Origin of the sequence: Mesorhizobium loti CJ3sym, assembly GCF_000472785.1 — a bacterium.
Lineage (GTDB): Bacteria > Pseudomonadota > Alphaproteobacteria > Rhizobiales > Rhizobiaceae > Mesorhizobium > Mesorhizobium loti_E.
The window spans coordinates 1-46,441 of record NZ_AXAL01000038.1; the positions used below are offsets into that span (position 1 = coordinate 1).

The following is a 46,441-nucleotide window of genomic DNA, read 5'->3' on the forward strand; positions in this document are numbered from 1 at the left end:
GAGGATCATGCACGGGCGCTGGAACTGGTCGCCACCAAGGGCACGCCGGGCGAGAGCTACAATGTCGGTGGCAATTCGGAACGCACGAACCTCGCCGTTGTCGAGACGATCTGCGATTTGCTCGACATCAGGCGTCCCAGGGCCGGCGGCATGCGCTACCGCGAGCTGATCTCCTTCGTCACCGATCGCCCCGGCCACGACCGCCGCTACGCCATCGACGCCTCCAAGATCGGCCGTGAGCTCGGCTGGGCGCCGAGCGAGAATTTCGACAGCGGCCTGGCCAGAACCGTGGACTGGTTCCTCGACAACAAATGGTGGTGGGGGCCGATCCGCGAGCAGCGCTACGCCGGTGAACGGTTGGGAAGTTCGACGGAAGGCGGCCAGGGCCGCGTGAGGTTTGCTGATCTCGCAGTTGGGTAACTTGCCATTAACATTAGTTTACAGGTTGTGATCGGAAGGGTCGAGTTGTGCACAGGTCCGTCCTCTCGCTCGCTTGTGGTTCGAGCCAGCATCGGTATGCTCCCGCCTGCCGTGTGCAGGATTTGTGTAGCGAATCGCGCTGCCGAAACTGCCCCTTTTATTGCACTGGCTGTTCCCTCTCTTGGAAGTCTCGATGCCGCTCTATTATTTCAACATCCAGGATGGTCGCTCTCACTCCTCGGATACGGAGGGCACGGAGTATACCGGTGTCCATGAAGCGCAGGTTGACGCCATTCGAATGCTGGTGGCGATTGCCCGTGACGAATGGCCTGATGGTAACGCCAACAACTTGGCGGTTCAGATAAGTGACGAGAACCATCAACCAGTGATGGAAGCAAAAATCGATTGCGCCATCAAGTTCTTTGATAAGGCCCCCAAGGGCGATGCTGGCGCCTCCCGCTAGGATCGGGGACTTGCTGTATGTGCAGTTAAAGGCGCTCTGCTGCTGTATTTTGATTAAGATAGGCAAAATCCATCTCGAATAATTCGATCAATTTCCTCCGATCGATAAACGTTACAAGACCGTCTTTGAACACAAGTAGCTTTGACTCGCGCAGTTGCCGCAGGACGCGGTTCAAATGAATTGGCGTTATACCTAGTGAATCTGCAAGAATACTTTGGGAAATAGGGCAACTAAACCCTTCTGGCGTTCCCAAACCAACAATTTCTGCTCGTGCGCCGAGCTCCAGCAGCATGTGAACGGTGCGCATCGCAGCGTCACGTTTGCCGAGACTGACCAGATGCTCGACCAACATAGCCTCGTCCTTTGACACCGCCCATAGAAGCGCCAATGCAACACGCGGGGCTGATCGAAAGACGTCGGACAGGCGCTCAGTACTGATTTTCCTCACTTCCACGTCCGTCAGCGCAACGATGCTTTGATCCGAGGTCTTTAGAAGAAGGCTTCGGATTCCAAGCAGATCCCCAGCCATCTGAATATCGATGATCTGGCGCTGGCCGTCACGCAAGCCTTTATACGAATAGGCCCATCCGCTGCACAGCACATATGCCGAATGCTGATTCTGATCCTCATGCACCAACTCCTTGCCGCTTTCGACAAAGATGCGGGGCCCTTGCAGCCGCTGAAGCACCATCGACTCCTCCGCACTCAAGGCAATAAAGCCCGAGAGCCGTCTAGCAAGGGCATCGCTATCTGGAGTCATGCATCACATTCGCCTGATCGGATGAGTTCCGGGTTCCAGGGAGCATGCCATCCAGGAATCAACATTTGGCCAACCAATCCAAAAACGCGACAACGAGACAACAAGCACGGAAATAAGCAACGCGCGAGTAGCCTTCCGCGTTCCGAATCGGAGCGCATCAAATTTAGACCGCATAGAAAAGCAAAATTCGACGATGTCCGACTGGACGCGTTTCCCCATGGAAGAAGCACGAAGAGGGTCAACATGCTCGGCATACTGCACGATGCAGCCAACATCCGCCTAAGGACGATGGATATCGAGAAATCCGCCCGTCCTGCGTCAACTGCTAAGGGGTGGTCTGTTTTGGTTTATACTCTGGTTTGAACCATGTCATATGCGGCTTCGGCCAATGTGGAGTGGTGACGCTGGTCTTGCATCTCACGGCTAACCCAAATGATGTGTTCGCACGTTTCGACTAAATCGTCCGTTCGCCAGATGGGCATCGCTCGGCCGTGGCGGGAAGCAACTTTACCGAAGCAACCGGCATGGCTCGCCTATCCGAGTGACCTGGGGCACTTTCCCAAGCAATCTTCGCTGGCGCCTTGGGGCGATCATTCAATTTTGCTAAAATATCAATTGCATCTATATTAAGTTTAGCTATTGCTAATTTAATAGCAATGCCGCCATACACTCCAATACACCTAATAAATCGTCAAATAATAGGCCAAAGCGACTAAATACACTTAATTTCAGATAGATCGTTTTTTAGCCAACCGGTAACGGTTTCTTAACCTAGATTATCTTTTCGGCAGAAATTTCGTGTATTTTGATTGGTGTGCAACAGGTGGTTGAGGCGCTGAAATGGCGTCGTGCCATCCGGGTTGGAAGCACAAATTAGCATTCATCACGAGTGTTGGGGCGAGGCTGGTTTCGGGAAACACCGGCGTCGACCTACGGGCAGGGTTAATTCAACGTTGGGGATTTCGTTATGGGTTCAATCGCTAGTGCAAGCGGGAGCTATGTGCCAATCAGCCTGGTTCCTCCACAGAACTTGAATGGCTTAGACAACACGGAGAAATACAGCGGCCACGGCCGTTTGCTATTGATCGTCGACACAAGGGCGCTCGACAGGGAGTGTTTTGCGCAGAGCATGAAGGCTCGTGAGATCGGAATGGACATTCTGGCTCTCGGATCGGTCGAGGACTGGAAGAACAAGCAGGACAAATATGCGCCGCTTTCGGCGATCTTGCTCAACGTCGGGGGCAAGACGATCGCGGATACAGCCGTGGCGGACAACATCCGGCAGCTGTCGGGAGAGTTCGACGTACCTGTGATCGTGCTGGCAGATTCAGATGATCTCAATGAGATATTGGCAGCGCTGGAATGCGGCGCCAAGGGGTACATTCCTTCTTCGGTAGGGATCGAGGTCTGCATCGAAGCAATTGGCCTGGCGCTCGCAGGTGGTGTATTCGTGCCAGCGAGCAGCGTATTTGCCATGCGCCAAATGCTTGAGTCAGGAGCCGTGGTGGCCCGGCCGATGGATGGAATGTTCACTGCGCGGCAGGCCGAAGTGGTCGAGGCCCTTCGACGTGGCAAGGCGAACAAGATAATCGCGTTCGAGCTTCGCCTCCGCGAAAGCACGGTCAAGGTTCACATTCGCAACATCATGAAGAAGCTCAAGGCGACCAACCGGACAGAAGTGGCGTTCAAGATAAACGATCTCTTCCCGGCCGGCCGCGCTAAGCCGGAATACGGGGCTGGCGCCGGACGGTGACCTGCTGACCAGTCATCATCGGCTTTGACGAGGCGCGCGCTTGCTTGCGGCAATTCCATCCGCAAGCAGGCGCGCGCTGGCGCTCGAACCTGGCACAGCGACAGTTTGAGCTGACCTCTACTCACAACCCCGTGCCGCGCAGGACCACGAAAGGTGTCTGCAACAAGATACGGAGGTCCTTGCTGAAGGACATGACATCGGCGTACTCGGTATCGTAGCTGGCGCGCTCGGCGAAGGAACACGCATTGCGCGCGCTGACTTGCCATAGTCCCGTGAGGCCAGGCCTCATCTGAAAATAGGCGATACCCGGATACTGCGCCTGCTGTTCAGGGCACATTGGACGTGGTCCGACCAGGCTCATCTGGCCGGCAAAGACATTCCAAAGCTGCGGTAGCTCGTCGGCGGAATACTTGCGCAGGTAACGACCCATCGAGGTGATGCGTGGATCGACGCGCAGCTTCTGGGAAATGTTCCACTCGGCGCGCGCACAGGGATCCTGGTCCAGGTGCACGGCCAAGACTTGATCGGCGTCTATGACCATCGTCCTCAGCTTCCACAGCCTGAAGACTTTTCCGTTCCTCCCGACGCGGGGCTGACAATAGAACGCAGGGCCGCCGTCGCGCCGAACAAGAATGACCAGGACGCCGACGATGGCCAATGCCATGGGCGCCAACGCCAGCGTCGCCAGGATGTCGAAGCAGCGCTTGAAGCGGGCGTACGCCCGCGCCTCTTTCTTGAGGTCTTCTTTCGACTGATGAGCCAAGAGTAAGTCATTGCTCAGCACTCTGGAAACGACGTCCAGCATGCGACTCTCCACAAAACTTGAATCCGTGAAATGTAGTGTCTGGACCGGCTAACAATCGCGAAGATATCGCGATCACCGGGGACATTTCCCCTCACCAACGAATAGAACTACGACGGACTTGCCGTAAACCAGCGTCAGTTATCCTTAGTCGCGATCGTCTGGAAATACGCAATTTGATCTAGCTTAAATGATATAGACTTCAGTACCCCGGGGAGGAGGCGGTTTTATTGAAGCCGACTCCTCGTTGGAAGATAAAGGTGCTCACCCAAGGCGTCATTTCGGATGCATTCAACGCGACCAGAGATATCAGGCGTTAGTGCAGGTGGCTAAAGCTTGCAGAAAATGAGATGCGCTCCACTCCGGGTCCGAAGCGAGTTGCTACGTCATTGGGAGGTGGGTGGCGGCACGAAAGGCTTAGTTCGAGGGTGGCGAGGCCTAGGCCTCCTCGTTTCGGACGCTGGCCGCATGCTAAAGCGGAAGGAATCGGGCAAGAAAACCCATCCTCAAACGCTCGGCCCGTCGGTCATCGAAGACGGCTCTGGCCCGGAGCCGGGAATACACTGCCTGGCAGGGTATCCGGGGGCGACAAGGCGGCTGTAGCGCGAGTTCAAACGGCTCTCCAACGCACGAGGCACGCAAATGGCCTTGGAAGAGCCACGAAAAATGGCCGCACGCTATGCGGAACCGGGGCTCCAGCCTCGCAAGTACGACCGGCGCCGATAGGTGCGATCGGTTTGGCTATGGCACGTCGGCCAAATCACCGGCGGTGACCGATTGCATGGCACGTTAGCCTTCGAGAGAGCTTTCGATGGCCTTCCTGGGGAGTTCGAGTGAGAAGAGCCAAACGCGACCACGACACCGGCGCGCTCCGCCCACGGCGGCTGCAGGCGCTGCCGCAAACTGCGCAGCCGAGTGCGACGCCGAGGCATCAGAAGATCCTCATCGAAAGCCTGAGCAAAAAATATCGTCGTTTGCGCAAAGCCACGAATTGCCTGGCGTTTTGACGTGGCCGGAGAACTTGCCCTGCAGCAACCTACATCATGCGGCCTAAGTCGGTGGGTGAATAGCCATACCTCTTGTGATGAGAGAGGCGACGGCCTCGACGGGCAAGACACTTCTATGTGCGGACTATCATCAGGAGCCCCGAAGCTCGAAAATGATGAACCTGGCGGATTGCCGGAGACATATGAGGTTTGGCGCCGATCTGATGAACGACATTGACATCCGCTTTTACCTTTCGCTTCTGCTGCGGCGATTGCCATACATTCTGGCCATTTCCATCACAGCAACGCTGGCCGGCATCGCGCTGGCCTACATCTTGCCCCCGCTCTACCGCGCGGATGCAAAGATTCTCGTCGAGGATCCACAGATTCCAACCGAGATGGCACGCTCGACCGTGCCTACGACCGCATTCGCGCAATTCCAAATCATCGGGCAAGAGGTTACGACGCAGGACTATCTCACGCAGCTTGCCGCGCGTCTGAACGTTTATGCAGACAGCGAGTTACGGCGATCGAGCGCTGAAATCGCCGATGACATGCGTTCGCGCATCCGTCTTGAGCAGGTGGAACTGGATGGAGCGTCTCCAGGTTCGGGAGCTACGGTTTTTCGCGTCTCCTTCGATGCGAGAAAGCCGCAACTGGCCGCCGACGTCGTCAACGACCTGGTTACCTACATTCTCGGCAAGAACAGGCGATTGCGTACGGACCGAGCCGGCGACACGCTGCAATTCTTTGAAAAGGAGGTTGCGCGACTGGGGTCGGAGCTGACCACGCTGGATGCAGAAATTCTAAAGTTCAAGAACAGCAACCTGGAGGCGCTTCCCGACAGCCTCGACTTCAGGCGCAACCAGCAAAATGCTCAGCAGGAGCGACTGGCGCAACTTGAGCGGGAAGAAGCCGGGCTGCGCAGCCGGCGCAACAATCTTGTCCAAATCTATTCGACATCGGGCCAGGTCGCGAATACCGGCCCGCTGACACCCGATCAGCAGATGCTCCAGGACCTTAACCGTGCCTTGGTCCAGCAACTCGCAACCTTTTCCGAGACGAGTCCCACTGTCCTGGCACTGCGGGCACAAATTTCTTCGGTCCAGCGTAGAATACAGGACAACAAGCCAACCGACGGCAGTGGGAAAGCGGCCCCTTCGGAATACGAGTTGCAATTGTCGGATATCGACGAGCGCCTGACCTTCATCACGCAGGAAAAACAGTCGACAGCGACGAATCTGGTTGATCTGGCCAAATCGATAGATGCTACGCCCGCTAACGAAAGTGCGTTGAATTCACTGGAGCGAAACCGGACCAACGTTCAGGCCCAGTATAATAATGCAACCGCAATGCTGGCCCAGGCCTCTACCGGCGAGCAGATCGAAACGGCGTCGAAAGGTGGTGGACGGTTCTCACTCGTTGAGCCGGCGGTTGCGCCCGAAAAACCCGTCAGCCCCAATCGGCTGCGCATCGCAGCGCTGGGCCTCGTGGCCGGAATCGGTCTCGGCATTGGTTTCGTCGTACTGCTTGAGTTGATGAACAAGACAATACGTCGGCCGTCGGAGCTGGTTGAGATCCTGGACATTCAACCGCTCGCGACCATTCCCTACATCGCACTGGCCTCAGAAAAACGACCGAGGCGCGTTGGATTTGCTCAATCGGCAGCGGCGCTGTGCGCAATTTGGATGCCCGCTCACGGGCTGCTCGCGGCCGCCGGCAAAACCCTCGCTTCGCTGAATCCTGGAAGGCTGCTGGGCTGACGTTGGCGGGCTTCGAAAAATCTCGAATTGGCTGAAGCGGCAGAGAAAGACTATGGAACACATTCAGACTGCGTTGAAGATGGCGAAACAGCAACTAGGCTTTGCCCCGGTGGCCGAGCAGCCAAAGCCACGGCTGGAGGTGGTGAAACCCGGACTTTGGGACAGGCTGTCTTTGCTGCGTTCAAACGCCGATGCCCTGGAAAGAGGCAGGCTGGTATCCCTCAGTCGCTCGGACAATTCCCATGTTGCATTCGACATGATGCGCACGAGGGTCCTACAACTAATGCGCGCGAACAACTGGACGACGGTGGCAATCACGTCGCCAACCGCCGGATGCGGTAAAACGACGGTTTCGTTGAACTTGACCTTCAGCCTAGCCAATCAACGGGACTGTAGGACGCTGCTCGTCGACCTCGATTTGCGAAAACCCCAGATAGCCAAGACGCTGGGGATTCACACTCCGCCGCGACTGGAGAATTTCCTCAAGGGCCAGAGCGAGATTGAGGACGTTTTCCTGCGCCATGGTGAAAATGTCGCCATCGCGCCAAACAGTTCGAACGTTCGCCTGGCCGCCGAGCTCCTGCAGAGTGCGGAAGCCGCCAAGGCCCTTAAGGGGCTGAAGCAGAAGCTCGAGCCTGACATCATCATTCTGGATCTGCCGCCCATGCTGTCTACCGACGACGTCATGGCTGTCTTGCCGAATGTGGATTGCGTGATCCTGGTTGCCGCGGCTGAAGCGACCACGCGTTCCGAAATCGACTTGTGCGAACTGGAGCTCTCTCAAAAATCAAAGGTGCTCGGCGTGGTTTTGAACAAGTGCCGCTACAGCCCTGAAAAATACGGCTACTGACGGGAGGCGGAAGTTGTCCAATCTGACCAGCGCTGCCCTCGAACAGACTGACACATTTGGTGGCGAGGAAACTGGAGATGTTGGCGTTCGTCTGCCATCGAGCAGATTCCTGATTTATTCGCAGACCTTCGGGCTGCGCGAACGGCCCTTCAGCCTCATCCCAGATCCGAATTTTCTGTTTTGGTCCGAGAACCACAGCCGCGCCTATGCGATGCTCGAGTACGGGCTTGCGACTTTTGCCCCTATCACCGTCATTACAGGCGAGGTAGGCGCAGGCAAGACGACGCTTATCCGCCACCTGTTACGTGGAGCGGCCCCTGATCTGCGCATTGGCCTTATCTCCAATGCCCATGGATCGCGCGGGCAGCTGTTGCATTGGGTTTTGTCGTCGCTTGGACAGGACATCGAAGAGCGTGTTTCCTACGTGAGGCGCTTCGCTCAGTTCGAAGCGTTCCTGCGCCAGGAGCATGCTGCAGGACGCCACACCGTCCTAATTTTCGATGAGGCGCAAAATCTGTCCGCGAAAATGCTTGAGGAGCTCAGGTGTTTTTCGAACTTGAATTGCGAGGTGGAAGAGCTGCTGCAGATTATCCTGGTCGGACAGCCGGAGCTCAGGGGCATTATCGGGCGTCCAGAGATGCTTCAGTTCGCCCAACGTGTGTCCGCCCATTTTCATCTGGGTGGGATGCCTGCGGAGGCAGTTGCGAAATACATTGCCCACCGACTGATGGTGGCTGGTACCGATCGTCAACTTTTCACCCCCTCGGCCTGCGATCTGATTTTCAGCGCAAGCCGGGGCTTGCCTCGCATCATCAACCAGATTTGCGACTACGCGCTGGTCTACGCCTTCGCCGAGCAGCGCACGACAGTCGACGATGACCTAGTTCGCCTGGTCATTACCGATCGAAAAATCCAGCCAGTGAATGCGGCGTCGGCATCGGTGAGCTGATCTGCACACACCCGAACGCTGACACAGCAAAGATTTTGTAATCAGGCGCGATTCCAGCGGCTGGACAGCCGGGAGGCGTTGGCGCCGAACCCGACCCTTAGCATAATTGCCGATCTGTAGAGGCGGATCATGATGACCCCCGCCAGGGCAAGCCATCGGGCACGCCATCCCTGGATCCGGTCGGATGAACCAATCCGCACAGCCTCTGCAAGGGGTGAAAGAGCGACTGCCACACTGCGCACCATCCAGCGCGGCCACCAGCCTGGCTTTGATCGCGCCTGCGCAAAATCATGCGCGATATGCCGCTCCCATTTCCGTGCAAGCTCGTCAAAATTTCGACGTGCCGGATGATAGACAATCATGTCGGGGCAGTAGTGCGTGGTGTAGCCCTTGCGCAGCGCGCGCTGTCCCCAATCACGGTCTTCGGCGATATCTATGCCGCCAAAAGGCCCGACTAGCGCAAATGTTTGGGCTCTGACCGCAAGGTTGCCGGTGCCCGTAAACCCTTGCTTGGCGATGTATTCTTTCATCCGATAGGCAAATACGCTCTCATAGGCCTCCAGCAGGGTCGGCCGGGTGGGAACGTCGCAGGCGATGCGCACGTCACCACCGAGTATGGCAACGTCGGCGCGGCGTCGAAAAAGCTGCTCGATGTGCGAAAGCCACCCTTGGTCGGCAATGCAATCGGCATCTATGAAAGCCAAGATATCGCCAGTCGCGTGCAAGACTCCAAGGTTGCGCGCGGGCCCCGGTCCAGGCGTGTGCTGACGCAACAGGGTAACTCCGGGAAAACCCGCGCAGACATCGACCGGCATGACTTTTGAGCCGTTGTCGACAACGATGAATTCAACCGGCTCGGCGAGGTTTTGCTGGGGCGGTCTTTCGTGGGTACAGAGCGATTCCAGGCACCTGCTCAGGGCTTCCGGCTGGTCGAGGTGCGGAATAATCACGCTGATCATTGACGTCTCGTCCTTCGCTCAGGAGATTTCGGTAAACGGCGAGATACTGACGTGCTTCGACCTGCCAATGAAATTCACGATCGGCAATCGCGCGGCCGGCCTGTCCCATTCGTCTGCGCCGCTCAGGGTCATCCACCAATGCCAGGACACCTTCCGCAAGTGCTTCCGGCGAGTGCTCGGACAGCACCAACGCTGCTTCTCCTGCTTCCCGTGCCGCCTGCCCAAGGTTGAACTGAACGAAGGGTAAACCCAACATCATGTACTCGAACACTTTGTTCATCGACAGTTTGTCGTTGAAATCGTTCGGCGGGTCCGGGATTACACCGACCTCGATTGCCGACAGGTGAGCCATGAGCGATGGACCGGTCAAATAGCCCGTAAAGTGCACTGACTGGTCAACATCGAGCGCCACGGCCAAGTCCTTCAACCGAGAGAGCTCGGGACCGTCGCCGATAACGACACAGGCAACATCGTGGCGCTTTTGAACGTGTCGAATTTCAGCCATGGCCCTGACCAGGGTCTCTACCCCGTCTTGCGCCCCCATGATGCCGATATATCCAATGAGATTCTTCTTTAGGGACATCAGCGTCGGATCGGCGGTTGTTCGCTGGAACTTGGTCCGTTCCGGGTAGCTTTTGACGACAGTCACATTTTCGGGGTGCATCCCGCCACGCGCCACCGCGATGTCGCGGAATACCTCATTGGTGGCAATGCTGGCATCGGCGGCGCGAAAGGTAAGCCGCTCGCATAGGCTCAATGCTTTGTAGAAGAAGTCTTTTCGGCCAAATTTCGCCACGTAGAGTTCGGGGCTGAGATCGTGGTGATCGAACACGAACCGGGTGCCGAACAGCCATTTGTGGACGAGCGCCACGAGGAACATCAGGTCTGGGGGATTGCAGGCCTGGATGACATGTATGCGGCGCTGGCGCTGGATACGGAATGAAAGATAAAGCTGGCAAGACAGGGCTACGAAATATTCCCTCAGAAAGCCTTTGGTCGAACGTGCTTCGCGCAAGGCGTGACGGTAGATGTTGACGTCGGCAATGACCTCGTATGACTTGTCATACCCCTTACCCTTGGGACAAATGATCGAAACCGCGTATCCGGCTTCCTTAAGGGCCAGCGCTTCTTGCCAAACCCTGCGATCGAAGGGGACAGGAAGATTTTCAACGAGGATGAGAATGTGATGGCCGTTTGACATGGCAAACTCCCGCATTATTTCCGGTCACTTCCGAAGATTTGGGGTGAGGCAGGTCGGTCCCGGCCAGATCCACTCGCTCCGTCACGTGGTCGCTTGAGATTGTATGCTCAGACATTGCGACAGGCGGCAGTAGATACTTTTCGTCGGCAGGGCAGCCAGTCAGCTAACGGGGTAAGGTGCTTGCGCCTTTTGTTCAGGTATCTTTGCCGCAGAACCTTGGCCAATTGTGAGGGCGTGTGAATTTCTTGGTCCCAGCAAGGCTGTGAGTGTCTCAGGCAGGTTTCATAAAAACTGACAAGGGTGTCGATTTGCGTCCTATCGCGCGCGTCGACGTCGGACCCGTCGCGAATTTCCTGCATGAGAACTTGAACAACCGGATCACGCCAGCGGCATGGGCGTCAGCCATAATTCCCACTTGGCAGACGGATTCTAAAAATCACGGGTTCATGCTCGTTTGTGACGGGCAGATCGTTGGCGTGTACCTGGCGTTCTACTCCCAGTCGTGCATCGCGGGGCGGATCGAAAAAATCTGCAACATGGCGGCTTGGTGCGTTCTTGAAGAGTTCAGGTCGCATGGCCTGCGGTTGGTGAGAGCAATGCTGGGGCAGGAAGGCTACACCTTCACCGACCTCTCACCGAGTGGGAACGTGGTCCAACTGAATGCGCGCTTGAAGTTTCAGTTTCTGGATACAGGCACGGCGCTGGTTGCAAATCTGCCATGGCCGAGATGGTGGGGCATTCGAATTGTATCGGCTCGAGCGTCGATCGAGGCTGTCCTTCAAGGGCGCGACCTCGAAATTTACAGGGACCATGCCCAATTGGCGGCTGCGGGCCACCTCGTCATCATCAGAGGCGATCAGCTTTGCTATGTGATGTTTCGCCGGGACCGGCGAAAGGGCTTGCCGCTCTTCGCCTCGATCCTCCACGTCAGCAACCACGATCTGTTTCGGGTTGCCGCCCGCAACGTCTACAGCCGTCTGCTCACCCGTTTCGGGATCCTGGCTACTCTCGCCGAGACGCGCATCGTTCGATACCACCCACGCCTGTCCCTCATGCTTCGTTCGCCGCGTCCAAAAATGTATCGCAGCGATCGACTGCAGCCAGAGGAAATCGACTACCTGTATAGCGAGCTTGTTTGTGTGCCGTGGTGATGGAAGCAGGACGGACATGAAACGATTGATGAGATCAAACCTGTGCCACCTGCTCGAACAGGCTGCGCAAATGCGCGGCAGCGCGGCAGCGCTGACATACAAGAATACGACCTGCGGCTATGACGAGCTTTTCCATCGCGTTTGCGGTTTCGCATCTGGCTTGGCAGCCATCGGCCTGGCGCGTGACGAGCGCGTGGCGATCCTGCTGGAAAAACGTATCGAGACCGTCGTGGCGATCTTCGGCACCGCGGCCGCGGGTGGCGTTTTCGTGCCCATAAACACGCTGCTCAGGCCCCAGCAGGTCGCCTATATCCTGGCCGATTGCAACGTCAGCGTCCTGGTGACGACACCTGAACGGTTGGCTGAACTGGCCAAGCACCCGGATGCCTGCGCCGGCGTTGCTCACGTCATCCTGGTCGGCACTGGACCAACCGATGAAGCGGTCGCCAACAGCTTTGCCACACACGAATGGGCGTCGTTGCTAGCCTCCGACGTCGCACCGCTGCCGGCCACTATCGACCTGGACATGGCGGCAATCCTTTATACATCGGGCAGCACCGGCAAGCCAAAGGGCGTCGTGCTAAGTCACCGGAACCTCATCGTCGGTGGCGAAAGCGTGAGCCAATATCTGGAAAATACATCAAGCGACACGATCCTGTCTGTGCTGCCCTTGAGTTTTGACGCAGGGCTCAGCCAGCTGACCACCGCTTTTAATGTTGGCGCCCATGTCGTTTTGATGAACTATCTCCTTCCGGCTGATGTCGTGCGACTGTGCATCAGGCACTCGATAACCGGCATCACGGGTGTGCCGCCGCTCTGGATCCAGTTGGCGGACCAGACTTGGCCAGCCGAAACGGCGGCCAAGCTGCGTTATTTCGCCAACACCGGGGGCCGCATGCCGAAGGCGACGCTCGACAAATTACGCCAGCGCTTCCCTAAGGCCCTGCCCTATCTGATGTATGGCCTGACCGAAGCATTTCGCTCGACCTATCTTGACCCAGCTCAAATCGATCGTCGCCCCGATTCGATCGGCAAGGCCATCCCAAACGCCGAAATCCTGGTCTTGCGTCCGGATGGTTCGCGCTGTGCGCCGGGCGAAGAGGGTGAACTCGTCCATCGCGGCCCGCTGGTCGCGTTGGGCTACTGGAACGATCCGAAGCGCACCGCGGAACGCTTCCGGCCTGTGTTCGCACAGGAAGCGGGCTGGCGAGCGACCGAACTCGCGGTGTTTTCCGGCGATACGGTCGTGGCGGACGAAGAGGGGTTCCTTTTCTTCGTCGGGCGCAGAGACGAGATGATCAAGACATCCGGCTACCGGGTCAGTCCCACCGAGGTCGAAGAGGTAGCCTATGGCACCGGACTGGTCCGCGATGCCGTCGCTCTCGGCGTCGAGGATCCCACCCTTGGGCAACGAATAGTCCTGATCGCCAGCCCAGCTGGAGACCTTCCGCTCGACCAGACAGGCCTGCTGTCTGCTATCAGGCAGCAACTGCCCCAATATATGGTGCCGGCGTCGGTCTTTGAGATGTCAGCCATCCCAACGACGCCAAACGGCAAATTCGACCGCGTTTCATTGCGGGAGAGATTATCCTCATGAGCGTTCATCCAACCATTGCGGCCTTCGCAACGGAAAGAAACAGCCTCGTCGTGGGCGGGGTGCCGATCGATCGGCTGGCTGAGAGGGCGGGCTCGACACCCTTCTTTGCCTATGACAGACAGTTGATGACCGATCGTGTAGGCTATCTTCGTTCCGCCCTGCCCGCCGAAGTCCATTTGCATTACGCGATCAAGGCCAACCCCATGCCGGCCGTGGTCGACCACATGGCACGCCTTTTGGACGGTTGTGACGTGGCGTCGGCAATGGAAATGAAGGTCGTTCTCGACACTCCGACACCTGCCGAGCGGGTAAGTTTCGCAGGCCCTGGAAAAACCCGCGGTGAGCTAGCGCAAGCGATCGCCGCCGGCGTGACGATCGAGATGGAATCGGGAAGCGAAGCCCAACGCGTTGCCGAGATCGGCAACAGGCTCGGCCTGCGGCCGCGGGTGGCCTTGCGCGTCAATCCCGATTTTCAGGTCAAGGGCTCCGGGATGCGCATGGGCGGCGGTTCTCAGCAATTCGGTGTCGACACCGAAGAGGTGCCAGCTGTTCTGAAGCAGCTCGTGGCGGCTGATCTGGACTTCCAGGGTTTCCATATTTTCGCGGGCTCGCAAAATCTGCACGCCGATATTTTGTGCGAGGCCCAAAGCAAGACTGTCGAACTCATGCTCGAGCTGGCGGAGCGCTCGCCATTGCCGGTAAGTTATCTCAATCTCGGAGGCGGATTCGGAATTCCGTATTTCGACAAGGATCGCTCCCTCGATCTCGCGCCGTTGGGCGAGAATCTTGCCAGGCTGATCGACACGGTCATCCGCCCCCGTTTGCCGCACAGTCGGGTGGTTATGGAATTTGGCCGATATCTCGTCGGAGAAGCCGGAATCTATGCCACACGGGTTGTTGACCGCAAGGTCTCTCGCGGGCGCACCTACCTGGTGGTGGATGGTGGGATGCACCATCAATTGGCAGCCTCAGGCAACTTTGGCCAGGTCATTCGCCGCAACTATCCTGTGGCTGTCGCCAACAAGATGACTGGCACGGACCTTGAGCCTGTAACGGTCGTCGGTTGCCTGTGCACACCGCTGGATACGCTCGCAGACAACGTCAGCCTTCCCCGCGCCGATGTCGGAGACACAATCGTTTTCTTTCACGCGGGAGCTTATGGGCTGACAGCCAGCCCGACGGCGTTTCTCGGGCATCCAATGCCAGTGGAAATGTTGGTGTAGATCTACAACGAACCTTGGATGGGACACTATGAGCACGAATGTGGAAACGCTGGAAGCCGTCAGGGACGTCGTAGTTGATACACTGGGCATTCAGGACAAGCGGCGGCTTCTCGATGCGCAGACTGCTTTGTTCGGCAGCTTGCCTGAACTGGACTCCTACGGGGTGCTGACATTGGCAATGGCATTGGAGACCCGTTTTGCATTCCAGATCGATGACAGTGAGTTTTCGGCTGATGTTTTTGAAACGCTCGGCTCACTTGCTGATTTCGTCGATCAAAAATGCTCGGACCGGCAGATCGAGGCCGTGTCATAGGCCCTCGGCCGGTCCTGCGGCCAAGATATGTCAAGCGTCCTCAGCACGGACAAGGAAGGGGCTTAAGCATGCTAATGAGGAACAACACAAATCATGAACCCGGGGCGCCGGCCCTGGCGGTCATTGTCGTCACCTACAACAGTGCGGTTCCCCTGCCTGGCCTGCTCGACTCTCTGGCTCCCGGCCTTGAGGGCGTCGAGAGTTTCGAAGTCATCGTTGTCGACAACGATTCTCGTGATGACTCGGTCGACGTCGCGCTCGCCCATCCTATCGGAGCCCGGGTGGTGAAAACCGGCAGCAATGCCGGCTATGCCGCCGCCATCAACAAGGCAGCGGCGACCGTGCACCCGGACGCAGACCTTTTGATTCTCAATCACGATCTGCGGCTTTGCCCCGGTGCGGTGCGGCGGCTTGTCGAGCGTGCCAAAGACGCGTCCGTCGGGATCGCTGTGCCACGCAACTTGAGGGAAGACGGCACGACTGACCCGACGCTTCGCCACGAGCCGTCGATCACGACCGCATGGGCCGACTCGCTCCTCGGCGGGAAGCTTGCCGGCCGGCTGGGGCTCGGCGAAATTGTCGGCCAAACAGCACGCTATGATCGCGATGGGCCAGTCGAGTGGGCAACGGGCTCGGTGCTGCTGGTCGCAGCGCGAGCACGACGGATTGTCGGCATTTGGGATGAGTCGTACTTTCTCTACAGCGAAGAGGTAGACTACCAGAGGCGGGTACGCGCCGCCGGCCTGTGCGTGTCCTATGTGCCTCAATCACTGGCTGTTCATGCCGGCGGCGACTACCGTTCCAACACAAGGCTGTTCGCTCTTTTGACGATGAATCGAGTACGCTACTACCGCCGCTACCACGGCACTGTTGCTACCTTCATGTTCAGGTTAGGCATTGCCATTGGAGCGGCGCTCCGGTTTTGGCGCGGCGCCACACACAGGGCCGCCCTTTACAGTGTTCTCACGCCGGTGCGGCCGGCTTTTGATTTTCGCGTGGAACAACCGCGGCGATGCTGACATTCGCTAGGCGAAATCCGCGGATCGTCAATTTTCACGGAATTGGCGTTCCCGCACGGGAACTCGAACCAGGCGAGGCCAGTTACTGGGTCAGCTTGCATCGCTTTCGCGATATACTTGATCGCATCGTGTGCCATCCTGACCGCGCACTGGTGTCGATCACCTTCGACGATGGCAATATATCGGACCTCGCAACTGCTGCGCCCGAGCTCGTGGGCCGCGGCCTCGATGCCGAAATCTTCGTCCTCACCGGCCGGCTAGGCCAACGCGGGTCATTATCGGTTGACGACATCGCCCAATTGCTTCGGCTGGGAATGAGGATCGGCAATCACGGCTACGCCCACAGCGACTGGACCCAATTGTCGTCGAGGCAATTGGACATCGAACTGGTCGCCTCAAAAGCTCGGCTTGAGGAGATCTGCGGCGCCCCCATCCGCTCCGCTGCTATACCTTTCGGACGCTACAATGGTGCGGTTCTCAGTGCACTGCGCCGGGCTGGCTACGATGCCGTCTACTCCAGCGACGGGGGTTGTGGGGATACGCTGTCCTACCCGCGCCCGCGAACCTCAATTCGACAGGATATGTCGGACACAGCATTGGATAAAATCCTTTCGGGCCAACTGCAGCTTACGCAACTGTTGCGCCGCAATGCCACTATGGCGGTGAAGCGATGGATTTGATGCGACCGGCGCGACGGTAGGGCGTGTTGCCCGTTCTCTGATCCGCCCATGCAAGGCAGCATCGGCCACAGTGCGTGGTAGTCAATGCTCAGATCACTTTTTTCGGTTTGTTCGAACAGGATGTTTGCCACTGGAACCTGATGGCTGCGGCGAGTGGCGTCTGGTTGCCCGATCGGTCGGATTGGGCTGCGTGGCCGTTTTTTCATCGGACTCGATGTCAAGGAGCCATATGCCGCTGCCCAGCAGGAAAGTGAACCAGGCATATATCGGCCCCCAGAAGTGAACCGTCGTGCCGACAATAAAATACGCGACCATGCTGATGAGATAGGCCGTGCGGTAAATCGACAACTTCTGGCTTAGACCTTTCTTCAAGCCAATGGCCGCGACTATCCACAGGCATGACGCCAAGGTGAGTATGAAGGCAGGTAAGCCGTGGCGCATGGCGGTGATCAGCCAAAAATTATCGACGCTGTCCGAGCCCATCCAGGGTGGGCGAACCCAGTCTGCGAACCCAATTCCCAACCACGGATGATTGAGTACGGAGGCCGACCCGTAATTCCAGATCCAGATACGATACCACCCTGTCTGTTGATCGAAGGTGAAGTGAGAGATGTAGAACTGGATCGGCGTCTGGTTCGACCCGAATTTGACGACAAGAAAAGCAGCCAATGCCAAGCTAGCCAGAACGGCCCATTTGCGTGGATAGGCCTTGAGTACCCAGGCCCAACCGGTCAGAGCGATCTGGACCATGATGCCGGCGATAGGTGCTGATGACATGGACAGAAATGCAATGCCGGCGATCGTAGTCGTCAACAACCAGCGCGACAACGAGCTTTTGCCATAGCCCAGCACAAGGTGCGTCATCGCGACAATACTGCCGCAAAACACACCAAACAGGATTGAATGGCTGAACGGGCCTTGGACGCGCCAAAACCCCAAACGTGGAACCATCCGTGTGACGTCGACCGTGGGGAAAACCATGCTGAACGCGGCCAAGATAGGCTTGCTGCCTGTTATCCATTCGTAGACTGCAAATGGCGCCAGCAAGACGATAAGTTTGGCCATGAGCAGGATCAGGCTTCGAAAGCTTGCCGCGTCGCGAATATAGCAACGCGCCAGCAGATAGGCGCCGAGAGTTTCGACGAGGAGAACGCCGGCCGGTTGTATTGCGCCCGTCACGCCATGGGCGAAGACCAGGCTTAGGGCAGCCCAGAGGCAAAACAGGCCCAGACCGATGTCAGGAACCCTGATCCGGCCCGCTTTGCCGTTAAGCCACATAAACGTGCAAGGCAGCAGCATGACCGACAGGACCAACCGATAAATCGGCATGATGACCGGCCCCAGCGGGATCATCCATGGGATGATGAGGCTGACAAGGAACAACGATACTGGCAAAGGCAACTTCCCCTTTGCCTCACGAAAATCGGTTCCTCGGTGGGCCGTTGCGCGCCCGCGACGAGGTGCCAGGCGTTGACCGGTAGTCAATGATAATGGGTCAGAACTGGCGCTCGAAGTCATTCACCGATCTTCCCCGATTCGTCTTCGGCACAGTGCAAGCTCGTGCGGGGGATCGCATGCTTTCGGCGCCGTCGAAACTATACACGGCGAAGACACCGGGCGTCATAGATCGATTGGAGAAGTCGCTTACGCCTTTTAGCTTGGTAGGGTGGAGCGTTGCAGCTTGCTATCCCGGGATTGGCAGGCCTGCGGAAGGTCAGCCGCGACATGAGATTTTTGGTAGGTGGCCACTATCCGAATTGTTGGCTTTTCATACCGGCACGCAATGTGGTGACTCCAGATCAGGCTTCGAACCCTCGTCGCGCGATCAGAAAAGTGTATGAAATTATGTATATTGGCCCAAGGTAAGGATGATGGCAGTCGTTGAGGAAAAGGTGGGCGATCTTGCGCGGCTGCTTTATAAAAAGCTCGCCGATGTTTCGCATGTGAGGCAGCGCAAGCGGTTGGTAGTTCCAACCAGCGACGATCCCGCGGCTACACCGACTGTCTATTTTCTGACACCGGATTACCAGGGCGCGTCCGGTGGCATTCGGGTGATTTACCGCCATGTCGACATTTTGAATTCCATTGGAGTCAAGGCCGTTGTCCTCCACCAGCGTCCGGGTTTCCGGTGCGATTGGTTCGATAATCAGACGGAGATAACAGATGTTCAGAAAGCCAGGGTGACACGGAGCGACATCTTGGTTGTCTCGGAACTCGACATCGACCTTTTGTCGCGGATCCCCTCTGGCATCAAATTCGTCATTTTCAACCAGAATAGCCATCTCACGTGGAGACGTGGCGGCGCGCTCGCGGGCAGGATGTATGGCGCCAATCCCGATCTGACAGGGGTGGTGACAGTGTCCGACCACAATCGCGAGATGCTCCGCTACGCCTTCCCCTTAAGTCCAATAGACCGGGTGCATCTAAGCATCGATCCGACTTTGTTTCACCCCGGATCAGGCGCACGGCCTCGGCGCATTGCATATATGCCGAGGCGGGGTCGCGACGATGCCGAACAAATTGTCGAAATGCTCCGCGCACGCGGCGTCCTTGATGGCTGGGAAGTCGTCGCATTGGATGGCCTGGCTCACTCGGAGGTGGCCGACAAGTTGCGTACGACGCGCATCTTTCTGGCCCTCACCTACCAGGAGGGCTTCGGACTGCCGGCGGCAGAGGCGATGGCGTGCGGGAACTATGTGATCGGTAATCACGGCTTCGGCGGCAAGGAGTTTTTCCTCCCCGAATTTAGTGCAGTTGTAGAACCCGGCGACATCATGGCGCTGGTGCGGGCGGTTGAAGAGGCAATTTACAACGACGAGAAGAATGTCGGATGGTGTCGTAACCGGGGCCAAGCAGCTTCGGCTTTCATTCATGAGACGTATTCGCCCCAAAGGGAGCGTGATGACGTCGCGACGTTTTACCGTGAATTCCTGGCTTCAGTGCTCCCGGCAAGGCAAGCAGCCGAGTAAACTCATAGATGCCGCGAACTGGACGAAGCCCCGGACGCGAGCGCGTTGCCGCATCAACGGCGCAATCGGTGAAATTCGGTCAGTAGACACCCGTCCGGTACCAATGCCGCCATTGCTTGCGATCGTCCAGCTTGCGCATCACCGTGCGGAGCTTTGAGAGAGACAGAGGAATTGGTCCCGGTTTGGCTCGCAACGCGGACTGAACGCGATCCCAAAGTCGCGTGGCTCTAATCTCCGGATACAGATCCAGAGCGAAGTCGAAGAGTTCGCCTAACGGTTCGCTCTCGGCGCGGCCGGCATCCACGATACTGAACACGTGGCGAAGCGCAGTTAGCGCGAGCGCGCGGTTTGCATTTTCAAGAAGCGTCTCGAAATTGCTCAATTCACAGACTGGATCTTCGAGGGCAGACCGGAATGCGTCACGCCTGGCCTTGAGATCGTAAAGATAGCCGGCATGTACGGTTCGCTGCATGCTAGCGTCATGGATACGATAATAGGCCTGGTCGGCTCCGTTCAGATGCCCGACATCCGATATTGCTGCTGCACGTAGCCAAAGCTCCATGTCGGCGGAATGCGGCAAGGACGATTTGTAGCCCTTTAGCCGGTGCTGGACGCTGGTTCTCATCATGACTTCCGGATTGACAATGAAGTTTTTGCCGGTCAGGCACATCCGTTCAACCCAGTCCCTGCCGCTCCAAATCGTCCACCCGGTATCGTCTTGCCTCGGGCGGGGAAGGATCGAACCGTAGAGAGAAATAGGATTGCCGTATACGAGGCCGACCGACGGGTTATGGTCCATAAGCCCGGCTGCTCGCGCAAGTGCGCCCGGAACCAGCAGGTCGTCGGCAGATAGAAGAACAAGATAATCGCTTGTGGTCAGGCTTATACCTTCATTGTAAGTTGCAATATGACCCCTATTAACCTCATGACGTATGATGGATACCCTTGCATCCTCGGATGACAGCTTATCGCAAATTTCGGGCGTGTTGTCGGATGACTTATCATCAATAATGAGGACTTTAACGTCTACGCCGGTTTGCGATAGTGCGCTAAGCGCACATTGGTGCAGGTACCTTCCGTAGTTGTAGCAGGGAATGATCACCTGGACGCAAGCCATACAAATCTCCGGACTGGCCGTAAGCGAAATGAAACCGATTAGCCGCAGAACCCTGTTGAAGCCGACGATCGATCGCGGCGCCCCCGCCACGGTTACCGTTATCATTCCCTGCTACAATTATGCGCGCTACTTGCCCGATGCTGTCGGCAGCGTGCTTTCGCAAACCGGGGTGATTGTCGACGTAGTCATAGTTGACGACGCTTCGACGGACAACAGTCTCGATACCGCTCACCAGCTGGCGGCCGGTGACGCGCGGATCACCATTGTGTCGCATCCCAGAAACGCCGGTCCGGTTGAAACCTTTAATGACGGCCTTCGGATTGCACGGGGCGAGTTTCTCGTGCGCCTCGACGCCGATGACCTGCTCACGCCCGCCTCACTTGAACGTTCGGTGGCAGTCATGCGGCAATTCCCTTCCGTAGGCCTGGTATATGGCCACCCTTTGCATTTTAGTGGTGGTGATTTGCCTGCCCATCGCGCCAGGGCTACGGCATGGACAGTCTGGCCAGGGCGCGAATGGCTGGCGGATCGCTGCAGGACGGCGTTCAATGTAATCACATCGCCTGAGGTGTTGATGAGGCGCTGCGTCGTTGACCAGGTCGGAGGGCAAATGCCACTTGCCCACACACACGACATGGAAATGTGGCTTCGTATGTCAGCCTTCTCGGATGTTGCTTACATCAAAGGCGCCGATCAAGCCTGGCATAGGGAACATAACCAAAGCTTGTCGGCTCGTGAAGTCGATGGATTTCGCGATCTTCTTGAGCGGCGCGCGGCCTTTGAAACGCTTTTCGCCGGGTCGGCGGGCGCACTTCCGGAATCAGCCGCTCTTCGCTCTGCAGCGACAAGAGCCCTGGCTTCACATTCGATAGAAGTAGCCAAGCGCCGCTACGACCATGTCAAGGTCGATCGCGACCTGGTGGCGGCCCTGCGAGACTTTGCGCGTGAATTGGTCCCCGACGTTGAAAGAATTCCGGGCTGGCGAGGGCTGGATAGACGGGCAGCGATTGGTCCGGGACCAGCTGCACGCCATCCGGTTTTTTTTCTCGAACGTGTTGCCAGGGGATTGCGTGACGCTTGGCGGCGTCGGCGTTGGCATCGCGCTGGATATTGACGGGCGTCCATGTGTCGACGGGCAAGTGACGTGCGCGGTCGTGCCGCGCGAAATTCCAGAAGTCCCGACGACATCTCTTGGGCGTGCCGGCGCTTCAAATGAGAGCCTCCAACTCTTTCACCGATAGCGGTGCTAGCGAAAAGCTCTCGACATCTGATCGGTAAGGGGCTTCAGCAGATAGGACCAGACGCTCCGTTCGTCCGTGCGTATATGGATCTCGGCCGGCATACCCGGTTTGAGGACCTTGGCGTCTGTGAGACAAATCGAACTGTTTTCAACCTTGATGCGCGCCGAGAAGTACGAGAGTTGACGTTGCTGATCTTTGATCAGATCTGCAGAGGTTCTTTGAACTGAGCCTTGGCAAACCGGCGTTGTGCCTGCGTCGAAGGCCGGGAAACGAATTGAAACTCGCTGCCCGGGTCGCACATCGTCAATGCGCGATGGCGGGATGAGCGCATCCACCACCAGGTTGTCAGTATCTGGCACGATCATCATGAGCACTTCCCCGGGGCCGATGACGCCACCGACTGTGTGGACCGAGGATTCCTGTATCATGCCCGACTGAGGCGCGCGGATATCCGTCCTTGCAAGTTCGTCTTCCGCCACGACCATGCGCTCGCTGAGTTCGGTCTGCTTTGCTTCCGTGTCTCGAAGGTCACCCGCGACCTCGCTGCTCTGTTGCTCGTCAAGCTGGAGTATCTGGAGCGCGGTTTCGCTGATACGAGCCTGCGCTTCGGCGACAGCGGCTGCAAGGCGTCCCGATTCGCCGTGGTTGCGGGTCGCCTCCAACCGGACCCCGCTCAGGCGTTCCTTGGAGACCAATCTCTTCGCGTAGAGCTTCTCGACGTCATCGAGATCGCGGTCGAGGAGTACAACCGATTCATCTATGGCGGTCTGCTGGGCCTGGAGCCCCTCGACCTGGCGCTCGAGTTGCTTTGAGCGGCTTTCCAGCTGTGCCTTCTGGCCGGCGAGCGCTGCGGCACGGCTCTTGAACACCGCTCGCTCGCCATTGACGAGTGCCGTCACCTGCAAATCCCCCATCCGGGCCCGAATGTTCGGTGGGAGCTGCATTTCCGGCAGACCTTGTCGCTCGGCCTCAAGTCGCGCCAGCCGAACGGTGGCGCGATCGAGATCCTGGCTGACGATGCGCAGATTTGCCCGCGTCAAAGTATCGTCAAGCCTGACAAGAACGTCTCCGGCTCTGACATGGTCCCCGTCCTGGACGAATATGCCTCCTACCGTGCCGCCGGTCTGATGTTGAATTTTCTTTGTGTTGCTCTCCACTACCACGGTTGCCGGCGCAATCACCGCGCCCGCGATCTTGGTCAATCCAAGCCAGAGACCCCCACCGGCGACAAGCAGGAAGCAGGTAGCCATGCCTATGACCAGATTGGCGTGGATCCCATCCGCCATTTCGAATGGATCCATTCCGGCCAATCTGCTTCCACTATGGGGAGGCGCATATGTGGACATGATCACGTCAGAAATGAACCTCACGCGCGCTTACGGCCTTCTGCAGCGGCACGACTGAAGCCGACCGTTCCGCGGCAGGCGGGAACGGCCGAACCACGTTGGCAAGAACGTCTTCGCGCGAGCCAAAGGAATGCAGCGCCCCTTTCGACATGACCAGCACCTGGTCGATATTGGTCAGGGCCGACGGACGATGGGCAACAATGATGACGATGCCTCCACGCTGACGCACCGACAATATGGCTCCCGCCAGGGACACATCGCCTTCCACGTCCAGATTTGAGTTTGGCTCGTCCAGGACAACGAGAAACGGATCGCCATAGAGGGCCCTCGCCAGCCCGATGAGCTGCCTCTGCCCGCCGGCCAGAGCCATTCCTCCTTCGCCCACGCGCGTTTGGAAACCGCGCGGCATACGCATGATCATCTTGTCGATGCCAGCAGCTCGGGCCGCTGCCAGAACGCCTTTGGGATCATCCTTGCCACCAAACCTCGAAATGTTGTCGGCAACCGTGCCATCGAACAGTTCTACGTCCTGTGGCAGGTAGCCTATATGCATGCCGAGCCGCTCTGAATCCCATTGATCGAGCGACGCTCCATCCAACCGAACGGTTCCACGAAGCGGCTTCCAGACCCCAACCAGCGCCCGTACGAGCGTCGTTTTCCCGGACCCGCTCGGCCCGAGAATGGCCATTCCAGCGCCTCGCGACAGCTGGAAGCTGACATTTAGGACTGTTGGCTTTTGCAAGTCGCCCGGCGGGGCAACAGTCAACTCCTCAACCGCAAGCACCGCTTGGGGCGGCGGCAATTCCATGAGTTTGTCCTTGCTGCCAAAATTGCGCAGTGCTGCTGACAGTTGCGAATAGCTCTGCCGGGTCGCCAGAAATCCTCTCCAGTTTGCGATCGCCGCATCAACCGGCGCCAGCGAGCGTCCAAGCAATATGGAAGACGCGATTATCACCCCGGGAGAAGCTTCGCCTCCGATCACCAGATATGCGCCGAGCCCTAGGACAGAAGACTGCAAGGCCATCCGCAGTGCTTTCGATAGCGAACCTGCGGCACCTACAATGTCAGAAAGTCGTTCCTGATGGATGAGGTAGGCGTGGATGACCTCGTTCCAGCGCTGACCTATCCGCACGGAAAGGCCCATCGCATGAACAACCTCTGCATTGCGGCGCCCGGATTCGGCAAGGGTGCGCTGCGCCAACAGAGCCTCGGATGCACGGGCCGCCGGCCGGCGCGCAAGGAATTCTGCCACCACCGTCAACAGCACGACGCCGATCGCACCAACTGTCGCAAGCACGCCCAGCGAGGGGTGCAGGAGATAAATGACAACGAGATAGAACGGTATCCAGGGAGCATCGAAGACTACAGTGGGACCTAGGCCAGAAAGAAAACCGCGCAATTGGTCCAAATCTCGAAGCGGCTGCATTCGAACCGCCTCGGCGCCGGCAACGAGCGGCAGGGAGAGCGAGAGAGCAAACACTTTTTGTTGGAGATTTCTATGGAGGCGGTTGCCGATCCGCACGAGCACCCTCAGCCGCACGAAATCGAGAAGCCCGTAGACCGCATAAAGGCCCAACATCCCAATCGTAAACCCCACAAGCGTCGGTACGCTCTGCGAAGGCAGCACGCGATCGTAGACTTGCAGCATATAGACCGAGCCGGTTAGGCCCAAAACGTTGATGACCGCTGAAAACAGACCGACGCCAACGAGCGCAGGCATACAGCCGACAATCGCTGAACGCAGATCCAAGGCGCCGCCTTCCCTCAGCTTCATGATCGGCCCGGTCCTATCCGTCACCTGGTTCGCGAACTTTAGGTTGCGCTAACACATGTCCTTTTGGTTATTGAAAATATAGCAAAATCGTGACGCAACCATCAGAAACGGGGGATTGTACCTACCAAATTCGGGGGATAACTGGGATGCGGCTCCTTACGAGACAGGCGTGGCTGGCCCACTCCGCGCTTTGCGAGGGCGGCCAGCCGATGGAGGTTGGCATGAGCCATATAGCTCTACGCCCAACGAGCGTTCGCCTCATCCCGCAGCCTGGCGGGGACAAGAATGAAGGGCCGCGTGAAGCGCCTTGACACCTCAGCGCAGCCTTATGTAGCAATTCGTTATGTCTTGTGACTTGCACCTTATGGTTAACGGCGGTTACCTCTTTTTAAGCTAGCTCTTATACGATTCGGACGTAACAGAGTTGCATCAGTCCAACCGGTGCGGGCCGGGGGCATGAAAGGCGGCCAGCCGTGGCAAGTACTATCCCGTTAGGGTTCCCCGATTCCACCAACACTGGTGTGCCCGGAGGGACAACGCTTACAGCCTACACAGGCCCGATGACGATCACCAAGGACGGTACGGTCATCGAGAATCAGATAATTGACGGCAGTCTCCAGATAAACGCGGCCAATGTCGTCATCAAGAATTGTGCTATTACATACAGCGGTGCTTGGGGGATCGATGCAGAGCACGGCCCGAACATAGTTGTTCAAGATTGCCACATCGTGGGCCCTGGTTATGGTGGCCTCGCAAATTCCGCTATTTTGGGTAGCGGAACATTCCTGCGCAACGATATTTCTAAATCGGAGAATGGCATCTCGCTTGTTGACGGCGCAAGCACTGTAAAAGGGAACTTTATTCACGACCTACAAAACGCCGGGACAGACCCTCACTACGACGGCATACAGGCCCAGGGCGGCCAAAATGGTGTGTTGATAGAAGGAAATACGATCATTGGAAGAGACACTTCCGACGTCTTTATCCAGAACACCTTTGGGCCGATCTCGAACGTCGTAGTAAATCACAACTATCTTGCCGGCGATGTTGGGTATAATGTTTACGTAGAGGGCCGCTTCGATACTGGGCCTACCACGGGCGTGTCCATTACAAACAATTATATTGTAAAAGGCTTTTACGGCTACTATTCGACTTCCGAAGCCTCGCCTGCGATTTCAGGTAACACTGAGGTTTTGCCAGGAGCGGCACCAACGCCGACCCCAACGCCGGACCCGGATCCAACCCCAGTGCCGACTCCACCGCCGGAGAAGCATTCCTTCTTTGGCACCCCGGGCAATGATGTATTTCATGGGACTACCGGGATCGATACGATGACCGGCGGGCTCGGTAACGACACCTATTACGCCGACAATGCCGGCGACAAGGTCGTGGAGGCAAAGAACGGCGGTAATGACACAGTTCTCGCTTCCGTGAGCTATGCGCTTTCGGCTGGGTCACAGGTCGAGCATCTCGCCACCACGAACCCGGCCGGCACAACGCCGATCGACCTGACAGGCAATGAGTTCGCCCAGACCGTTGACGGCAACGCAGGCGCCAATACCATCGACGGACGCGGCGGCGCCGATACGATGACCGGTTATGGCGGCAACGATAGCTATATCGTCGACAACGCCGGCGACAAGGTGATCGAAAAGGTTGGTGGCGGCGAGGACTCAGTACGCGCTTCGGTAAGCTTCGCGCTTTCGGCCGGCTCGGAGGTTGAGCATCTCGCCACCACGAACTCGGCCGGCACAACGGCGATCAATTTGACCGGCAACGAGTTCGCCCAAACCATTGACGGCAACGCCGGCGCCAATACCATCGACGGGCGCGGCGGCGCCGATACGATGACCGGTTATGGTGGTAACGATACCTATATAGTCGACAACACCGGCGACAAGGTTATCGAGAAGCCGGGGGGCGGCGAGGACTCGGTGCGCGCCTCGGTGAGCTACGCGCTGTCGGCAGGTTCGGAGATCGAACATCTGGCCACCACAAACCGGTCTGGTCGTGGGGCGATCAATCTGACTGGTAATGAATTCGCCCAGACCATTAAAGGCAATGCCGGCGCTAATGTTATAGATGGCGGCGGCGGGGCTGATGTCTTAACTGGCAACGGCGGCAAGGACGTCTTCGTTTTCAAGGCCGCCCTTGGGGCTGGGAATGTTGACAAGATCACCGACTTCTCGGTCTCGCAAGATAAGATTCTCCTCGATCACACCGTGTTTGCCGGCCTTCAGCCAGGCGCTCTGTCGGGGCAGGCTTTCTATGCCGGTGCAGGCGCGCATGACAGTACTGACCGCATCATCTACGACAGTTCGACCGGCGCCCTCTATTTTGACAGCGATGGAAGCGGCGGCGCGCATCAGGTCCAGTTCGCGACCCTTTCCGCGCACCTTCCGCTTACGGCATCGTCATTCGTAATTTCATGACCAGATAGCGCCCCGCGCGGTCAGCCTGCTCGGGGCGCGACGGTTCGAACTTCAGCACTGACCAGGGTGGCCCATGCATCTCGTTGGACAAGGCGCGTGCGATCGTCCAGATGCGACGGCAGGCCTGCGTTCGCAACGATAAGTGACGGTGGGCCAAAAGGTGGTCCGATTCTACGGCTGCACGGAGACAAGCCGGCGCGGACGGTTGCTCAAAAGTGCCAGGCGCGGCCGTTTGAAAGTCGCTGACCTGCGTGGTGATTACCCAAAAGTAGTAGTCCTTATACGTTGATATCGCCAGATCGAGATCGTCCTAAAGGCGGTGGGGTATCCTCCGATCGGGGTGTTTGTGGCCATAGGGACACCCGACCATGCATACTTCACAGCTTTGAGGCATCCATTTTCGCTATCCCACGGCGCCCACGTTTCGCTGACAAGTTTTGATACACTGAAACGGCCTGTCAGTGTGGCTCGCGATCGTGATCTCCTGCCTTGAGTTTGTTGTCTGCATGGTTGGCACGCTCGCCCTCAGATGCTCTTTTTCTGCGATCCCGGAAGGTCATCAGACAAGTAGCCACCAAGTATCTTGGCCGCAACCGAGACCTTCTCCGGCCTTTGGGACCGTGAAGAGGCTGCGAAGCGGCGCCGGTGTCCGATGTTCGCCTGAAACAGGCGTCACAAGCATCGTAGCCAAGGCTCGATCCGCGCTTCGCCATGAGATGAATGTTGTGGCTCAAGTCACCGCTTTGCGGTTCCTTCTGTACGAAATGCGGGCGGGCACCCGATTACGCCGCTACCACTTTACGGCAGGTGCATACCCCGTTTTCACACGTTTACGTTCGGCCGCAAAAGCCATTTCTATCGTGAAAGCTTCGGCTCCCGTGTTCGACGTTGGCAGCGATGGCCGGCGTTGCGGGGATGGAAAGCGAGAGGCGCTACATGGTTGATGGATTGGGGCACGCGGAATGATTTCCTCGAGTGTTGTGTTGGATGAGGGCGTGGTCATTCACCATCCTCAATTGGTCAATCTCTACGGCTGCACCATCGGAGCCGGATCGCGCATCGGCACATTCGTAGAGATCCAGAAGAACGCGGCCGTGGGCAGGAACTGCAAGATCTCCAGCCACAGCTTCGTGTGCGAAGGCGTCACGCTTGAGGATGGTGTTTTCGTGGGTCACGGCGTGATGTTCACCAACGATCCGCACCCGCGTGCACTGACCCATGACGGGGAACTGCAAACCGACAGTGACTGGAGCGTCGTTGCCACCCTTGTGCGCCGCAACGCATCGATTGGCAGCAACGCAACGATCCTGGCAGGCATCACTATTGGAGAAGGCGCGATGGTCGGCGCCGGTGCCGTGGTCACGCACGACGTCCCTGACTTCGCCATCGTGGCCGGAGTGCCGGCTAAAATCATCGGCAGGACAAAGGACGCGCCACCAAAAAGTGAGCCCACTGCAGCCGTCCGGAGAGTCAAATGATCGGCGTTGCTGTGGTGGGTTACGGCTATTGGGGGCCAAATCTCGTCCGAAATCTGGCCGAAACGCCGGGAGTGAATCTGATTGCGGTTTGCGATCTCAGGAAGGAGCGGCTCGCACCATTGCACAGCCGATATCCGACCGTTTCACTTACCGACGATTTCGAGGCCGTACTGCGCGATCCTCGGGTCGATGCCGTTGCCATAGCGACGCCGGTTTCATCACATTTCCGCCTGGCGCTGAGCGCCTTGATGGCTGGCAAACATGTGTTCGTCGAAAAGCCCATCGCATCCACCGCCGAAGAGGCGCAGCGGCTCGTCGATGAAGCGGCGCGCCGCCGGCTGGTGCTGGCGGTCGACCACACATTCATTCACACCGGAGCGGTCCGAAAGATGCACGAACTCGTCCAGACGGGCTTGGGCGAAATGTATTACTACGACTCCGTGCGGGTGAATCTGGGACTTTTCCAGCATGATGTGAGCGTGATCTGGGATCTCGCGGTCCATGACCTGTCCATCCTCGACTACGTCCTGCCCGAACGGCCAGTCGCGGTCTCGGCCACCGGAATAAGCCATGTTCCCGGCGAGCCGGAAAACATCGCCTATCTCAACCTGTTCTTCGAAAGCAATCTGATCGCCCATATCCATGTCAATTGGCTGGCGCCTGTGAAGGTGCGCCGGACGCTGATCGGCGGAAGCCGCAAGATGATCGTCTACGACGATCTGGAACCGAGCGAGAAGATCAAGGTCTACGACAAAGGCATCACGGTGAGCGGCAACCCCAACGCCAAGGGTGAGACCCGATACCAGGCGCTGGTTGGCTATCGCACCGGCGATATGTGGGCCCCGCAGATCGACATGACCGAAGCCCTCGGCATCGAGCTTCGCGAATTCGTTTCCTGCGTCGAAAACAACGGCACACCGCTTGCGGACGGAAACGCCGGCGTCCGGGTGGTTCGCATCCTGGAGGCAGCAACCCAGTCCTTGGCACAGCGCGGCCGCGTGGTCGACCTCGAACAGATGAGACGCGTCGCATGATTCCGTTTCTGGACTTGAAGGCTCAGTACGCAAGCATCAAGAATGAGATCGACGCTGCCGTTCTGGGCGTGCTCGCATCGGCGCAGTATGTTCTGGGAGATGAGGTCGCGAAGTTCGAGCAAGAGTTCGCAGCGTTTTGCGGCACCAAACACGCGGTAGCGGTCAATACCGGCACCAGTGGTCTCCACTTGGCCTTGCTGGCTGCCGGCGTGGGGCCGGGCGACGAAGTCATAACCGTTCCATTCACCTTCGTCGCAACGGTTTCGGCCATCTGCTATGCTGGCGCGCTGCCGGTGCTCGTGGACGTCGAGCCAACGACGCTGACCATGGACCCTGCCAAGCTCGAGGCCGCGATTACGCCAAGAACCAAGGCGATCATTCCCGTTCATCTTTATGGCCAGATGGCCGACATGACGTCCATCATGCAAATAGCCAATCGTCATGGCATCGCCGTACTCGAGGATGCATGCCAGGCGCACGGCGCAGAGTACTACGGACGCCGGGCGGGGAGCATCGGCGTTTCGGGATGCTTCAGCTTCTATCCAGGCAAAAATCTTGGCGCCTGTGGCGAGGGTGGAATTGTCGTCACCAATGACGACGAACACATGAAGACCATCCGAATGCTACGCGACTGGGGCCAAGACCGGCGATATCATCACGCCCTCAAGGGTTTCAACTATCGCATGGACGGCATCCAGGGCGCTATCTTGCGCGTCAAACTTCGATACCTCGACGCATGGACGGCCGCGCGCAGAAGCCGCGCGCGCCAATACACAAAGCTTCTTTCAGGGTCGCGGCGCGTAGAGACGCCGGTGGAAGTGACTGGGCGTCGCCATGTCTATCACATCTACGCCGTCAGGACGGACGATCGAGATCGCCTGCAGCAGGATTTGCAGCAGGAAGGGGTGCAATCCGGTCTTCACTATCCCATCCCTGTGCATCTGCAAAAGGCACACGCCGACCTGGGCTACACGATCGGTGATTTTCCGGTGTCGGAACGTGCCGCGCGCGAGGTCCTGTCGCTGCCGATCTATCCGGAAATTACATCGGACCAGATCGAACATGTCGCTGCCGCGGTGGAGCAGATGGCTCATGTCGATTGACATTAAGGGAGCGACCCGCATCGTTGCCTCCGTCCACGGACGCCAAGACGTCTCCGATCCGGAATTCGAAAGAGGGCTCGCCGATGCTGTTTTGGCTCACTACGGCCGTACGGGGCTGATTGAACTCTACGGCCGGTTTTCGGCCGGCGACGGTCTGATAGACATTATAATGCGCCGGTTAATCTGGCGCAGCCTCGCGCGTCGATGCGGGGCCGGCCTGCAGGTCGGCAATGGCGCCGTTTTCAGGCATCCGGAGACGTTCGAGTTCGGCGCTGGCGTGTTCATCGGCGCCCAGGCCTGCATCCAGGGCCGGCACGACGGCATGTGCATCCTCGGCGAGAAAGTCTGGATAGGTCCGCAGGCCTTCCTCGACGCAAGAAATCTCGTCATGGGCGACTTCGTCGGCTGGGGCCCGGGAGCGAAAATACTTGGATCGACACATAGCGGCGTTCCGGCCGATGTGCCGATCGTGCGCACGGACCTCGTCATCGAGCCGGTGGTGATCGAAGCCTGGGCCGATATCGGAACCAACGCGACCATCCTGCCAGGCGTGACTGTCGGCAAGGGAGCGATGGTTGGCGCCGGCGCCGTGGTTACACAGAACGTCGAACCCTTCTCCATTGTCGCGGGTGTGCCGGCGAAATTCCTGCGCTGGCGTACGGATTCTGAACTCGTCCGGGCCGCCGAACAAAAGAACGGAACAATGCAGTGAAAGACAAGCGGATTCTCATTACCGGCGGTGCTGGCCTGATAGGCTCTCACATCGCTGATCTTGTTGCGCTGGAGAACCCTCGCGAGATCGTAATTCTTGACAATTTCGTCCGCGGTCGGCGCGAAAACCTGCAAGGCGCAGCCGCCCAATCGAACCTGACAATTGTCGAAGGTGATATCCGAGACCGCGCGCTGCTCGCCGAGCTCTTCGAGGGCATCGATATCGTCTTTCATCAGGCGGCCATCCGCATAACCCAGTGTGCCGAAGAACCACGCCTGGCTTTCGATGTGCTGGCGGGTGGCACTTTTGATGTCCTTGAAGCCGCCGTTAGCGCCGGCGTGTCGAAGGTTGTTGCCGCCTCGTCGGCCTCGGTGCTTGGACTTGCCGAAAGCTTTCCAACCACCGAGGCGCATCATTCTTACAATAACCGGACGATTTACGGCGCGGCGAAGGCGTTCAATGAAGGGCTCTTGCGGTCTTTCAACGATATGTATGGCCTGCGTTACGTCGCACTGCGCTACTTCAACGTGTACGGGCCGCGTATGGACGTGCATGGCGCCTATACGGAGGTTCTGATCCGCTGGATGGAGCGTCTCGCGGTCGGGCAGCCTCCGCTGATCTACGGCGACGGCTCCCAGACGATGGATTTCGTACACGTCCACGACATTGCACGGGCCAATATACTCGCCGCAAAATCCGCGGTGGAGGACGATGTGTTCAATGTCGCCAGCGGGACGGAAACCAGTCTTCTCGAGCTTGCGCAAGCCTTGTCGCGCACCATGGGTTCCTCAATCGCGCCGCAACATGCGCCAGCGCGCAAGGTCAATGCGGTCTCGCGCAGGCTGGCCGACACGCAAAGAGCCAAGCAGATCCTGGGCTTTGAGGCTCAGCTTACGCTCGACGAAGGCCTTCGCGACCTGGTGGCCTGGTGGCGCCAGGAACGTTCCGCCGCCGCGGCGATCGCTGCCGAATGACCCAGGCGTTTCATCAAATCCCCGTAGCCAGGCCGGTCCTCGATGAGAAGGAGGCGCTGGCGGCACAGCGGGTCGTCTTGTCTGGATGGGTGACGCAAGGACCCGAAGTTGCGGCTTTTGAACGCGAATTCGCCGAGCTTGTTGGCGCTCCGTTTGCATGCGCGGTATCAAACTGCACGACCGCCCTTCATCTTGCGCTGATGGCTGTCGGTGTCGGGCAGGGCGACGAAGTGATCACCGTCAGCCATTCGTTCATCGCAACCGCCAATGCGATACGGTATTGCGGCGCAACTCCGGTTTTCATCGATATCGAGTCGCAGGGGTTCAATATCGATCCGAACCTGATCGAGGCTGCGATCACACCACGCACAAAAGCTATCATGTGCGTTCATCAACTTGGGATGCCGTGCGACCTCGGCCGGATCGTCGAGATCGGTAAGCAGCGTTCCATACCGGTCATAGAGGACGCGGCCTGCGCCATTGGCAGTGAGATATTGTGGAACGGGATGTGGGAAAAAATTGGCGCACCGCGCGGTGACATCGCCTGTTTTTCCTTTCATCCACGCAAGGTCATCACCACGGGCGATGGCGGCATGCTCACGACAGGCAACGCCGACCATGATCGCCAGTTTCGTCTTTGGCGCCAGCATGGCATGAGCGTCACCGATGCCGTCAGGCATGGCTCCAAATCGGTCATCTACGAAAACTACGATATGATCGGCTACAATTATCGGATGACCGACCTGCAAGCAGCGATCGGGCGTGAGCAGCTGCGCCGGCTGCCCGATATTATCGCATCGCGGCGGCGGATCGCCGATCAGTATGCCGAACAATTGCAGTATGTTGACGGTATAACGCTCCCTGTCGAGCCGCAGTGGGCGCGCAGCAATTGGCAAAGTTACGGCGTCCAACTGCCGCCTTGGGCAGACCAACGCGCCACGATGCAAGCACTGCTCGACCGAGGAATTTCCACCCGCCGCGGCATCATGAACAGTCACCTGGAGAAGGCATACTCAGCTCCAGGCAGCTGCCGCCTGTCGGGGGATATGCAACTCAGCACGCGCGCGCAAATCGGTACGATCATACTGCCGCTCTTCGCCCAGATGACGGCGGCCGAAGTGTCGCTTGTCGTCGACACCCTGGCAGAGGTAGTGGGTCAGCCAGTGCAACTGGCGCAGGCTTGAGGCCGGGCTCGCATCTCGTTAGCACCCGTCAAGACCTGGTCGCGGCGTTTGGCAGCCATGGACGAAACCTCGCGGGGAACCACGCGGCCGGCAACAGCTGGGAAAGCATCCGCAAAGAAAACAATCCGCTTGCGCAGGTGATGAATGCGCACGCCAGCGTTGCTGGCCAGAACGGCAGCGCCCACAATATGGCGAAGGCCAAAATCGTGGCAGCCAGGAAAAATGACACCAGCCTGCCATTGAAAACGGACCAGCGGAAACCACTTAGCCTGCGCACAAGAACGTAGACGAAAGCAGTGTGCCAGACATACAGGCTAAGGAATGCAACCCCCGAGCCTATGAGGCCGAACCGGTTGACCAGCAGCCAGGCAAGGCCGACGTGAAACAGGGTTGCCGTGACTTCCGTCCAGAAGAACATCTTGCGCGCACCCTTGGCAAGTATGATGAACCCCATGGGCCACGAGACAATTTGCAGCATCACGCCGAGACAAATCCAGCGTAGCAGATTGATCGCGGCGTGGAATTCCGACGAGTAAAACAGGTTGATCACCAACGGTGCGAGCGTCAACGTCGCAAGCAGTCCAGGTCCGGCGAGCAATACGCTGATTTGAATCTGGTCATTGACGAGGCGGTTGCACTGGCCATTGTCGCGAGCGATGGCGGTCAAGCGTGGGTAGAAGTCGGTGCCCATTGCCTGCAGGATGAAGCTCGCATACAGCCCGCCTAACGCCCAGGCTGCTTGATAGAGACCCGCCGCTTCGACACCGCTTTCTCTCAATACGATGATGCGAACCGCATAGGCAGCTCCTACGGTGAGGAGCCCCGAAACCATAAACACCACGCCAAGTTTCAAGAGTTCAGCCGACTCCTGTCGCACTTGCTTTGCTGATGGCGAAAACGCTGCGATCTTTATCCTGCGGCTGTACGACCAGGACGTGAGGACCGAAACGGCGGCCATCGCCACCAGTGCCGGCACGATTCCTTTTTCGCCGAAGAGAAAAATCAAAGGGATGCCGATGAGTGTGCTGAACAACGCTCCAAGCATATTGAGGCGAGCGAGATCGGAAATGCGCCGGGTGCCTTGAATCAGGGCGGTTTGCCCGCCCGAGATCAGGCGAAAAAACACGGCGAGCGCAAGAAGCGCCACGCTGGCAGCGTGGGTCTGGTCTGCGAAGGTGAAGCTGGCAATCGGCAGCGCGAACACGCACAGCAGAAGTGCGGCCATGATCCCGAGGACGACCGAAATGCGTCGCAGGACGATCGCCGTCATCGCAATCTTGTGCTCATCGCCAGACCCGACGGCTTCCGCAATCTGCCGCACACCGCTGGCTTGAACACCGAGCCCAGCCAGGTTTTGTGCGAGATCGGCTATGGAGCTATAAAGGCCCATAAGTCCGACGCCTTGCGGGCCAAGCAGCAATGCCATTGCCTTGTTGCGGATTATTGCGAAGGCAATGTTGACGATCGACGACCCGCCAATCATGGCAGTGGACTTCAAGATGTCCCTGTATGAATGGTCAGGGCTGGAGGCGATCGGGCTGATCGCCTCTTGCGACACGCTCACTGGCCGGCCTCAACGGTCATGACAGTTTTTCCACTAGCCGGAGGAAGCGTCATCGCGCCGACGGTTCCATAAACCGGACTCGCCGGGAAAGCTGCCTTGATCACGTCTCCGGGAACCAGGGGGGTGGAATCAACCGCCGGGATCTCATTCACGTCTCCGTTCACTTTTCTCAGGATCGTGAAGTTGAGCGGCTGGTCTATGCCATTGCTCCTTTCCCGAGAGGCGGTGGCTAGCGTATTGACAAGGAGCTGTTGCGCGACCTGCTGTTTCACCACAAGCTGCGTGAGGTTGGCCTGCTCTGTTTGCAGCTCGATGGCGGTCTCGGTATGGAGTTTGTCGCGCAACCCGTTTCGTTCGCGCGTCGCCGCCGCTCTGCCCTGTTGTGCTCGCATGACGGCCGTCACTTGATCGAGACGATCGGCCTTGTACGACGAAACGACACGCTCAAGTTCCGATTTGCGCGAAGCGATTGCAATGCCCTTTTCGACCAGCACAGTTATATTTGACAAATCGGTTTCAGCAGATTTTATGCTCGCATCGGACATCTTGATCTTCTCGTTGAGCGATCCGATTTCTGAATCCAACAGCGCGCACAGCTCGTCGAGCGATTTTGTTTGCCGATCGAGTTCATCCGCCCGCGCGGAGAAAATAATCCGTTCCTGGCCAAAGATCTCGTTGGCCGCGGCGGCGTCGAGCCCTCCCGCCACAGGTTTGGGAAACCGTATTTCGTTCTCTCCAGACATTTCTGCCTGCAATCGTGCAATCCTTGCCTTGGACAACAAGATCTGAGCATCAAAAACCTGAGCATCGCCGACAAGCTGGATCTCGACCTTGGAAGGATCGGACGCATTAGACCGAGCCTCGCCGCCGCTCAAGGCCAGCGCCTGCAGAACGGTCATTCCCACGCGATATTTGTATTCACCTGGTGTGGCCACGGCGCCCACCACGTAGACGGGCGGATAATCGATGATTTCGACGGTCGTGTCCGGCCGTTTGACCAAACCCATCTGCGTTTGAAGTCGCTTGGCGATTTCGCCCGCAAGAGCCGTGCTGTCCATCGCTCCTAATGAAACAGCCCCGATGACCGGCAGAACCACCGTCCCAGTCTCCGACACCACAAAATCGCCGCCCAGCGCGGACCACTGCTCGAACTCGCCCTTTACCGGCACCCACTGCACAACGGTCACGCGCAATTTGGTCTGGGGCACGAAACTGACTCCAGCTGCCTGCGCCACCATGACCGGGAATCCGCAGGCAACAAGTGCGGCCAAACACATGACCAGCATCCAGCCTGTTGAGCCTATTGAAACCTGGCGGGAAACGCTCATTGAAACTCCCATTGGCCTTGCAATTTTCAACTTCTGATATCAGTTTCCTTGAAGCTTGGGTTCTTGGTCAATCGATCAGGACCGTGGGATCGACCTAGTCCATTTGGATGATGGCAACTGCCAAGGCGGGTAACCCACTTCGACGGAAGGCCTTCCAATCAGCCCTTTTGCGCGGTCGCGGCGACCGCGTGATCACTCTATCGTATCTTGGCAATCGCGAGTGATCGGGCGGCAAGATCGGGCGACGGATTGCTTTGGAAACGGATCGAATTGGTAGCATGGACTCCAGGAATGCACCCGATAGCAGCGGCGGGCGGATCGAAGGTTGGTTCGAGCCGCGTCGGATCATTCTCTTAATTGCCACCCGCGGCGCCATTTCGGACAATTTGATCTACGCCCTCGAACGCGAGTTCCCCTGGGCGATTATCGAACAAGCAGAACATGCGAACGCTGCCTGCGGCAAGTTTGACCTTCCGCTCGGGCTGATCCTGATCGACGCAGCCCTGTTGAAGGCTGCCGAGGCCGTTTCAGCTGATATTCTGCTCAATCACCCACAAGCATTTACCGCAGCCATCGAGTTCGACGATCACAATCCGACCTGCTCCTTTCCCGAAATGTTGGGCTCTCGCCTGGTCCGAGGCGTGCTTCCCATGAATTTGAAGCTGGATGTCTGGCTGTCCGTCATACGTCTCATGTTGCGGGGGGGCGAATATTTCCCTGCCGGCATGTTCCATTCCTACAAGCAAAGACTGCGCGACAATTTTGCAGCCCTGACGCCCCGTTTAGGATCACCCTTGGCGGCCGCCGCCGGTTCCAAGCTGACCGACCTGACGGCTCGCGAGATCCAGATCCTGGAAAGGGTCTCACGTGGCCTGCAAAACAAGGCCATCGCTGCGGAATTCAATCTTTCGGAGCATACGGTCAAGGTTCATATGCACAATATCATCACGAAATTGGGGGCGCGTAACCGAACAGATGCGGCCGCCCGTTTCCTTGAGCGAGAGGCGGCGCCATCACATCATATGACGCTAAAACCAAATTGGACTGTGCCAGGCGAAGGGGTTGCCAACGCGGCCGAACAGGAGATTTGAAACTCTCCGCAGGCAGATTCCGTTATGGGAGAATAGACCAATAAGCTGCATCTATTCGAAGGGATCGAAAACTAGCTCAATCAGATTTTAACTGTTATACGTGTCTAAATTTTAAGATTAAATCCAACTATTTGGTTTTGTTGAATTTTAAGTTCGCATTATATTTCAGTTTGCGCCAATATCATTCTGGGGACGGGTGTCGGCGATTGAAGGGGGCGTACGTGGAATTAACACATCGACCTTCTGACGCGCGCGGCAACAGGGGTGGAAGATGTCACAACAGAAGATCCGAGGTGCCTTTGATGCACCTGTGCAGGTCGTCTCAGATAGCTCCGAGAGTCCGGTGGCGGTAACGTCATCCTCCCAGGCGCTGGAACGCTTGCAAGGCCGGTGGCCGACACGAGATGGCACAATGTATCGGCATGCCCGGCATGCCTGCGTCCTGGCAAACGAAGGTGCCATCCCCTCAAAGATAGCTCGCAAGGCCTTTGTGCGTGCCGCCAGAGAGGCCGGCATTCTCTTCGAAACCAACTGAGGTTTGAACCTTGCCCTGGCTGGGGAGGCTTAGGTGACTGTGGCGGTTCGGCAGCGGCAAGAACCATTGCCCTGCGCGCAAGCCGCCGCGTCGTCTTTGAGAGACGAACTGGCGCAGGCCAGAACCGGCGGCAGGCAGTGTCCAGCCGTCTATTTATCCAATCGACCGCCTTCGCCTGGGCCATCGCTGAGCCGACTTGAGGGTCAGATTAAGCGACGCCCCCGAAGTCCCTGCATTTACCCGGACCGAGAGCAGCGCCATTTAAGTAGGCGCGGCGCGCCGGACTCTCATTGACTATCAGCGACAATCAGCGCCAGCCAACCAGGGCCCTAGGGCCGGAAATGTCCAGGCCTGTTGCACCCCATCGCGCGCTCCAGCCGTCAGCCACGTTGCGCTGATCAGGGGCGAATGCTTGGAGCAGCGAATGCCGCCATCGCCGCTGGACAACGCAACAGGTTACGAAAGGGCGGCAAGGTCGGCGAGATCTAAAAGGCCGGATGGGCAGGCAGGTGAAATGACGATTGCCCTTACGGCCACCGGAGGCGCCGCTATCCCAACCTGTCTTTCCAATCGACGCACATAGTGGGCGACGAGCGGCTGCAGAATGGGCTGGTGCTGATAGAGTCGTCCCTGCGCAGAGAAAATGAGCGTTTTCCCCACTCCTTGCCATTCGACTATGGCTCGATGCCAGCCTTGAACTGAAACGCTGGCGATCTGGACCTGACACTGGTCTCGAGTTCCATAAATCCAGCTCGGATCAGTGTTGGGAGCCGCGCGCTCGATCTTGAACCGATACTTTGCCATAAGAGCGACGATATCGTCGTCGCTCGGATAGGATGCAGCCTGGCTGGCTGCGACACCAAAAACAGTCTTCACGGCCAAGCTTGTAGCCAGCAATGTGACGAAGGCAGCGCTAAGTACGAGGGGTCGCATTGGGCTTGATACCTCGAGTGTAGATTGCCAAGACAATGCCCATTGTTGCCCAACCGGCCAACGTCGCACCCATCGGGCCATGAATTTCATCATAGTATCTTGGCAGAAGACAGATTGAACTTATTCGAATTACATTAAGTGATATCGTGACAACACATGCTAACACAATTGTTTTGATCGCAGAAAGCGACCAATTTCGATCGTATATTTTTAGAAACAAGACTCCGCACAGATAAGCGAGTGATACGTTGGTCAACGACGAACATGCCGGTTCCAGAAATAGCATGCCAGACCCGTCGGCGAACGGGATCACGTTCCCGTGGCTATTCGTCCCGACCAACCATCCAACGAGCTTGGCATCAACGACGAGGATCGAGTTGCTCATACTGGCGAAAAGGACTCTTGCCCAGAGCATCGGAACGGTTGCGGCACCAAGGACGGCACCGGCCCGGCGCTCCAAATCCGTGGATCGGGATGAACACGCCAGGTGTATTGCGATCATGGTAATCGCAAGCCAACTCAAGGCCGGGAGCGGCAACAGGATGGCGATCGCAGCCGACGCGGCAATTGCAATATCGATCCGGCGCATCGGTTGCGGATTGCTGCGCAACAGAAAACACACAACAACAAAAAGAGCGGCCCATACGACAGTGCTGACGCCGAAGGTGTTGTAAAAAGCTGCCAGCGCCCCCTTCTGGTCTAGTTCCGCGGCAATGCGTTCACTGGCGCCATTTGCGAAACCGACGATTGCCAGGCCGCAGTAAATAAGGGTTCTAGAAGTGTAGATGCCGGCTGGCATCTCGAGACCCGGTGCCTGCCATGGCCAAACATGCCTTTGATGTATGCCAGTGTCCGGCCGATCCGCCAGTTTCGAGATAGATGGAAATGGCTGTCCTGGAGTCGCGCCATACAATGTTGACGCATGAGCTCGCTCGGACACAATCGAACCCGCAGAAGCTATCGCTTATTTTGCTTATGCTTCCGGCGGTACCAGACATACCCCCCAAAAACCAACGCCGGCAGTCCGAGGCCGATCACAGGGCCCGGCGCGGAGTGCGTGACTGGGGCGCCTCCGTCATTTCCGCCCTTCTCTGGAAACCATGACGCCAGAGCAAAGCTCGGGGCAGAGGTGCATAACACAATCGCACCAGCACAAATCACGGCCCTGCAGTCCATCTTGCTACTCCTCAACGTCGCCGGGGCGTACCCAAATTTCGTGCTCCCACACTAGCATGTGCGCCCACACGACGTATCTACACCGTAGGGTGTAGTCCTGCCGTGAAATAGTCGTACCCGGGTGCCCTTCGCCCTTTTGGACAGCTGGTTCACCATAAATTAATGAATTCGTTTCATCGTCGTACGATGACACATCGCGCCCAAGCCTGGACCTTCTTGATCGCGTCGAATGCTGCCTTCTGGACAGGCCTTTTATGGCTTTTGCTTCGTTAGCGCCAGCAGAAGCACCACTGCCGAATTTTCTGAACGAAGTGCGTCCCATCTTTCTCAGTCTGAACAGGCCCAAGATGGCGGGTCAGTCCCGCCGACTGAGGCGTGCGTGTCGCTTTTGGCCGGCGGAATAATCTTCTTCGCAAGGGCAACGATTTACCGCTGGCGCAGGCGCTCTAGCCTAAATCGACATTTCGCATCCACAGCATTGCGCAAGCGATCTGCACGAAGCGAAGGAATTATAGGTCGCGCCGGTCGTATCGATTAACTACGCGACGATTTGGCCCGTCGTTCAGGGCGGTGGCATTCAGGACCTCGGTGCGAAAGAGTTGCATGCCGGGTTCCTGGCAATCTTATTTTTGGTTCTAGGGACCCTGCGAACGCAGGGCCCCTTGGTGCTCAGTCCTGATGCTCGGGCATGTCTTCAAGCTGGTCCTTGGTCCAGCTTGTGACGGCGTGCACATCGCCGTCCTCGTCGCGCATGAAGTTCAATTGATTGGCTGGAACGGCGACGGGTTTGGCGCCGATGCCAAGGAAACCACCGACATCGATGACAACCTCGCTTCCATGCAGATGAGAAACCGTACCGACCTTCTCGTCATCCGCACCGTATATGGTTGCCCCGTCGAGGATGTCGGTGGTCAATTCATTGCTCGCAAGTCGTACGTGGTTGGTATGGTCCATGTTGCAATTCCTTCTGGTGGACAGGACTCTCCCAACCTGCAAAGTGGCTAACAGTTCCCACTGATTTCGAGCCAGAAATAGCGCCGCCTATGTCGATCACACCGGCCACCACAGCGCCCGTCAGGGACGCGAGGGCCAATGCTTCGTTCGGGGCAGTGAGCTCGGCTACCACCGCCTAGAGTTGGGACTCGATCGGAAGATGGCGAAACAGGGCCGCCAGGATTCGGCGGAAAATCCCGGCTTCGGGTTCATTGGTATAGTCGTGGTGCCTTCCTTCGTCGCATCCATGCCAGTGCAGCACATTGTTTTTCAGCGCGAGGCGATAGCTCGCCTCCGGAGATATCTCTGATTGGAATCGGCTCCGGAGTTCAGCGACCAGTTTCTCATCTTCGAAAAGCACGCCCATTTCCGCGTTCAAAGACACAGAGCGCGGATCAAAATTGAAGGAGCCGACAAAACCGGTCCTATTGTCAACGCTGAAGGCTTTCGTGTGCAGGCTCGCACCCTTGGAACCAAATACCGAGATCTTAGCCTGCCGACCGAAGGGCTGGAGCTCGAAAAGCCTGACGCCATTGCGCAGCAATTGCGTGCGGTAGTTTGCATAGGCACCATGCACCGCGGCGACATCCGTGGCTGCCAGGGAATTGGTCAAGACCGCGACATCCACCCCGTCGCCTACGAGATTGGATAAGATGGCGGAACCTCTTCTGCCGGGGATGAAATAAGGAGACACAATCTCCACGCACTTGCGCGCCGACTGAATGGTGGGGAGCAACTCCCGCATCAGCCAACTGCGAGGTCTCCAGCCCCGGACCTTTTCTGGAGGATCGGAAATCACCCGCACGCGTTCTATCCAATGGACGTTGTTGCTGGCCGCGATGAACTCTGCGATCGACCTTCGATCACCGATCCCGTTCAACAGCGTTGACTCGGTTTCCCTATCGGTTCCTTCAAATAGATTGGCACTTGTAGTCGTGGCTGAACCGAGATCACCAATTGGCTTTGCGTCCTGGCAATTCCAGAAGGCCTCGAATATCCGCGCGGTCTGTTTCACTGCGGGACCGAGCAGCAGCACGTCAAGGTCGCGGAAATTGGTTTCCGCAGCATCGAAATAGGCATCGCCGACGTTGCGGCCGCCAACGATAGCTATGGTCTCGTCGGCGATCCAAGCCTTGTTGTGCATTCTTCGGGTCAATGCAAAAAGTCGCAGGACAACTTCCACGCTACGCATGACGCCGGGGCCTCTGATGCCACCCGGATTGAACAATTTCAACTCGACGTTCGGATGACGGCTTAATGCCAGATAAGCAGGATCGTTCTTGCGCGGATTGACGTCATCGAGGAGCATCCGAACGCGCACGCCCCGTTGCGCGGCCCGGAAGACTTCCTGCATGAGTAAGCGACCAGTGTGGTCGTCGTGCCAAAGGTAGTACATGAGGTCGAGTGTGCGAACAGCGCTTCTCGCGGCCAAAACCCGCATGGCGAAGGCATCATAATTGTCGGAGACGAGCAGCAAGCCGCTCTTACCCGCCCTGATTTTGTCGTCCGTCGTTTGCGCGATGGAGACGTCCATGTATTGGGTACCCTCGAACTCCAGCGACACCGGCCTTGCTCAACATCAAAGCAAGAACCTTTCAGAGCCAATCTGGTTGCACGAGAAGCTAAAACCTATTCAGCTCCCGATTGGTCACCGACTGTCCATAGGCTGCGCATAGGGAGCTGTTACCCGGTAGGCGGCACTCACGCGCGAGTTGGCGCATTGAAAGCCCGAGGCTACGAGATCGAGCCTATACCTCTCCGAACTCAGCTTCGTTCCGTGACGTCGGGCGCCGCTCGTAGTCGACGGGCGGCAAGAGCATGACTTCGCTCTCCTTGCGCCCGTACTCCCTGCCGATCTGGAACGCCGCGTAAATCGCGCCAAGGCGGATAAGCAATCTGAGCATGGCATCTCTCCTTCAATGGAAGGAACCGACCGGCGGCGAGATGGTTCCAAGCTGGCGACTGTGGGCCATGTTGCGCATGACGGTGCCGAGGCGGTCTGGTGCGCAGCAGCGAATCCATCCTGCCCCATGCGAATGCCGGCAGGATCCCACGCCATCGCGCTTTCACCGACAGGATGACCGCTCGGCCTCCGCTCAGCGGAGGGCGTCAAGGCCTGCCCCTCCGGACCCCGCCGTCCTTGTTCGTTGCCGCGTCATGTGACAACTCGGCTTGTCAGTCTTATCGGCGCGAAGCCTTAGCGCATTTCCGGAGGTGATCGAGAAGGCTTTTCGACGGATAATTTTCGTTTCACGAGCTTGGCCGGATCAGAGATTATGGGCGAGAAGCGAACCGCCGCTACAACAGCTTGTCCAGCGTGATCGGGAGGTCGCGAACACGATTGCCAGTTGCATTGTAGATCGCATTAGCGATCGCAGCTGCCACGCCGGTAATTCAGATCTCACCGATTCCGTGCGCGCCAAGCGGCGTATGTGGGTCGGGTTCATCTGTCCAGATGACATCGATCTCGGGAACATCGAGATGAACGGGCACGTGATATTCGGCCAAACTGGGGTTCATCACGCGGCCCGTCCTCCCATCAAAAAGGGGTCTCCTCGGTTAGCGCCAGACCCAAGCCCATGATCATGCCGCCGCGGAACTGGCTCGCCCCTGTCTTGGGGTTGAGAATTCGGCCACAGTCAAAGGAACCAAGCAGGCGCCGCACCCTAACCTCGCCGAAATCGTACGCTAAGGGCGAACGGATCATGAACTCTAACCTATTGCGGCTGTGAAGCATCCGATCCCTGTGGATTGCCATCTCAGGGCACCAGTTTGCGTACCCGGCGCTGTCGAACCACATCGGGGCGCCGATCAACACCACCCTGATCCTCGAACACTGGGATGATCTGCTTCATCTGGCGGCGTCGATCACCACCCGTGCCGTTGTGCCCTCGACGATCTTGAAGAAGCTCTCGGCAACACCGAAGGAAAGCCAACTGGCCAAGGCTCTTCGGGAACTCGGCCGCATCGAGCGGTCGCTGTTCATGATCGAGTGGTACTCGAGCTCGACATTGCGTCGGCGCTGCCAAGCCGGTCTCAACAAGGGCGAGGCAGCGCACAAACTCAAACGCGCCGTTTTCTTCCACGAGCGTGGCGAAATCCGCGACCGGTCGCTCGAAAGCCAGGCATTCCGCGCATCGGGTCTCAATCTTTTCGTCAGCGCGATAGTCCATTGGAACACTGTCTATCTCGACCGCGCGGTCACACAGCTCAAACGAGCGGGAAGGAACATTCCAGAACCGCTATTGAAGCACATCTCACCGCTGAGCTGGGAACACATAAACCTGACCGGCATCTACACCTGGAACAGCGAGCAGCATCTCCCGGAAGGCTTCAGGTCGCTCCGCCTCCCGGCTGGGTTACGGCGTGCCGCATAACGTTCCTGCTCCGTTCGACCTTAGCGTACGATTTCGAACTGCTCTTGTTCCGACCCCCAAGGGGAAGCTTTTGCGATGATCCGCCGGCGTGCCGCCGGCGCCGGCATCGACGCTCATCGGCAACCACACGTTCCGCGCCACCGGCATCACCGCCTATTTGAAAAACGGTGGCACCCTTGAGAAGGCCGCCCACATGGCCAACCACGCGTCGACCAGGACCACCCAGCTTATGACCGCCGTTACGACGAGGTGAGCCTCGACGAGGTCGAGCGGATCCTGATCTAGTGCGAACCAGCCGCCCAAAAAAAAACCCGCTGCCGGGAGGAGCTGGCAGCGGGTTCGATCTGAAGCTCGCCACGGGAGGAGGTGTGGCTCGCTTTGTGTCGGCATCGCATCTGGGAGGAGTAGATGGCCGACGCGTCGAACCTTGCCGGTTCCGGGGCATTGTGCAACGCACAATTTTGCATGGCTGCCCTGCGGCGGCAGGCCGCCGTGGTGTTATTTCTTGATGATGTTGCCGTGGTTCAAGTCGAAGGCCTGAGTGTCGCCTGCCTGCCTGTGGAAATCGTCCTGAAGTTCGCCCCATTCGCCAAGATAGCCGCCGCAGCCGCTGCAATGGATTTGAGTGTGCTCCGTGGCATCGGCGGGGATGTCCATACGGATCGTCCCACACGTCTTGCAATCAAGTTTATGGTCGAGCTTCTTGGCGTCCATCAGTGGTTAGTACTCCTGCCGGCACACGTTTATCGTCCAGCACACTCACCGTCTAGCAACCGAGGGCACACCTTCTACTAGAAGCGAAAGCCGGACCGAACCGAGAGCCTACATGAAAAGCTGGACAATCATCACCACAGCCGCTGCCGCCATCACGGCTGTGGCGATCCAGCCAATGATACGCATGACCAGCGGTACGGTCACCTTGCCCATGACGTCACTCCGCGCCGTCATCAGCATCATCACCGCCATGACCGGCACGGCAACGATGCCGTTGACCACCGCGCTCCAGTAGAGCGCCTTGAAGGGGTTGATCGGCGTAAAATTGAGGCACACGCCAACGATCGTTGCGAGTGCAATCGTTGCATAAAAGGCCTTGGCTGCGAGCGGCTCGCGTTCGAGGCCCACGGGCCACTTGCGCGCCTCCCCGAGCGCGTAGCCTGCCGAGCCGGCAAGGACCGGGATGGCGAGCAGTCC

40 protein-coding genes and 2 pseudogenes are annotated in these 46,441 nt (G+C 57.9%); 24 read left to right on the top strand and 18 right to left on the bottom strand.

Features of this window, described 5'->3' with window-relative positions; genetic code table 11:
- Both A3A9_RS0133200 and A3A9_RS40115 read left to right on the top strand, forming a co-directional pair.
- A partial coding sequence (locus tag A3A9_RS0133200) for a GDP-mannose 4,6-dehydratase (RefSeq protein WP_027062438.1) occupies positions 1–420 on the top strand: 420 nt, incomplete at its 5' end.
- A 193-nt stretch (positions 421–613) separates the two neighbouring features.
- Positions 614–883 carry a DUF6894 family protein gene (locus A3A9_RS40115; RefSeq protein ID WP_152536233.1) on the top strand — a complete coding sequence of 90 codons (270 nt, stop codon included), beginning with the start codon at positions 614–616 and terminating at the stop codon, positions 881–883.
- Between the two features lie 25 nt (positions 884–908).
- Here A3A9_RS40115 and A3A9_RS0133210 read toward each other — a convergent pair whose 3' ends face one another.
- On the bottom strand, positions 909–1,643 hold the full coding sequence (locus A3A9_RS0133210) for a Crp/Fnr family transcriptional regulator (RefSeq protein WP_027062439.1): 735 nt from the start codon (positions 1,641–1,643) through the stop codon (positions 909–911).
- Positions 1,644–2,610: 967 nt separating this feature from the next.
- On the opposite strand from A3A9_RS0133210, the gene A3A9_RS40120 reads away from it, so the two are divergent.
- On the top strand, positions 2,611–3,396 hold the full coding sequence (locus A3A9_RS40120) for a response regulator transcription factor (protein WP_051371385.1): 786 nt from the start codon (positions 2,611–2,613) through the stop codon (positions 3,394–3,396).
- Positions 3,397–3,517: 121 nt separating this feature from the next.
- Here A3A9_RS40120 and A3A9_RS0133220 read toward each other — a convergent pair whose 3' ends face one another.
- Positions 3,518–4,201 carry a sugar transferase gene (locus A3A9_RS0133220; RefSeq protein WP_027062440.1) on the bottom strand — a complete coding sequence of 228 codons (684 nt, stop codon included), beginning with the start codon at positions 4,199–4,201 and terminating at the stop codon, positions 3,518–3,520.
- A 1,207-nt stretch (positions 4,202–5,408) separates the two neighbouring features.
- Between A3A9_RS0133220 and A3A9_RS40125 the strand changes: the two genes are divergently transcribed.
- From A3A9_RS40125 to A3A9_RS40130, 3 genes are read left to right on the top strand one after another with little or no spacing between them, the layout of a single operon-like run.
- Positions 5,409–6,947 carry a GumC family protein gene (locus A3A9_RS40125; RefSeq protein ID WP_082222342.1) on the top strand — a complete coding sequence of 513 codons (1,539 nt, stop codon included), beginning with the start codon at positions 5,409–5,411 and terminating at the stop codon, positions 6,945–6,947.
- Positions 6,948–6,999: 52 nt separating this feature from the next.
- The gene (locus tag A3A9_RS0133235) at positions 7,000–7,797 is read left to right on the top strand and encodes a CpsD/CapB family tyrosine-protein kinase (RefSeq protein ID WP_027062441.1); all 798 of its coding nucleotides are present in this window, start codon (positions 7,000–7,002) and stop codon (positions 7,795–7,797) included.
- A gap of 13 nt (positions 7,798–7,810) precedes the next feature.
- Entirely contained in the window at positions 7,811–8,746 is a 936-nt protein-coding gene (locus tag A3A9_RS40130; RefSeq protein WP_202596433.1) for an ExeA family protein, read from the top strand.
- Positions 8,747–8,787: 41 nt separating this feature from the next.
- Here A3A9_RS40130 and A3A9_RS0133245 read toward each other — a convergent pair whose 3' ends face one another.
- Positions 8,788–9,705: a glycosyltransferase family 2 protein gene (locus A3A9_RS0133245; RefSeq protein ID WP_027062442.1), complete on the bottom strand. Its 918-nt coding sequence runs from the start codon at positions 9,703–9,705 to the stop codon at positions 8,788–8,790.
- Positions 9,593–10,906 (bottom strand): glycosyltransferase family 4 protein, encoded by a 1,314-nt coding sequence (locus tag A3A9_RS40135; RefSeq protein ID WP_082222343.1) that lies wholly within the window; start codon positions 10,904–10,906, stop codon positions 9,593–9,595. The genes A3A9_RS0133245 and A3A9_RS40135 overlap by 113 nt, the downstream gene beginning before the upstream one ends.
- 266 nt (positions 10,907–11,172) lie before the next feature.
- Here A3A9_RS40135 and A3A9_RS40140 point away from each other — a divergent pair, with 266 nt between their 5' ends.
- From A3A9_RS40140 to A3A9_RS0133280, 6 genes are all read left to right on the top strand, one after another.
- The gene (locus A3A9_RS40140) at positions 11,173–12,057 is read left to right on the top strand and encodes a hypothetical protein (protein ID WP_027062443.1); all 885 of its coding nucleotides are present in this window, start codon (positions 11,173–11,175) and stop codon (positions 12,055–12,057) included.
- A 16-nt stretch (positions 12,058–12,073) separates the two neighbouring features.
- Positions 12,074–13,654 carry an acyl-CoA ligase (AMP-forming), exosortase A system-associated gene (locus A3A9_RS0133260; RefSeq protein ID WP_027062444.1) on the top strand — a complete coding sequence of 527 codons (1,581 nt, stop codon included), beginning with the start codon at positions 12,074–12,076 and terminating at the stop codon, positions 13,652–13,654.
- Positions 13,651–14,877, top strand: a complete 1,227-nt coding sequence (locus A3A9_RS0133265; RefSeq protein ID WP_027062445.1) for a pyridoxal-dependent decarboxylase, exosortase A system-associated — start codon at positions 13,651–13,653, stop codon at positions 14,875–14,877. Before A3A9_RS0133260 ends, A3A9_RS0133265 begins: the two co-directional genes overlap by 4 nt.
- Positions 14,878–14,905: 28 nt before the next feature.
- Positions 14,906–15,190 (top strand): acyl carrier protein, encoded by a 285-nt coding sequence (locus tag A3A9_RS0133270; protein ID WP_027062446.1) that lies wholly within the window; start codon positions 14,906–14,908, stop codon positions 15,188–15,190.
- Between the two features lie 74 nt (positions 15,191–15,264).
- On the top strand, positions 15,265–16,209 hold the full coding sequence (locus tag A3A9_RS0133275) for a glycosyltransferase family 2 protein (RefSeq protein ID WP_245279185.1): 945 nt from the start codon (positions 15,265–15,267) through the stop codon (positions 16,207–16,209).
- A complete protein-coding gene (locus tag A3A9_RS0133280; RefSeq protein WP_033838991.1) occupies positions 16,203–16,889 on the top strand; it encodes a polysaccharide deacetylase family protein in 687 nt (228 codons plus the stop codon). The genes A3A9_RS0133275 and A3A9_RS0133280 overlap by 7 nt, the downstream gene beginning before the upstream one ends.
- Before the next feature lie 93 nt (positions 16,890–16,982).
- On the opposite strand, the gene A3A9_RS40145 is transcribed toward A3A9_RS0133280, so the two are convergent.
- On the bottom strand, positions 16,983–18,407 hold the full coding sequence (locus A3A9_RS40145) for an O-antigen ligase family protein (protein ID WP_082222337.1): 1,425 nt from the start codon (positions 18,405–18,407) through the stop codon (positions 16,983–16,985).
- 353 nt (positions 18,408–18,760) lie between these two features.
- On the opposite strand from A3A9_RS40145, the gene A3A9_RS40150 reads away from it, so the two are divergent.
- Positions 18,761–19,858, top strand: coding sequence for a glycosyltransferase family 4 protein (locus A3A9_RS40150; protein WP_245279186.1), 1,098 nt, complete (start codon positions 18,761–18,763; stop codon positions 19,856–19,858).
- Positions 19,859–19,937: 79 nt separating this feature from the next.
- Here the strand turns inward: A3A9_RS40150 and A3A9_RS40155 are convergent, their stop codons facing one another.
- Positions 19,938–20,975 carry a glycosyltransferase family 2 protein gene (locus tag A3A9_RS40155; RefSeq protein ID WP_051371390.1) on the bottom strand — a complete coding sequence of 346 codons (1,038 nt, stop codon included), beginning with the start codon at positions 20,973–20,975 and terminating at the stop codon, positions 19,938–19,940.
- Here A3A9_RS40155 and A3A9_RS40160 point away from each other — a divergent pair.
- Positions 20,953–22,089, top strand: a complete 1,137-nt coding sequence (locus A3A9_RS40160; protein ID WP_082222344.1) for a glycosyltransferase family 2 protein — start codon at positions 20,953–20,955, stop codon at positions 22,087–22,089. The two genes, A3A9_RS40155 and A3A9_RS40160, sit on opposite strands and share 23 nt — an antisense overlap.
- Positions 22,090–22,221: 132 nt before the next feature.
- Here the strand turns inward: A3A9_RS40160 and A3A9_RS0133305 are convergent, their stop codons facing one another.
- The gene (locus A3A9_RS0133305; RefSeq protein ID WP_245279187.1) at positions 22,222–23,517 is read right to left on the bottom strand and encodes an HlyD family type I secretion periplasmic adaptor subunit; all 1,296 of its coding nucleotides are present in this window, start codon (positions 23,515–23,517) and stop codon (positions 22,222–22,224) included.
- Between the two features lie 52 nt (positions 23,518–23,569).
- The gene (locus tag A3A9_RS0133310) at positions 23,570–25,336 is read right to left on the bottom strand and encodes a type I secretion system permease/ATPase (RefSeq protein ID WP_027062450.1); all 1,767 of its coding nucleotides are present in this window, start codon (positions 25,334–25,336) and stop codon (positions 23,570–23,572) included.
- A 560-nt stretch (positions 25,337–25,896) separates the two neighbouring features.
- Here A3A9_RS0133310 and A3A9_RS45445 point away from each other — a divergent pair.
- The 7 genes from A3A9_RS45445 to A3A9_RS0133345 all read left to right on the top strand — a co-directional run bounded on the left by A3A9_RS45445 (position 25,897) and on the right by A3A9_RS0133345 (position 34,253).
- Positions 25,897–27,768, top strand: coding sequence for a right-handed parallel beta-helix repeat-containing protein (locus tag A3A9_RS45445; protein WP_202596434.1), 1,872 nt, complete (start codon positions 25,897–25,899; stop codon positions 27,766–27,768).
- A gap of 962 nt (positions 27,769–28,730) precedes the next feature.
- Positions 28,731–29,246, top strand: coding sequence for an acyltransferase (locus A3A9_RS0133320; RefSeq protein WP_027062451.1), 516 nt, complete (start codon positions 28,731–28,733; stop codon positions 29,244–29,246).
- Positions 29,243–30,280 carry a Gfo/Idh/MocA family protein gene (locus A3A9_RS0133325; RefSeq protein WP_027062452.1) on the top strand — a complete coding sequence of 346 codons (1,038 nt, stop codon included), beginning with the start codon at positions 29,243–29,245 and terminating at the stop codon, positions 30,278–30,280. The genes A3A9_RS0133320 and A3A9_RS0133325 overlap by 4 nt, the downstream gene beginning before the upstream one ends.
- Complete coding sequence (locus A3A9_RS0133330) at positions 30,277–31,383, top strand: DegT/DnrJ/EryC1/StrS family aminotransferase (protein WP_027062453.1); 1,107 nt, start codon at positions 30,277–30,279, stop codon at positions 31,381–31,383. Before A3A9_RS0133325 ends, A3A9_RS0133330 begins: the two co-directional genes overlap by 4 nt.
- Complete coding sequence (locus A3A9_RS0133335) at positions 31,373–32,095, top strand: acyltransferase (protein WP_027062454.1); 723 nt, start codon at positions 31,373–31,375, stop codon at positions 32,093–32,095. Before A3A9_RS0133330 ends, A3A9_RS0133335 begins: the two co-directional genes overlap by 11 nt.
- Entirely contained in the window at positions 32,092–33,069 is a 978-nt protein-coding gene (locus A3A9_RS0133340; RefSeq protein ID WP_027062455.1) for an NAD-dependent epimerase/dehydratase family protein, read from the top strand. Before A3A9_RS0133335 ends, A3A9_RS0133340 begins: the two co-directional genes overlap by 4 nt.
- Positions 33,066–34,253, top strand: a complete 1,188-nt coding sequence (locus A3A9_RS0133345; RefSeq protein WP_027062456.1) for a DegT/DnrJ/EryC1/StrS family aminotransferase — start codon at positions 33,066–33,068, stop codon at positions 34,251–34,253. The genes A3A9_RS0133340 and A3A9_RS0133345 overlap by 4 nt, the downstream gene beginning before the upstream one ends.
- A gap of 28 nt (positions 34,254–34,281) precedes the next feature.
- On the opposite strand, the gene A3A9_RS0133350 is transcribed toward A3A9_RS0133345, so the two are convergent.
- Positions 34,282–35,796 carry an O-antigen translocase gene (locus tag A3A9_RS0133350; protein WP_027062457.1) on the bottom strand — a complete coding sequence of 505 codons (1,515 nt, stop codon included), beginning with the start codon at positions 35,794–35,796 and terminating at the stop codon, positions 34,282–34,284.
- A 17-nt stretch (positions 35,797–35,813) separates the two neighbouring features.
- Positions 35,814–37,145 (bottom strand): polysaccharide biosynthesis/export family protein, encoded by a 1,332-nt coding sequence (locus A3A9_RS40170; RefSeq protein ID WP_161634569.1) that lies wholly within the window; start codon positions 37,143–37,145, stop codon positions 35,814–35,816.
- A gap of 278 nt (positions 37,146–37,423) precedes the next feature.
- Here A3A9_RS40170 and A3A9_RS40175 point away from each other — a divergent pair, with 278 nt between their 5' ends.
- Complete coding sequence (locus A3A9_RS40175; protein ID WP_063827820.1) at positions 37,424–38,236, top strand: helix-turn-helix transcriptional regulator; 813 nt, start codon at positions 37,424–37,426, stop codon at positions 38,234–38,236.
- A gap of 271 nt (positions 38,237–38,507) precedes the next feature.
- Entirely contained in the window at positions 38,508–38,771 is a 264-nt protein-coding gene (locus A3A9_RS46595; RefSeq protein ID WP_082222340.1) for a DUF982 domain-containing protein, read from the top strand.
- A 456-nt stretch (positions 38,772–39,227) separates the two neighbouring features.
- Here A3A9_RS46595 and A3A9_RS0133370 read toward each other — a convergent pair whose 3' ends face one another.
- The 6 genes and pseudogenes from A3A9_RS0133370 to A3A9_RS43275 all read right to left on the bottom strand — a co-directional run.
- Positions 39,228–39,653 (bottom strand): hypothetical protein, encoded by a 426-nt coding sequence (locus A3A9_RS0133370; protein ID WP_152536235.1) that lies wholly within the window; start codon positions 39,651–39,653, stop codon positions 39,228–39,230.
- A gap of 31 nt (positions 39,654–39,684) precedes the next feature.
- The gene (locus A3A9_RS0133375; protein WP_027062459.1) at positions 39,685–40,503 is read right to left on the bottom strand and encodes an archaeosortase/exosortase family protein; all 819 of its coding nucleotides are present in this window, start codon (positions 40,501–40,503) and stop codon (positions 39,685–39,687) included.
- 1,046 nt (positions 40,504–41,549) lie between these two features.
- Positions 41,550–41,834 carry a PRC-barrel domain-containing protein gene (locus tag A3A9_RS0133380; protein WP_027062460.1) on the bottom strand — a complete coding sequence of 95 codons (285 nt, stop codon included), beginning with the start codon at positions 41,832–41,834 and terminating at the stop codon, positions 41,550–41,552.
- Positions 41,835–42,009: 175 nt separating this feature from the next.
- Positions 42,010–43,407: a phospholipase D family protein gene (locus A3A9_RS0133385; RefSeq protein WP_027062461.1), complete on the bottom strand. Its 1,398-nt coding sequence runs from the start codon at positions 43,405–43,407 to the stop codon at positions 42,010–42,012.
- A gap of 214 nt (positions 43,408–43,621) precedes the next feature.
- Entirely contained in the window at positions 43,622–43,777 is a 156-nt protein-coding gene (locus tag A3A9_RS45450; protein WP_202596435.1) for a hypothetical protein, read from the bottom strand.
- 394 nt (positions 43,778–44,171) lie between these two features.
- A pseudogene (locus tag A3A9_RS43275) lies at positions 44,172–44,559 on the bottom strand (molybdopterin cofactor-binding domain-containing protein); the annotation flags it as partial.
- Between the two features lie 88 nt (positions 44,560–44,647).
- Between A3A9_RS43275 and A3A9_RS0133405 the strand changes: the two are divergent.
- Positions 44,648–45,250: pseudogene (locus A3A9_RS0133405) on the top strand (Tn3 family transposase); the annotation flags it as partial.
- 498 nt (positions 45,251–45,748) lie between these two features.
- Here A3A9_RS0133405 and A3A9_RS45455 read toward each other — a convergent pair.
- Together A3A9_RS45455 and A3A9_RS0133420 are read right to left on the bottom strand one after the other, a co-directional pair.
- Positions 45,749–45,964, bottom strand: a complete 216-nt coding sequence (locus A3A9_RS45455; RefSeq protein WP_152536236.1) for a hypothetical protein — start codon at positions 45,962–45,964, stop codon at positions 45,749–45,751.
- A 108-nt stretch (positions 45,965–46,072) separates the two neighbouring features.
- A partial coding sequence (locus tag A3A9_RS0133420; RefSeq protein WP_027062464.1) for a divalent metal cation transporter occupies positions 46,073–46,441 on the bottom strand: 369 nt, incomplete at its 5' end.

Excerpts from the sequence above, each read along its gene's own strand:
- A3A9_RS40120 (WP_051371385.1), top strand. The coding sequence starts at position 2,611 with ATGGGTTCAATCGCTAGTGCAAGCGGGAGCTATGTGCCAATCAGCCTG.
- A3A9_RS0133320 (WP_027062451.1), top strand. The coding sequence starts at position 28,731 with ATGATTTCCTCGAGTGTTGTGTTGGATGAGGGCGTGGTCATTCACCAT.
- A3A9_RS0133375 (WP_027062459.1), bottom strand. The coding sequence starts at position 40,503 with ATGCCAGCCGGCATCTACACTTCTAGAACCCTTATTTACTGCGGCCTG.
- A3A9_RS40160 (WP_082222344.1), top strand. The coding sequence starts at position 20,953 with ATGATCACCTGGACGCAAGCCATACAAATCTCCGGACTGGCCGTAAGC.
- A3A9_RS0133270 (WP_027062446.1), top strand. The coding sequence starts at position 14,906 with ATGAGCACGAATGTGGAAACGCTGGAAGCCGTCAGGGACGTCGTAGTT.
- A3A9_RS0133305 (WP_245279187.1), bottom strand. The coding sequence starts at position 23,517 with ATGGATCCATTCGAAATGGCGGATGGGATCCACGCCAATCTGGTCATA.
- A3A9_RS0133330 (WP_027062453.1), top strand. The coding sequence starts at position 30,277 with ATGATTCCGTTTCTGGACTTGAAGGCTCAGTACGCAAGCATCAAGAAT.
- A3A9_RS0133260 (WP_027062444.1), top strand. The coding sequence starts at position 12,074 with ATGAAACGATTGATGAGATCAAACCTGTGCCACCTGCTCGAACAGGCT.
- A3A9_RS0133335 (WP_027062454.1), top strand. The coding sequence starts at position 31,373 with ATGTCGATTGACATTAAGGGAGCGACCCGCATCGTTGCCTCCGTCCAC.
- A3A9_RS0133325 (WP_027062452.1), top strand. The coding sequence starts at position 29,243 with ATGATCGGCGTTGCTGTGGTGGGTTACGGCTATTGGGGGCCAAATCTC.
- A3A9_RS0133385 (WP_027062461.1), bottom strand. The coding sequence starts at position 43,407 with ATGGACGTCTCCATCGCGCAAACGACGGACGACAAAATCAGGGCGGGT.
- A3A9_RS0133210 (WP_027062439.1), bottom strand. The coding sequence starts at position 1,643 with ATGACTCCAGATAGCGATGCCCTTGCTAGACGGCTCTCGGGCTTTATT.
- A3A9_RS40115 (WP_152536233.1), top strand. The coding sequence starts at position 614 with ATGCCGCTCTATTATTTCAACATCCAGGATGGTCGCTCTCACTCCTCG.
- A3A9_RS40145 (WP_082222337.1), bottom strand. The coding sequence starts at position 18,407 with ATGACTTCGAGCGCCAGTTCTGACCCATTATCATTGACTACCGGTCAA.
- A3A9_RS0133235 (WP_027062441.1), top strand. The coding sequence starts at position 7,000 with ATGGAACACATTCAGACTGCGTTGAAGATGGCGAAACAGCAACTAGGC.
- A3A9_RS40175 (WP_063827820.1), top strand. The coding sequence starts at position 37,424 with ATGGACTCCAGGAATGCACCCGATAGCAGCGGCGGGCGGATCGAAGGT.
- A3A9_RS0133265 (WP_027062445.1), top strand. The coding sequence starts at position 13,651 with ATGAGCGTTCATCCAACCATTGCGGCCTTCGCAACGGAAAGAAACAGC.
- A3A9_RS0133380 (WP_027062460.1), bottom strand. The coding sequence starts at position 41,834 with ATGGACCATACCAACCACGTACGACTTGCGAGCAATGAATTGACCACC.
- A3A9_RS0133275 (WP_245279185.1), top strand. The coding sequence starts at position 15,265 with ATGAGGAACAACACAAATCATGAACCCGGGGCGCCGGCCCTGGCGGTC.
- A3A9_RS40150 (WP_245279186.1), top strand. The coding sequence starts at position 18,761 with ATGGCAGTCGTTGAGGAAAAGGTGGGCGATCTTGCGCGGCTGCTTTAT.
- A3A9_RS40170 (WP_161634569.1), bottom strand. The coding sequence starts at position 37,145 with ATGAGCGTTTCCCGCCAGGTTTCAATAGGCTCAACAGGCTGGATGCTG.
- A3A9_RS46595 (WP_082222340.1), top strand. The coding sequence starts at position 38,508 with ATGTCACAACAGAAGATCCGAGGTGCCTTTGATGCACCTGTGCAGGTC.
- A3A9_RS40155 (WP_051371390.1), bottom strand. The coding sequence starts at position 20,975 with ATGGCTTGCGTCCAGGTGATCATTCCCTGCTACAACTACGGAAGGTAC.
- A3A9_RS40135 (WP_082222343.1), bottom strand. The coding sequence starts at position 10,906 with ATGTCAAACGGCCATCACATTCTCATCCTCGTTGAAAATCTTCCTGTC.
- A3A9_RS0133345 (WP_027062456.1), top strand. The coding sequence starts at position 33,066 with ATGACCCAGGCGTTTCATCAAATCCCCGTAGCCAGGCCGGTCCTCGAT.
- A3A9_RS45450 (WP_202596435.1), bottom strand. The coding sequence starts at position 43,777 with ATGCTCAGATTGCTTATCCGCCTTGGCGCGATTTACGCGGCGTTCCAG.
- A3A9_RS0133310 (WP_027062450.1), bottom strand. The coding sequence starts at position 25,336 with ATGAAGCTGAGGGAAGGCGGCGCCTTGGATCTGCGTTCAGCGATTGTC.
- A3A9_RS0133280 (WP_033838991.1), top strand. The coding sequence starts at position 16,203 with ATGCTGACATTCGCTAGGCGAAATCCGCGGATCGTCAATTTTCACGGA.
- A3A9_RS0133245 (WP_027062442.1), bottom strand. The coding sequence starts at position 9,705 with ATGATCAGCGTGATTATTCCGCACCTCGACCAGCCGGAAGCCCTGAGC.
- A3A9_RS0133220 (WP_027062440.1), bottom strand. The coding sequence starts at position 4,201 with ATGCTGGACGTCGTTTCCAGAGTGCTGAGCAATGACTTACTCTTGGCT.
- A3A9_RS45445 (WP_202596434.1), top strand. The coding sequence starts at position 25,897 with ATGACGATCACCAAGGACGGTACGGTCATCGAGAATCAGATAATTGAC.
- A3A9_RS45455 (WP_152536236.1), bottom strand. The coding sequence starts at position 45,964 with ATGGACGCCAAGAAGCTCGACCATAAACTTGATTGCAAGACGTGTGGG.
- A3A9_RS40125 (WP_082222342.1), top strand. The coding sequence starts at position 5,409 with ATGAACGACATTGACATCCGCTTTTACCTTTCGCTTCTGCTGCGGCGA.